The organism is Nostoc sp., from assembly GCF_036916735.1.
GTDB lineage: Bacteria > Cyanobacteriota > Cyanobacteriia > Cyanobacteriales > Nostocaceae > Nostoc.
In genome coordinates this window covers 1-57,671 of record NZ_JBALFV010000068.1, presented here as the reverse complement: position 1 = coordinate 57,671, position 57,671 = coordinate 1, and the positions used below count along the sequence as shown (strand labels likewise).

The following is a 57,671-nucleotide window of genomic DNA, read 5'->3' as shown; positions in this document are numbered from 1 at the left end:
AAATAGCTAAATTCTCTAGCAAGCTATTGAGATTAACTTTTTTGAGAGATTCAGGAGTTAATTTTCCCTGATGCCGTGCCAACAGTAATAAGTTATTGACCAAGGTACTCATCGACTTGGCGCTATCGATGAGGTTCTCCATTGAGGGATGGATTTGGGGATGGTCAGCTGCCATTAGTAACCCAACTTGAGCATTAGTCAAAATCGCAGAAAGTGGCGATCGCAACTCATGAGAAGCATCTGATGTAAAGCGTTGCAGTTGATTATAGGCTAGCTGAACAGGCTGCATGGCTATGCCACTAAGTACCCAACCTGTAAGTCCAATTAACCCCAGTGTTACAGGTACAGCAAGGGTCAATATTAACTGAAATTCTCTAAGCTCGTTTTGAGTTTCTGTTAGTGGGATGGCAACTTGCAGATAACCGATGACTGAATTTCCGCCTTGAACAGGTAGCGTGACTTGACGCAGCCAAAGCATCTTACCTGTAAACTGGTCAACAGACTTAATCGTGAGAAACTCGGATGCTATTTCTAACTTTTCTGGAGGTGGAGTACCAAAAAACCGATTGAGTTTGCCATTGGGGTCATACCAGCGAATATACACCAGTTCAATATCAGCAGGGTGAGAACCACTACCCAATAGCGGTATATTGCTCAGATCAACTTGTTTTTGTCCTTGATACAACCGATACTGCGAACTGGCTGCCATTAGCTCTGCTCTTTTATAAAGCAGTTGATCTAATGCTTTGAGCTTGTCTTTTACCTCAAGATTGTAAATGACTCCAGCAAAAAGAATAAGAATGCACCCCATTGAAAGGGTAAACCAACGAGCTAAGTTACGACGACTGCGGTTAAACACAACTCATGATAATTTGTAATATTTCGGCTGCGCCCTTCGACTACGCTCAGGACAAGCTCAATACAAGTTCGTAATTCATAATTTGTAATTACAATGCTTTTCAAGTAATTAAACTAGACTATATTTCTACTGTGCGTAGCCATTATTAAATCTCAAGATGTTTCTGGAGGGTTGAGACGATAGCCCATGCCGTAGACGGTTTCAATCCAATCGGCTGCTGCTAATGTTTGCAAACGTTGGCGAAGTTTACGAACTAGAACGGTGATTGCATTGCTTTCTGGCTCACTACCCCACTCCCATACAGCTTGCTCAATTTGGTTGCGAGTCAAGACTTGCTTGGGATGACGCATGAAATACTCTAGTAATTGAAATTCTTGGCTGGAAAGGGAGACAGTCGCTCCTTGTCGCTCCAAAATTAGTGTATCGAGATGAAGTTCGAGGTCTGCCAAGCAGAGGGTGTCTCCTTGCCACAGGGGCGATCGCCTCCTCAATGCCCGCACCCGTGCCATGAATTCCACGATATCAATCGGTTTGACGAGGTAATCATCTGCTCCGGCATCTAATCCTATGACTTTATCAGGTGTGGTATCTTTTGCCGTGATCATTAATACAGGAGCTTTTTTTCCCGCCGCCCGATACTGTTGACACAAACTTACTCCACTAATCCGAGGTAACATCCAATCCAAAATCAGCAGGTCATATTCTTTTTCAGCCAAAAGCCATTGAGCGGTTTCACCATCCTTAACACCATCAACGCTGTGTCCAGCCTGAGAGAGAACCATTTGTAATGGCATTAATTGTTTTGGATCATCCTCTACCAGTAAGATTTTCATCACCTTTATACACTTGTGCTTGTTTAGAATAATCCATTGAAGCAATCTCAACGTCTTTCATCAGTCAGATTTCAGAGGATTGTCTACCTCATTAGGATATATATGAACTTTGATCTAGCAAAATCAGAAGCAGGTGTAGTGTGTGGCGTATTAGTAAACGTTGGCTGCAAGGGCTGGGATTAGAGTTTTGGTTGCCTCTACCACTGGTAGCGGTTGTGTTTTGGCTTGGCTGTAATTTCCTAGCTGCTCAAGAGTTAAGCCGACCCTACTCCACGGAGAAAAAACTTCAGTCAGATACTCAACTTGAAGCAAGGGTATCAGTCAATGTGTTGCTCATTAACGCTGCTGTCAACCGAACTAAAAGAATTACCCAGGTAGAAGTGGAAACAGCAGACCCTATTTTGAAGCGACTGGAATTAGAACTTCCAACAATAGAATTCAGCCAAATAGAAGCGACAATTGCCCAAGAACTAGGTCTACCCCGTGAGGATGTTAGAAAGTTAGTGCGCTATGAAGTTGTTGACTAATACAGGACTTACCTAACTTAAGCAGCATTTTTGTAACCACAGTAGAAACGTAACCGTTCAGAGGGTAGAAGGAATGTCAACACGTACAGCCCAATGCTTCACCACTAATACCAATTCTGTATAAAGATGCGCTTATGGTGCAAGAAATAAAGAACGAACCGCCAAGAGCGCCAAGTACGCCAAGAAATAAGAAATTAAGAGATTTGGCGCAGCTTCACAAAGAAACGGTATAAATACAGCATTTCATTAATTTGTTACGAACTAAATTTGGCAATACCCTGCAATGCCAATGCGTCGGCTTGCATTGTTAATGCGTCGGCTTGCATTGTTAATGCATCGGCTTGCATTGTTAATGCGTCGGCTTGCATTGTTAATGTGTTCACCTGCATTAAAAACGCTAATAGTGACGTTATTGCATGAATGGAGCGTCATGGAAAGCGGAAAAGTATTATTTTTTGTTTACTGCATTAAATGCTTACCATGAAAATTTAATATGTATGTAATGCATCCATCCACTTCCTTGCGTCAAGGTGGTGAAGTTTCAGCCGGAATTGCAGGGATATTGTTTGGAGAAGAGGGATGAAGGTGCGTACTGTTTCTGTACTCTATGCGATCGCGGCTTTGTTGATTTTTCCCGCTCCTGCTCGGTCTGCGATCGAAAAGGTTGTTGGAGGTGGTAGTGTTCATCAGGGTGAAACACGCCGTATTACTGTGATCGGAGATGGGATCGATTTTGCGACTTCGGTCGCTTCCTCGGATGCACGGATTGGTGTCAGGCTTCTCAGTAAGAAAGGACTTGGACAGGGTAGAGCAAAAGGGCAAATTGTACTGGAAGTTGCTGTGCCTCTCAATGTCCCTAAAGATCAGAACTTTAACTTGACGGTTAAAATCGCCCCAAACCTTTATTACTCCAAGGGAGGTTCTGAAACGGTTCGGCTGAATGTGCAGGAATATCCTAACAGTTCATGGAGACCTTTGTTTCATTTTGCTCCTTCATGGGGGTGGATGAATGATCCCAACGGTCTTGTCTATGTAAACGGAACGTACCATCTCTACTATCAGGCAATTCCGTTCTCCCGTGATCTTAATGGCCAAATTAACTGGGGACATGCAGTTAGCACCGATCTGGTTCACTGGTCTGGGCGCAGAGACGCGATGTTCAGTCCGTCAATGGATCTTCTTCCCAGTAGCGACGATCAAAATCAAGTCTGGTCTCCTTTTTCGGGGTCTGCGGTGACTGTTAGCGGTGAGGCAGCAAAACAGTTCCCCTGCGAATGTTCAAACCTTTGTGTTGCTTCTATATTCACCAAGAACACTTCTATTATCTCACTCCAGGATCAGTGGCTTGCGGCTAGCTGCAATGGGGGCGAGTCCTTTAAAGCACCGGAGAGTGTGTTGCCTAACTTGACACCTCCTAAGCCAGATTTTCGAGATCCGAAGGTATTCTCCTATAAAGGGCGCTGGATTATGGTGTTAGCGGTTGGAGATAAAGCGGAACTTTATGAATCTGCGAATCTGAGACAATGGAACCTCCTATCCTCTATCCCGCTCTACAGCAGCCTCACCACTTTAGGCCCTTTCGTCGAAACCCCAGATTTGTTTGAGTTACCGATCAGCAATTCGGTGACAAACCAGACCAAGTGGATACTGACCTACAGCGAAGGTTTCCTTCCGCCTGTGGTATGCCAGGGTCTTCGAGACAGTACCGGAATGCCGCTCACTGACCCCAAACCCAAAAAGGACTGTGAAAAATCCCGAAAATTTACCTCACGTAGCTTCTATATCGTCGGCGAATTTGATGGGAAGCAGTTCAAGCAGGAGTCACAGCCTCGACCTATAGATTTTGGCTCAGATTTTTATGCGCCTCAAACCTGGTCTGACACTCCAGGACGACGCATCATGGCTGGCTGGCAAAATAATTGGCATTACGCCCATCAAACTCCAACAACGCCGTGGCGAGGACAATTGAGCATTCCGCAAGACTTGGGGTTGATGAGAGATTCTGGCACCTATTGGCTGACTCAAACTCCGGTTCAAGAACTAGCGCTTCTGAGAAATTCTGCGCTTGGGCGTGTGACTCGGCTGCGGGATAAACCCTTGACTAACAAAACACCAGAGGAGCTGAAGAATTTTCGTTCAACTGCATTCGACGCTGACCTAGCAATTGATGTTGCTGGTTTGCCCAAAGTGAATTCCCAAATCAAGATTCATCTGCGATCGGGTAATACAGGGGAAGGAATGGTGTTGGCATGGCGACGTACTGGTTCCAATAAGGGAGAGTTATCACTAACGCGCTCTGCTTCTGAAGCGGGTGGATCGACTTCAGAATTAAAACAACAAGAGTCTGGGTTTATCGGTAAATGGTTGTCTGTCTCTTTTCCTTTTGCAGCATCTACAATTGAGCGACTCGCATCAAACTTTAGGAATGCCCAACCCAATCAAAGTTCGCAGATCACTCAGATGCCTGTTATGACACGTGGCACTAATAATAGCCTCTTAAAACTTCGGATTCTCGTGGATCGAAGTTCGGTAGAAGTGTTTGCGGGCGATGGACGCGTAGTGTTAAGCAGTTTATTCTTTCCTAATTCAGCCAATAAAGAGTTCAAGCTGTATGCAACAGGGGGAAATGCAAAGATTGTGAGCTTGGTTATATACCCGTTCAGTGATGACTGATGATTTCAGATAACGACTGCAAACTAATCAACCATCAATGCGTAGACGCAAAGCAGTAAGCCAGCGCAGTCTTCTCCCTTGGCGCTAGCCTCTCCCTTTGGGAGAAGGGGAGACGCCAAAGGCGATAGCGCAGCGTTAGCGAGTCATCGAGCGTCTGGGGGTTTTTCCATGAGCGACTGGCGCTACCCGCAGGGCTTGTCGCCAGACATCGCCTTATTGATGTTCTAGGCGACTACACATCCCACGCCCTGCCCTGCTGTCAACTCTCAACAGGTGATGCCAGCAGTTGACTTGAAAAAGCGATTTAGCGATTTAATGAAGTACAGGACTTACGGAAAATCATGAAAAAACGAACCGCAAAGAACGCATAGACACGAAGTGGCTTCCCGCAGGGTAGGACACAAAGGAATAAGACTTTCAGAGAGTTATTGCGTAAGTCCTAAAGTAGTCGTAATTTGATTAATGCGTTCTGCCTTGGTTTTCAATGTTTGGTTCATCGCTTCAAACCCTTGGCGAACGTCGATATTTAATCGACGAGCCAGCAGAGGTACTAGTAAGCCCTGGAAAGATGCTTGCTGAATGAAGCGGACGCGTAGGCGTAGCCCGTCGTAGACATCGCTTCCTAGCGGTTCAATGATAAAGCTGTGTTCACCGTCAAATAACCCTGGGATCAAAAAGTGCCCTAACCAGCGCAATTTGCGATTAGGTTCTACCGTAATCACAGTAGGTTGAAAAATTATAATATCTGTACCCGGAGGCTGAAAGTGAACGGTTAGCTGTGCCCCTTCACTCAGCGAACCACTAATTTGACGAATAAACAAATTCCAATCTGGAAAACTGGCAAAATCTGTGAGTAAGTTCCATACTTGCTTATCGGATGCCTGAATTTCGATTTCAGTGTAGATTTTCATGGGTATGAGTTGATAGGAAAACCAGAATTAAAACGGTTATTCCTGCTAAAAATAACCCAATGTATTGTCGTTTTAGTACTCGACCAACCCAAAAATTATGGGTGAAGGCAGGCAGATAAAGCAGGGGGATTAGGGAGAGAAAAGAACTTGATTTTCCTACCATAAACCCTGCAAAGTCTCTTTGGTGGACTACAAGGAAACTAGATTGTTTCTTGTAAAGCATAATGAATATTATTCGTAGAAAACTCACGTTTGAACAGCAAAATTCTGGCGGCTGGTAGACAGTTGTGAAGGAACTACTGACCTTGAACAACCAGGACGGAACATGGAGCGTGATGAACGACGTGATTGCTCACACTTCCTGCTACAAGTTCAGCAAATCCTTTAAGTCCTCTACGACCAAGCACAATCAAATCTGCTCCCCAACTCCGGGCTAAATCACAGATGTTAGTCCCAGGATCTCCTGTTTGATAACTGGATTCTGCCATAATGCCTAGTATTTTCGCTTTCTGATAGTACAACTGGAGTAAACTTTGTGCTTGTTGTGTTTCTATTTCCAGGTCTACTAAGTTCACAGTAAGTTGACTAGAAGTTGCTAACTCAATGCTGTAACCAATCATTAACTGAGCAGCATCTCTTTGGGCTAACTCCAGCGCTTTTATAAACACTGTTGCAGTCGCAGGTGAATCATCGACTGCCACCAAAATCTTCTTAAAGCTCATATCCAGCTCCAATAATCTCTCATTTGTTGTTTTTTAGCTTGAGGGACAAATGTGATTTAAAAGTGAAATTAAGTCCCGATAAGCAATTTATTCACTTTTCGTTCACATTCATCAGCAATCCTGGAAAAGAAGCAGAGAAACGAAACTAAGCTAACTGAGGTTTAAAACGAATCTCTTACCTAATACGGTTCATGCTCACACTATAAAACTATAGTTTTTTACTATTTGGAGATTAATAAAGCTTCGTTTTAAACTTACTGATTTTGATAGGAGATGTTGTGATGAATTTCAGTCCAGTTAAAAATGCGATCGGCATCATTTCTACCCGTCAGGCTGTAACACAGGTGCTTGATGAACTCAGAGCGATTGACTTTCCCATGCAGAAAATTTCTGTGTTCACTTTAGACTCTGAAGATGAAAAGTTGCACGAGGATGCTAATGCGGGTAAACATCCCATAACTCCGATTGAAGGTGCTAAAGCAGGTGCAATTACAGGAGGAACAACCGGGGGTTTCCTGGCACTAACAGCCGGACTTGGGGTATTAATTATTCCCGGTTTTGGGCCAGTATTAGCGGTTGAATCTGTGGTGAGTACACTGCTGGCAGGTGGAGCAAGTGCGATTTTTGGCAGTGTTTATGGCGCATTTCAAGGTTGGTTTACTCCCGAAAGGCAACCTAGACTTTGTGAGCCAGCCACCTGTCAAGAAAAATTTTTGGTGAAAGTAGAAGGAACAACATATGAAATCTGGCAAGCAGAATCGATTCTCAATTATTGGGGTGTGCAGGAATGGGATATTTATGAACTTAGCAAAAGATTCTCGTAATCACACCAATTTGAAAAAAGAAAAGTACAGATTCAAACAGAGAAATCCATATAAATCTGATGAGTCTTAATTACGAATTACAAATTAGTTTTTGGAGACTGAGATGACAGCAAATACGATCGCTACAAATACTTTCGCCCAAACAACAAAAGATTTACTCAACTATGAATGGCATACTCTGGATGAACAAAAGGTTGTGCAAACGTTAGCCAGCCATTCGGAAGCAGGTTTGACTCATGAAGAAGCTAGCAAACGACACCAGCAGATGGGTGCAAATCAACTGACTGGTAAAAGTGGAAAAAGTCCTTGGCTACGATTTTTAGAGCAATTTAATCAACCACTACTATATATTTTGCTGACGGCGGGAGTAGTAACGCTGCTGCTGCGAGATTGGATAGATGCAGGAGTAATTTTTGCCGTTACCCTAATTAACGTCATCATTAGCTACATTCAAGAATCAAAAGCAGAAGGTGCGATCGCTGCTTTATCCAAAGCCGTCACTACCGAAGCAACTGTGATTCGCAATGGTCAAAAAACTCGTTTGGCTTCGACTGAACTTGTTCTGGGTGATTTGGTACTGCTGGCATCTGGGGATAAAGTACCCGCCGATCTGCGGCTATTAAGTGTGCGTCAGTTGCAAGTTGATGAGTCTGCCTTAACAGGTGAATCCGTTCCGGTGGAGAAAGTAACCCAATTGTTGGATGTTGAGACACCGTTAGCCGAACGCAGCAATAGGTGTATGCAGGAAGTTTCGTTAGTTTTGGACAGGCAGAAGGGATTGTAGTAGCGATCGCAGATGCTACTGAAACCGGTCGCATCTCACAGTTAATTGAAAGCAGCACAAATCTGAAAACACCGCTAACGCGAAATATTGACAAGTTTAGCAAAAGCTTGTTGTATGTAATTTTAGGTTTGGCTGCCCTGACATTTGCAGTCGGATTAGGACAAGGCGAATCTTGGATTGATGTTTTTAAAGCGAGTGTAGCTTTGGTAGTCAGCGCGATTCCAGAAGGATTACCTGCGATTGTTACCGTCACTTTGGCGATCGGGGTTTCCCGAATGGCACGACGTAAAGCAATTATTCGCAAGCTACCTGCTGTGGAAACCTTGGGAAGTACTACTGTTATCTGCTCTGACAAAACTGGGACGTTAACTGAGAATCAGATGACGGTTCAGGCGATTTATGCAGGTGGGCAACACTACACCGTTAGCGGTATTGGTTATGCCCCAGATGGTGAAATCCTAATGGATCAACAGCCTGTTGATTTCGATGCACATGGACATATTGCTCTTTGGGAATCCCTGGAAGCAGGATTGCTCTGCAATGATTCTCACATCGAATGGGGAGATGAACAGTGGGACTTAGTAGGAACCCCAACTGAGGGAGCATTGATTACAGCTGCCAATAAAGCGGGATTAACGCAAGCGAATCTAGAGCAAGAATTACCTAGAATAGACACCATTCCCTTTGAGTCTCAATTCCAGTACATGGCGACTTTGCATGAATTAGATGCAAAGCGATCACTCAATATCATTTATCTCAAAGGTTCTGTAGAGGCAATTCTCCAACGATGCGATCAGATGCTCGACACTCAAGGACAAGCTCCTCTCAATGCTGCCGCAGTGGAACAGGAAGTTGGCCGCATGGCAAACCAAGGGTTACGAGTGCTAGCTTTTGCCAGCAAAGAAGTTACCTCTAACAAAGGTTCTTTGAAGCGCCATGATATCGATTAAGGACTGGTGTTTTTGGGACTTCAAGGCATAATCGATCCGCCGCGTGAGGAAGCGATCGCCGCAGTCAAAGCCTGTCAATCTGCCGGGATTCAGGTGAAGATGATCACTGGGGATCATGCACTCACAGCAGCTGCGATCGGAATTGTGGCTGTGGTGATTTTACAATGTCTGTTCAGTCAGTGGAGCATGATGAATCAAGTGTTTTATACCACACCTTTGACATTTACGCAAGCTCTCATTTCTATAGGTGTAGGTTTGCCAGTGGTGTTCATAGTTCTCATCTTGTAGCGTTTCGATCCGCTCAACTAGGGATAATGCTAGAGAATCTATTTATAGCAATCCTAAATAAGATTGTAAAAATTATCGAACCGCCAAGCCGCCAAGAACGTTAAGAGAAGAAGCAAAGAAGTTTACGAATCATTTAGGACTGCTATATAACGTCGTTAGTGTAAAACTCACAAAGAACTAATGAAACTGGAAGTCCAAGAAGAACGCGATCGCTTGCAAGAAAAAGGAGTCTCACTTGAGCCTACGAATTTTGCTAGATGAGGATTTTCAAGCAAAGTATTTAATCAATCTTCTTGTCCCAGATCCAAACACGCTAGAAAATAACAATATGTGACTCTCAAATTAGAAACAGGAGATGGCAGTTTATCAAGTTCGATTCATCAATCCTACACTTGGATTGGATCGCACCATTCAAGTACCAGATGATCAGTATATTTTGGATATGGCGGAAGATGCTGGTATCCGCCTACCATCTGGGTGTAAACAAGGCGAATGTTCTGCCTGTGTCGCTAAACTCATTAGCGGTGAAGTTGATCAAAGTGAGCAAAAATTTCTGCGTCCAAGTGAAATACAAGCTGGTTATGTTGTGACTTGTGTAACTTACCCTTTGTCTCATTGCACTTTAGAAACTCATCAAGAACAAGTCTTATATAAATCAGCCCTTTATTATAAGCCTGAGTCTGGAAAATCTAAGTGATTGCAATATTAATCGGTTAAGAAGATTTGTAGGTTGGGTTGTAGCAAGATACCCATAGGGGTAGGTAGTGAAATCCGAATAAAAACATGAAAAAGTTGGCTTTAGTTCCTCAACCTAACCTGCCTTGGAGTGCTTTTTTAAGTAAAACTTACGTAGTATTGAAATCGCTATCTTTTTCTCAATGATCGGTCTAACGGTAGAAGCAAATTCTATCTTGCAAGAGAGGTTAAAACCTAGCACATAGCTGAGGATGAAATGAGAAGTTACAAAAAATCTCTAGTGATAAGGTAAGAAAAATGTTAACACCATTATTAACCGCCCTAGCTACAGCTTTGAGCCTGTTGATTGTTGATTTAGTTGTTCCAGGCGTTAATATTGCTAATTTTCCCGCAGCTATAATTGCTGCTTTAGTAATTGGTCTAATTAACGGTTCAGTTAAACCAGTTTTGTCTACTCTTTCTCTACCACTTAACTTTCTATCATTTGGAGCATTTTCGCTCGTCGTTAACGGTTTGTGTTTCTGGTTAGCAGCAGTGCTAGTTCCTGGATTCGCAGTTCGCGGACTTATTGGTTTCCTCGTTGGGCCAGTGATTCTAACTTTTGCTAACACCTTCATTAATAACTATTTTGTTGAAAGAAACCTTTTAATCGGCAGTGGTGATGTAAAAAACCAAGGTGAATTACCTTCTTCTAGATAAGTATTAAAAGGAGTAGAAAGACAAATTTTAGTACCACTTGTCTACTCCAAATAAAATATTTCAAGGTGGATTTGCTAATTTGGAATATTTTCCATAATGTAATTAAAGAAAATCACACAAAAATACAGTAAAATCATGAAATTAGTTCGTTTTCTTCTAGGTTTGTTAGTGCCTCCTTTAGGCGTTTTCCTGACAGTTGGAATTGGGCCAACTCTGTTTATTAACATCTTGCTCACAGTTCTAGGTTGGCTACCCGGTAGTATTCATGCAATTTGGGTTATTGCCAAGCATGATGAACAACTGAATAGAGAAGGAAATATTTACTAATACGCAAGATGAATTTTAGGGAATCTTAAATAGGGTGTGTTACAGCTTTAGGCGTAACACACCATTTTAGTTTCTACTAGAATTAGAAGTTATAAGACCTAACCCTCTAAACCCGTTTATGAAGCGGGAAGGGGGAAAATTCAAAAGCTCTCTCCTTTTAGTAGAGAGGTCAAAATTGTACATCACTGGGTCGATAACTGATATGACGATAGTTCTACAATTATACAATTAGATATTTTTCAACTTATTAAGCAGTGGGTTATACCAAAGGCTAATGTAGCCTAATAAAGCTAAGTCTTTAATAATTATACAAATACGTTGATAGGGACACGACATTGTCCTGTCCCTACAAAAATTCTATATGTATCAGGGTTTTTGTGAATAGTAGTCTAGTCTATTTATGAATAGTCTCCCGCTCTTTATTAGCAGGTTCCTTATCTTTGAATAAGTCAGCCGCCGTTAAAAGTAACTCTCTCAACGTTTGTTTGATTTGGCGCTCTTTTCTTGCTAAAGATGTACCAGCTTCACCCAGTTTATCTTCAAGCTGCGATCGCTTCTGTTCTACCTGCACAGCCATAGATTCTGCTTGAGGACGAGCTTTATCATACCAGTGTTTAGCCTCGTCTAGATAATCTTGAACTTCCATATTACGTCCGCCATAGCGTGCAGCTAAGTTAGCTCGGACAATTGCAAGCTGCGCTTGCAGTTGCGCGTAACGTTTCTTTAACAATCCTACTTCTTCACTATCTTTAATAGCATTGACAGCAGAATCAATGGCAGTTTTGGTACTAGCAGGTTCTTCCTTACTTGTCTCTTCAATCTCTGCCAAAATTACATCAACTTCTTGCTGTAGTTGTTCTTCTTCACCATCCAGTTGAGCCTGTAGGCGCTTTATATCTATCTGAGTTTGAGCAATACTTTCGTGTCTTTTGCTATTAATCCCTTCCAGCGCTCCTTCAATAGAAGCTGTCACTTCATCTTTGAGTTCGCTACCTTTTTCTTGGAAGTTTTCAATTACAGCAGAGACAGCATCTTTAACAATACTACGAACTTCACTTGAACCTTGTTTAAACTCAGAAGCTACTTGAGAAACTGCGGATTTCACAATTTCTCGAATCCGTTCAGTTCTTAATTGTCCAGTTTCTTTCGCTTGTTGCAGGTCTGCTTGAATTTGTTGTTTGATATTGTTAGGCATTTTCAACTCTTGAGGTTTAACTATTTTGGATAAAATTTTCTAGACATGTTCCCATAAGTATATTATGGCGTAGTCTAAAAAGGCTCGGCACTTCCTTTAGATAGAAAAGAATAACCTTGATAAGGTGATGTGTAGTATGTTGCCCATTCGTGAGATGATTAATATTTGTTGCTAGTAATTGAGATAAAAATATGTGGCAAGTAAATATTACTTGTTCAGGCGATGCCTGGAAGCTTTATGGTACTGAATTTAAAGCGATCGCAGAAAAATATCAAGGTGAATTGATTAGTTCCAAAAAAATGCCAGATGGGACGCGCATCATGTCTTACAAAATTGAAGATGTTAGCGATGCCGAAGCCTTTCAAGAAGATTGTGCAAATTTTGCTGGATTTACAACTGACTTTGAATCCTTGTAGTATTGGTTCTGATACTAATCCCTGCAACAAGTATGTCCAAATCGGGAGAAGTTAATTGAAAAAACTACTTACATTAGTATTGGTTACATTTTTGTTATTGATAAGCACTTTTACTTTACCTGCTAGTGCAGCAGATACAGTTAACGGTGAACAAATATTTAGTGTTCATTGTGCTGGTTGTCATATCAACGGCAGCAACATTATCAGGCGAGGTAAAAATCTCAAAAAGCAAGCGCTGAAAAAGTATGGCATGGATTCAATAGAGGCAGTCACATCTATAGTTACCAATGGTAAAAATAATATGTCAGCCTACAAAGAACGCCTGACTGAACAGCAAATTCAAGATGTTGCTGCTTACGTTCTCGAACAAGCTGAAAAAGACTGGCGTTAGGAGAGACGCGATTAACCCTTGTCTGTACAGGAGTTAGGAGTAGAGACAAGGGTTAATCGCGTCTGTACAGGAGTTAAGAGTTAAGATTTAAGAGTTATTGATTATCGCTGTTATAAATGGTTATTAAGAAGGTGTAAAGGCTAAGAATCTTGTAATAAGATGCTTACGAACTTACTAATTCTTCATTCTTCTCACTGCTAACTATTGTACAGACGTGATTAATCGTGTCTCTTCTCACTCCTAAACTTGAAAATGAACTTACCCACAGCTAGCCGTCTCCAATTCACTCCTGATTTGAACATTTGCCGTATATTAAATGGGATGTGGCAAGTCTCCGGCGCACACGGACGCATTAATCCCCAAGCGGCTATTGAGACGATGTTCAAATATGTAGATGCAGGCTTTACCACTTGGGATTTAGCAGACCACTATGGCCCCGCAGAAGACTTTATTGGTGAATTTCGCTGTCAACTAATTGACACTCGTGGGAAAGATGCTTTATCTCAGGTACAAGCTTTTACAAAATGGGTGCCTCGTCCTGGCAAAATGACTAAAAAACTGGTCGAAGAAAATATTGATATTTCTCTGAGAAGGATGAATGTGGAATCGTTAGATTTGATGCAATTCCACTGGTGGGAATATCAGGATAAAAATTACCTAGATGCCCTAAAATACATGGCAGAACTTCAGACTGAAGGTAAAATTAAGCATTTAGGTTTAACTAATTTTGACACGGAAAACTTAAAGCTTATTACCGAAGCAGGGATCAAAATCGTTTCTAACCAAGTGCAATTTTCACTTATTGACCGCCGCCCGGAAGTGAATATGGTGCAGTTTTGTCAACAGCATGACATAAAGCTTTTTACTTACGGTACACTGTGCGGTGGTTTGTTATCAGAAAACTATTTGGGTAAACCGGAACCACGAGGATTTGATTTATCCACTGCTAGCTTGAAAAAATATAAAAATATGATCGATGCTTGGGGTGGTTGGCGACTATTTCAAGAGTTGCTAGCTATCCTGAAGGAAATTGCTAATAAGCATGGGGTAAGCATTTCTAACGTAGCAGTGCGTTACATTTTAGATCAGCCAACTGTAGGCGGTGTGATAGTTGGTGCCAGACTTGGTGTATCTGAACATATAGAAGAGAACGCCAAAGTATTTAATTTTAGTTTAGATGCAGACGATCGCGATCGCATTGATGCGGTATCTCGCCAATCACGCGATTTATACCAGCTAATCGGCGATTGCGGCGACGAATATCGGCGATAACTTCCAAAAAAGATTGATAACACGGTGAAGGTTATTGTAGAATCTATCCCTGCAACCATGCCTCTAAACTAGAATGATGTTGGTAACCATCTCCTTACCCCTCACAATAATTATCATTATTGTGAGGGGTAAACTGTTATTTTTTTTGATTAACTTCTTCTTTAGAAATCTTTAAAGACTTACCTTTTTCTTATTAATTCAATATGTAACATTATCTTAAATTATTTTGAATATGTGCAAATTCGTAGTAGGGTACACCTGTAGGTTGATTGTTGCAAAATACTTAATAAAAGAGTTTAAATTTATGTTTTGTAAATTTCCGTTTTTAATAGCTCCTCGCATATTTGCCGGAGGGTTGCTATTAGTATTTGGGTTCAGCCAGCTTGCCACAGCACAGTTTTCACCAGAATCTGATGAAACTACTTTTGAGTTATTTCCTAACAAGCAGTTCATTAATTGTATGGCAGCCACTCCTGGAGTTACGCCTCGGGTTAAAGCCACCGTAAAGCGTGGCAATCTTAACGATCAGCTGACTTTGAGGTTGACAAATTTCAAGCCTGGTTTGAAGTTTGACCTGTTTACTGTAGAGAATAGTCCTCAGTTGGCATTTGGAACCCCAAACCCAAATTTCAAAAACTTTGGTCTGGCTTGGTATCAATCTGATGTTGAGCCTGGACTTGTAACAATTAAAACTATCCTGCTAGATCAGATTTTCGGTTTTGATCCGGAAGTGAAGTTACCACCTACAAACACTTTCCATATAGGGTTTTGGTTTAACAACCCTAAAGATGCTGCCACGTGTGGCTTTGATGTTCGCAAACCTACCCCCTTTAATGGTGAACACAAGGCTGGCCCATTAGCATTTATTAGCCGACCTGATTATCTAACCAACCTCGGACCGCTTTGCATTAAACCTAACACCTCAAAAAACCCGCCTACTTGCAACCCTTAACCTGTTGATTTTGGTTGTTCTTTTCTTAGCTTTTGCCAATTGGGTGTCTGTGTTCAATCAGACACCCCTTTTTTTTAACATCTAGTCTAACCCCAGGTAAAAGCGAATACTGCTCTTAGTGCTTTTGAGTTAAGAGTAAGATAATCTTCTAAAACTTTTTGTTCTGTCCATCCCGCAGTCAGTAAACTCAATAAGCTCGTCTGGATAAAACGGAGTTGGCAGCAGTTAAGAACTCAGAGAATTATTCACATTTTTGATTGCTTCAGTATCTAATTCTAACAAGGTTCATTCACGAAGCTCAAAGGTTCATTCACGAACCTCAAAGGTTTATCGACGAAGCTCAGAGGTTCACTCGCGAAGCTCAAAGGTTCACTCGCGAAGCTCAAAGGTTCACTCGCGAAGCTCAAAGGTTCACTCGCGAAGCTCAAAGGTTCATCGACGAAGCTCAAAGGTTCATCGACGAAGCTCAAAGGTTCATCGACGAAGCTCAAAGGTTCATCGACGAAGCTCAGAAGTTCATTCGCGAAGCTCAGAGGTTCATTCGCGTAACGCACTCTCCGAAAGTCACTTAATTGAAAGTTGACAGAGTGCTAGTCTAATTCATACATCTGCTTATGCTTGGCTAAAAGCTGTAGATATTTCTCATTTGTCTTTGCTTCTACCCACTTAGCTTTAAATATTGCTGCTGATTCCGCTTTAACTGAGTCTACTTCATAGGGAAGAATCTCTTTTTTGTCACCTGAAGTTTCCAAATTTTGTTTATATTTCCTGCCACTCTTATGATTAGCATAACGGCGAGAGCGAGTATAACCCATTTGAATAAACTTTCGTGCCATATCTGCGCCGACAAAATCATCTTTCTCTAAATAATCAAGAAAAAGCTCGTATATTTTTTCACTTGACTCTCTAGCAATCTCAGGAGTTTTAAACCGCCAGTAAGGAAGAATTTCTGATTTGTATGGTTCAACCAAAAGTACACCCTGCTCACCCTTGCCAACGCGATAAAGTTCAGGATGTTGACGAAAATCGAGATTTTTAAAGTCTAAAGAATAATCAAAAGCCATGCGAAGTGTTTATTATTCATAATAAACTTTAATAAAAAAGTCGAGCTTCTATCTCTGTAGGGAAATTTTGTTTTATTATGCTATCTAGCACCCAATCCGTGAACAGTGTCCTTGCACCCGGCAATCTGCGTAAAGTGCATCACATTGCCCTCAACGTCCAGGATATGCAAGCTTCCCGCTACTTTTATGGCACAATCCTGGGTTTGCATGAACTTACAGGCGACGAAGTACCCGCAACCTTGGTGGAACTTGTCGCATCTGGGAAAGTAGCCAACTTCATCACCCCGGATGGAACGATACTGGATTTATTCGGGGAACCCGATTTAACACCACCAAATCCAGACCCAGAAAAGACATTCACCAGAGCGTATCATCTAGCCTTTGACATCGATCCACAGTTATTTGATCGCGCGGTGACAGTGATCAGAGAAAATAAAATAGCGATCGCACACGGCCCAGTCACTCGTCCTACTGGTAGAGGAGTGTATTTTTACGATCCAGATGGCTTTATGATTGAAATTCGTTGCGATCCAGATGTCCATTAAATAATTATTTGTCAGCAAAAAACAGGAAATACTTCTATGACAGCACTGACATTAAACCTTAATTCGATTCTTAAACTAACAAGAGAGCAGTTTTATCAGTTGTGTGAAGAAAACCCTGATTTACAACTAGAACGCAATGCCCAAGGAGAATTAGTCATAATGCCACCAACCGGGGGAGAAACTAGAAGAAGTAACGTTAATTTAATTCTGCAATTGGCATCATGGAATGAACAAAAGCAGTTAAGCGAAGTTTTTAATTCTTCAACTGGATTTACTTTACCTTCAGGGGCTGACCGTTCTCCTGATGTTTCTTGGGTTGAAAAATCTCGTTGGGATAGTTTGACTAAAGAACAAAGAGAAAAAATTATTTCTTTATGTCCTGATTTTACAATTGAAATAATGTGACCATCTGACACTTTAAAAAAAGTTCAATAAAAAATGCATGAGTATATGTAAAATAGATATTGTTTGGGTTGGCTGATAAATCGAAAAAAGCAGGAGTTGAAATTTATCGTCTTGGACAAGATGTGGAAGTTTTAAATTCAATTCAAACTCTTTCTGGGGAGGATATTTTACCTTATTTTGTACTCAGTCTGAAAAAAAATTAGTAATAATAATGTTTTAAAATACTCAATTTTGTGAGAATACAATTAATAAATACTACCTGTAAAAAAAGGCAACAATTCTTTAAAGGACACTAATTAATCTACTATGAGCGCAAAACTCACGCAAATATTTAAAGTAATTGAAGACACAATCAAAAAACCGCCAATTCCACACGAACCATACAAGCAATCATTGAAAGCCTGGGCAATGTATTGTTTGCGAGACAAAGGTTTTATAGTCGTTTATGCTCAAAATGCCGACTTTGCTATTGAAAGAAAGGGCGAAGAAAAACTGTATTTTAAAGTTTCAAATAGCCCGGATGATTTAGATGATTCTCTTAGCTGGATTGTTTGGGATAGTGCAACCAAAAGTGCCAGTTTCATTCCCAAAAAAATAGACTGATGCCAAAATATTCCTCAAATTACCTGAATCTTTAACTATTCAGACGGATGTATTCTAACTATCTTCCTTGCCTAGACAACTGCTGCACAAATATTTGATGTTCTGGCGAATTTAACCCCAACTGCAACACAGCCAATACTTGCTGCATATTGCCAGCAAGTAAATCTGACATTGACAACCACAAGCCAGGAAATATTTGACTTTTGATAATTCCATCTGCATCGACTTCTAAAGAGACATATTCTCCTTGTTGCAGGCTAAACCAATCTAATTTATTTTCAAATATTTGCCAAACAATATATTCTTTTACCCCATTCCGACCATAGACTTTTTTCTTGTCATGTAAATCAATAGCAACACTGCTAGCTGCTATTTCTATTACGAGTTCTGGCGCACCTTATATGTAATCATCATCACTGAAACGAGATTGTCCTTCAGCTATTGGTGTGATTAATAGCACTCCATCTGGTTGCGGTTCATTGTCTCGATCTAAGCGGACTGTTGGCTCAATTCCCAATCTCACACCAGGGATTGATGCTTCATAAACTCCCAACCAAGTGATTGTATGGCTATGTGGTTCAGCATGACTTTCAAAGCGTAACGGGGATGCCAAGTATACAACTCCTTCAATTAATTCTGCCTTTTGATGACGGGGCATTGCTTGATAGCGGCGCTCAAATTCGTAGCGAGTCAGGCGATCGCCATTCTCTAAAGGAGGAATTCGTCGCTTGAGTGATAGGTTAATCATGATTTTCTGCTCTGGCAAGGAGTCTTACTTTATTATGGCTTAATGCATATTTTCTACAGATTTACTAAATCACTTATAGTGCTTTTAGGTTGAGTTCAATACAGACCTAATTCCCAGCCCCTTCCCTACAAGAGAAGGGGAGTAAGTATCAAAGCCTATCTGCTTTTAAAACAGAGAAATGGAAGTCAGGTCAGAGTAAACTAGGAACGCTAGAATCAGGTTTTTCAAATACCATTAAATGCTGTTGAGGTAACAAGTTTTTAGTTTCACGCCAAACCAAACCAACAGCTTGCATTTCTTTACGGACTTGCTTTTGAGTCATCTTGTGCAGACCTTTAATCATGATAAAGGGATTTTCACCCCGGTACTCAACCAGCACTACCCGACCACCTGGTTTAAGTGCTTTTACAATTCCTTGCATCACTTCTTGGGGATATTCAAGTTCATGGTAAGCATCTACCATCAACGCCAAATCGATACTTTCAGATGGTAAGTTGGGGTTACTAAGAGTTGCTAAAACAGGCTTAACATTAGTAATATTTTTATCTTTTTTGAACAACTCAATAATTTCCAACATTTCTGGCTGAACATCTACAGCTAACACCTTACCTGCTGTTAATAATGGGGCGATGCGAAAGCTTAAGTAACCAGTACCAGCACCAATATCCGCCACTACATCATTAGGTTTTAGATTGAGGAGGGTGACTACTTTACTTGGCTGTTCCTCTCCCTCTCGACTTGGACGTTCTAGCCACCCAGCGCCTGTGTATCCCATAACTTTGGCGATTTCGCGCCCCATATAATATTTGCCAATACCATCTGGACTATGGATTATGCGTTGTTCGTAAACAGTGCTGGATGAAGTCGCGGCTTGTGTTATCAGGGTTGGATTCAGCAGCAAGCAACTTAATATCCCAATAAAAGTTACTATAAAGTGGAGAAAATTTAACATTTGGTTATGACTGATCGAGATAGTTATAAGCAGCAACTAAAAGAATTTTATGGTAGTAGAACGACTTATGACCATGAGAAGGGTACTCGCCATCCTCTAGAAGCCAAGATTTTACTTGAATTTGTTCCACTACATTCGAAACAGAAAATCCTTGATGTGGCAACTGGAACAGGTTTAGTTGCGATTCCTGCATCTGAAAAAGTTGGTTCAGAAGGCTACGTGATTGGGATTGATATCACTCCTGGAATGTTACATCAAGCAAGACTTAAAATTGCAGCAGCAAAATTACAAAATATCGAGTTGATTGAGGCAGATGCAGAATATTTCAACTTTACTAATAGTAGTTTTGATGTTGTCTTTTGCTGTGAGGCCATTGTACTTTTTCCTGATATAATGGCTATTTTAAAAAAGTGGTATCACTTCTTGAAACCCGGAGGATTTGTAGCATTCACCTGTCCTCCTGAAACTGCTTATATGGCGTCTCTTCAGCAAAGGATCTGCGCTAGAGTTTTGGGCGTATCTCTACCACATATCCTTGAACCACTGGGGACTCCAGAAAAATGTGGAAGTTTGCTCAATCAGGCAGGTTTTAAAGATATTAAAATTAAGATTGAGCCATCAGGACGTTATCGCCCTCTTAGGGATAACAGATTATCTGAAACAGCAATTAAGATAAATTTTAAAGGTAATCCCCTGTTGTCAAAATTATCACAGGAACAATTAAATCAGTTGCAAGTTGAGTACAAAGCTGAAATTGAGAAACTAGCAACCGATCAAGGTATTTGGGAAGACACTACAAAGTTCTTTGTTCGCGCTCGAAAATAAGTTGATGAGCTTTGATCCTGAACTTACAGCTAAGGGCGATCGCGCATAATAATGTTACCGTTACTAATGACAGTTTAATCTCCTAGACCGATGTGGAAGTAAACATTTTTAGGATTTACTTGAAGTAGCCCCTTTAAAAATTTGTAATCCAACCTTTGGACGTTTATATGCAAAACCTGCCCCTGATGTTAGTGCCTGTACTCGCTGCACAGAAAGTAGCAGGTGACGGTTTAATTAAACCTCTTGGTCATCATGAACTGCTGTTGGTGTTAGTGCAACTGTCACTATTGCTTCTCGTAGCGCGGGGATTAGGTGAGTTGATGCGCCGGATTAACCTACCGCCTGTTGTTGGAGAATTACTGGCGGGTGTGGTGCTTGGTCCTTCTCTATTTGGTTTGCTCCTTCCAGACTTACAGGCACACATCTTTCCCAAAAGTCAAGAACAGTCTAATTTACTTTCGGTTATTTCTTGGTTAGGCGTGTTATTTTTGCTAATTGTAACTGGGTTGGAAACGGATCTCAAGCTGATTCTTCGTAAGGGTAAAACGGCTCTGCTGATTTCACTGGGCGGAATTCTTGTCCCGTTTATCACCGGATTTGGATTGGGCTGGCTATTGCCAGATAATTTTTTAGCCGATCCAGAAAAGCGACTAGTATTCAGTTTGTTCATCGCCACAGCAATGAGTATTTCGGCAGTACCAGTGATTGCTAAGGTGTTGATGGACTTAAACCTGATTCGCCGTGACATTGGTCAAGTTACATTAGCTGCTGGTATGACCGACGACACTATCGGTTGGATTTTACTTTCTGTAGTTTCAGGTTTAGCTAGTAGCGGTAAATTTGACCTGGGGACAATTTTCCATTCCGTGAGTGCGGCTATATTGTTTCTAGCGATCGCCTTTACAATTGGGCGTACCATCGTAGACCAGATTTTGCGCTGGGTTGATGACTATGTTGGTGGAATTGCCGCGAGTATTTCGGTGGTGCTAATTCTTTCGCTCTCGGCAGCAGCACTTACCCACGCATTAGGTCTAGAAGCAGCATTAGGTGCTTTCGTGCTAGGCATTCTGGCAGGGCAATCTCGCCGCTTTAGCAATGAAGCTGGACACATGCTAGAAGTATTCACAGCCAGCTTTCTAGCGCCAATTTTCTTTGCTTCAGCTGGCTTGAAAGTTAATTTACTAGCTCTGTTAGTCCCTAAAACGCTGATATTCGGCTTGATTGTTCTGGCTGTCGCCTGTGTTGGCAAATTTACAGGTGCTTACCTTGGTTCTCGCGTCGGCGGTTTGAGTCATTGGGAAGGTTTGGCGATGGGTGCTGGGATGAATGCTCGCGGGGCGATGGAAATTGTCGTTGCCACGATTGGTTTATCTTTGGGAGTGCTCAATCCCCAGATGTACTCGATTATTGTCATGGTGGCTATCGTCACTTCCCTAATGGCTCCACCCCTTCTGCGCTGGTGTTTGTCGAAGGTGGTTATGAGTGATGAAGAAGCTCGACGTTTGCAACAGGAAGAACAGGATAGCCGTAGCTTTATCAAGCAAATCCAACGTGTCTTAATACCTACTAGCGGTGGCCCCAACATCCAACTCGCGGCGCAATTAGTCGGTTACATGGCTCACCAAAACTCGATAGAAGTTACATCTTTATATGCCCTGAGTGATAAGCAGCCCCAAAAAAAAGCCCGTCGAACAGCAACCGAGGTAAAAGACACTGCCGCAGAGGTTGCTTTGGCATCTGTTGTTGAAGAAATGCAGCTACCTGCTGATACCACCCTGCAAACAAAAACCGAGTCTGGGCAAAATAAAGCGCAGGTAATTCTGAATGAAGCGAAGAAAAACTATGACTTGATTGTACTAGGAGCTTCTGAACAGATCCGCCCCCAGAAAACATTGTTCAATTTACTTGTAGATCGGGTAGTACAAGAAGCGCCTTGTGCAACGATGGTGGTGAAGTCGCACCTACCCTACGCCAAAGGTGAGATATGCAAAATCGCTCAACAAGAGCTGACAAAGATTCTGGTGCCAACAATAGGGACAGAATATAGCAAAAATGCTGTAGAAATGGCAAGTACGATCGCTGCTCAAACAGGCGCATTAGTTATGATCGTGAACGTGATTAATGTGCCACAGCTTGAATATATTCTTTACGAGCAGCGATCGCTAACTCCAGTTAAAGAAATTGCCCACGATCTGCTCGAACAACAAGCAGAAATTGGCCGCAATCTAGGTGCTAATGTCAAAACCTATATTCTTCAAGGAACTAGCCCAGAAAGGGAAATCCTCAAGTTTGCCCAAACCAACGAAGTTGACTTAATTCTTTTAGGTAGTAGTATCCGAATGGTTACGGGTCGCGTTTTCTTCGGTCACAGAGTTGATGCAATTCTAAATAGAGCACATTGCCCAGTAGGGGTAATTACTACGCCATAGGCTTCTTGGCTTAGAGGCATTTAGTTTGTTTGAACAGCAATTTTAGATTTTGGGTCGCACCTTTGGTGCGCTTCCAACGCAACTTGGATTTTGGATTAAAATAATTTTTTGGTTCATGCCCCGTTCCTTGTAAAGCAACTGCGCTATGAAGAAAGCAAATTTAAAATCCTGAAGCTAAGTCTCGTTGTGGGCAGGGTTAATCCAAAATTGCAAATCTAAAATCCAAAATACTTTGACCTTAGCGCAAACCTCTAGAAGTGACTGATCTTTGCAAATTAGCTAGAGCGCGATTGTAATCCAAAATAGCTGCGACTCGATTACCTTCTGCTCTTGTCAGGTCATTTTCAGCATCAATCACCTCTGTTTGAGTGCCTACACCAGCTTGGAACCTTAGCCTTGCTAAATTCAGAGCTTCCCTGGCTTGATTTAAAGCCACACTAGAAGTCTGGATATTATTTAAATTGGATTGCAATTGAGAATAGTACTGTTCTACATCAAAGCGAATTAGGTCACGCTGGCTATCAAATTGAGACTCTGCGATCGCAATATTAACTCTCGACTGAGCCGCCCTTGCTCTTGCAGCTCCAGCATCAAACAAAGTCAGATCTCCGTTAATTCCCAATGAATAGCCATCAGTAACGCTGACGCCATCATTATACTGATCTAACAGATTGTAATTGCCTACTAAACTAACTTGCGGCCCTAGCTGTGAAAGTGCCTGTCGTCGCTGTTGCTCAGAAATATTACGTCGTGCTAAAAACTGTTGCAATTCTGGGCGATTTTGAAACGCTTGGACAACACTTTGTTCTACCGTCTGCGGCCAAAGACCGGCTATTTGTACAGGATCTGCGGCACTAATATCAACTGACTCTGACAAACTTAACAACGTGGCAAGTTGACGACGGGCAATTTGCTGCTGCGAGATAGCATTAGTCAGTTCTTGTTGAGAGTTAGCTAAATTCACCTGAGCTTGCAACACATCAAAGCGCGTACCTACTCCAGCCTGTTCTCTAGCTAGAGTATCCCGCAAATTAGCCTGGGCATTTTCTACAGAAGCTCGATTAATTCTTACTAGTTCATCTGCTTGCTGCAAATTGTAGTATAGAGTCGTGGTATTCAAGCTAATTGTCAAAGACTGAATTTCAATATTCAATTGATCTACACGTAGTTGTTCTTTGGCAGCTTGGATAGTCGCTTCTCGATTACCAGAGGTATAAGCGTTGTAATTCAGTTGTGCTGAACCATTAAAAGAGGTGATGCCTTGAGATGAATTGTTGGTAAAACCATTACCACTATTAGTCACACTACTGTTAATTATCAGAGTAGGAAACAATGCAGCTTGAGCCTCGCGTAGTTGCGAGCGGCTGCGTTCTAGCTGTAATAGCGCTACCTGTAAATCTCGATTGTTGCGTCTTGCTAGTTCCAAAGCTTGTGCCAAACTGATTGGCACAGTTTGCCTAATCCTTACTTCCCCTGGTTTGGTAGGAAATTGGAGAGGATTGGGACTAGGGTTGAGGTAATTGGGAACCTGTACAGGGCTTGGGGTATTCTGGGGTTTTGAAGGAGTTGCTGCACTTGCTGCATTTGGAAAAAGAATAGCGATTGCTACACTAACCCAGGTAAAATGCACGAAGAATAAACTTAAATTCATAAATAGATTGTAGTTATTAATTAATTTTTGAGGATACAATCACAACTTTTCATCTTAATTGATCTACGGTAATTTTAATTTCTCCCTCAAAAAACTGATATTAACAAATTAGCCTACAATCAAGCCATCCTGAACTCGAATAATCCTTTTGGTTTGAGCAGCGATATCTGGTTCATGAGTGACAATCACAATTGTGATCCCTTGGTCATTAAGTTCAGTCAGCAAACTCATCACCTCATGAGAAGTTTCAGTATCTAAAGCTCCTGTTGGCTCATCTGCTAAAACTAATGCAGGTCGGTTGACTAAAGCACGAGCGATCGCTACCCTTTGTTGTTGTCCCCCAGATAGTTGACTTGGACGGTTAGATATGCGTCCCCCTAGTCCTACCTTTTCCAAGGCATCTAATGCCCTTTGACGGCGTTTTGGCTTAGGCAAGTTAGCGTAAACCATTGGTAACATAACATTTTCCAGCGCTGTTGCCCGTGCCAATAGGTTAAATTGTTGGAAAACAAAACCAATCCTTTGGTTACGGATATAGGCTAATTCATCATCATCAAAAGTCGTCAGGTTTCTGCCTTCAAAAATATAGTCTCCAGTTGTGGGACGATCCAGACATCCCAAAATATTCATGAGCGTCGATTTTCCCGAACCTGAAGCACCCATAATCGAGACGTATTCCCCTTCTTGAATAGAGAGTTCAATTCCCTTGAGGATTGGAACACTAACTTCTCCCAAGTGGTACGTTTTAGTAATGGATTCCATCCAAATCATTGTTGGCATAAGAATTAGGAGACGCGAATCGCGTCTGTACAAAAGTTTTGAATTAAAAATTACGAATTACGAATTATTTAGTCGCTACGTAAAGCAGTGATTGGATCTAATTTAGATGCATTTCGTGCTGGAATTACCCCAGCCACTAAGCCAACGCTCAATGAGAGTCCAAAGCCAGCAATGATTGACAATAAAGAAATTACAAAGGGAAATTTGAAAGTGTTTGCAGCCACAAAGGCTAATACAACACCAGTGACCATCCCAATACATCCGCCAACAATGGAAATCACGATCGCTTCGGCTAAAAATTGATTAAGGATTGCCGAATTGGTAGCTCCTACGGCTTTGCGAATCCCGATTTCTCGCGTCCGCTCAACCACAGAAACCAGCATAATATTGGCAATACCGATTCCACCAACCACTAATGAGATTCCAGCGATCGCTACCACCATTACTGTAAATAAACCCACAATACTAGTGAAGGTACTAACAATATCAGCTTGATTAGTCAGCCGAAAATCATCGACTTGCGGCGGATAAATATTGTGACGCAGCCGTAAAAGATTGGTGACTTGAAACTGAGCAGCTTCTAACTGTTCCTGATTAGCGCCTTTAACTAAAATTCCACTTACAGAAACGCCTACCAAGGCATTGTTCCCAACCAGTCTCTTGGACATAGTAGTAAGAGGAATAAAAACCTGGTCATCTCGATCCATCGGCCCCTGAGAACCTTTAGGTTCCATCACCCCAATTACTTCATAAGCCTCTCCTTGAATCCGAATTTTCTCGCCGATCGGATTTACACCCTGTGCAAAGAGTGTTTTTTGAACAGTAGGGCCAAGAATAGCAAGCTGTGCAGCAGTATCTAATTCTTCTTGAGTAAAATATCTCCCTTGCTGGGGATGAGTATTTCTGACTTCTGGGTAGTTCAAATCTGTGCCATAAATGGTTGTTGAGGTGTTCTGTCCTGCATATACAACTTGAGCGCTGCGTTGAAGATAAGCAGAAACCATCTGTGCTGATGGCGCTTGTGTAGCGATCGCCTTTGCATCTTCCCAAGTTAAGGTGCTGCTAGAACCTACTCCTTGACGGACATTTCCGCTTCTTGCCGCACCCGCCAAAATTTGGATGACATCTGTACCCAATGCTTGTATCTGTTGCTCAACCCCCTTTTGCACTCCCTGACCGACAGAAGTAATGGCAATGACCGAAGAAATTCCAATAATTACGCCCAACATAGTTAGACCTGTGCGTAATTTGTTACTCCACAGAGTCTCTGCCGCCATTGTCAAGATTTCCAGCAACGGCACTGTGCGAGTATTCTTAGTTTTGTAAAAGCCCTTAAATATCTTAAACATAAAGTTTTATTTAAAACTCAATACAATTCACTTAAGCATTTCTTCCTTCTCTTCCTTTGCGTCCTTCGCGTCCTTTGCGGTTCGTTAAAAAAATTGAACCTTTTTACTCGACAGTTGAACCTTTTTACTCGACAGTTGAACCTTTTTACTCGACAGTTGAACCTTTTTACTCGACAGTTGAGCCTTTTTACTCGACAGTTGAGCCTTTTTACTCGACAGTTGAGCCTTTTTACTCGACAGTTGAACCTTTTTACTCGACAGTTGAGCCTTTTTACTCGACAGTTGAACCTTTTTACTCGACAGTTGAACCTTTTTACTCGACAGTTGAGCCTTTTTACTCGGCAGTTGAGCCTTTTTACTCGGCAGTTGAGCCTTTTTACTCCCCTTTATATTCCATCCCCTTGCTCCCTTGCCTCTTTTTAACTAAACCGTATTGATTTAAAACTCACTTTAAGGAACTCCAAAAAATAAATTATCCAATTTCACGCCCATCAAAACGACTCTCTTCTCCCCTTACCCCCTGCTCCCTGCTCCCCTGCCTTCAAAACGTACCCCTTTGGGGAAGCAAGCTACGCGTAGCGTCCCGCAGGGATGGAATATTTTTTTAATTGGAAGTCCCTTAAGGGGAACCACCAGCAGAACCACCGCCTGAACGACCTCCGCCGCCACCGGCTCCTCTTCCTCCACCTCCACCACCACCTAGACCAGGGAAAACTCCTCCTCTTGGTGTTGATTGCGGACGTGATCCTGGTGGGAAACTCAGCAATACCCTTTCATCTCCTGTCAATCCAGACTTAACTTCAGTAAAGTTATTCGCGCTGACACCAGCTTCAATACGAGTAAACACAGGTCTGTTATTCTTTCCTCTCACAAACACACCTGTGGCATTTTCTTGCCGCACCACCGAGGCAGTTGGCACTACTAAAACATTTTGAACTTGACCGACTTGAAAATCTACTTCCGCATTCATCCCAGATCGCAATAGCCTTTGAGGGTCTGAAAGTGATACTCTCACTTCAAAACTGGTGACGTTTTGCTCTACTATTGCTTGAGCAGCAATTTGGCTGACTTTACCTTCAAAGGTTTTTCCTGGATAGGCATCCGCCTGAATCGAGACTTTTTGACCAAGGCTGATTTTAGAAATATTTGTTTCCGCTAAATTTGCGACAACTTCATTTGTTGAAGCGAGAGCCAAGATTGAAGAAGAAGAAGAAGAAGCGACTTCACTGCTGGCGGTTGTAGGTGTCACGAAAGCGCCGGGATCAGCATACTTCTTTGTCACCACACCATCAAAGGGTGCGCGAATAATTGTGTCATTAATTTCGGCTTGGATATTTTGCAACGAACCGCGAGCAGATGTTACCTGGGCGCGGGCTGCGTCAATATCTTCTTGGCGCGTTCCGGCTTTTAGAAGTGCCAAAGCTTGTTGTCTCTGCTTCACCACAGCTTGGGCTTGCTCAATGTCTTCTGGACGTGACCCAGCTTTTTGTAGAGCCAGTGCTTGTTGTGCTGCATTCACAGTAGCTTGGGCGCTATCGCGATCAGCACGGCTTTGGTTGAGAGTCTGAAGGGAAATACCGCCTGCACTGTAAAGTTGTTGATTGCGGACAAGATTATCTTGTGTTTTACTTAGAGCCGCTTGAGTATTTTGTAACTGTGCCTGTGCTTGGGCAATATCTTGAGAGCGATTACCTGCTTGTACCTTTTGTAGATTCGCCTCGGCTTCGTCTAATGCTCCCTGTGATTGGGCAATATCTTGAGGACGATTGCCTGCTTGTGCCTTTTGCAGATTCGCTTCGGCTTGTGCCAATTGTCCTTGAGCAGAGGTGAGTTGCCCCCGCAGGTTGGAATCATCCATGTAAGCGACAATCTGTCCTTGTTTGACGATATCCCCTTCCTTGACTAGCAGGCTTTTCAGGATACCGGAATTTTTCGGGCTGAGGTTGATTGACCGCTCAGGTTTCACCGTTCCATTGGCTGAAACTGTGATTGTTAAACTCTGCCTTTCTACAGGTCTTGTCAGCACTCTGCGTCTGGCTTCTTGACGGGGAGCAACCGTTACTTGGTAATAAACGGCATAGCCAATTCCACCCAAAAGGCAAAGAGCAATTAGCCAAGAGAGCCAATTACGTTTCCCCTTTTTTTTCTTTACCTCTGGAACCAAAACTGATGAATCTACGGTATTTGGTGTATCAAGTTTCATATAACTTCGTTTAAAAAGAACGGCTACCAAGCTAGTTATTCACGGCTAATATAGCCTGGTAGCCCTATACCAACAATGATTTTGAGTTTTTAGTGTTTTAAAGGTTTATTTGCAGTACTAATCCACTAGGAAGTCTAAAGTAATCATCATGCACTCTAACTAATCTCCCAGCAGGGACAATTTCCTGATTAGGAAGAAGAATATCCCCGTTGGGAAGTCTGAAGTAACCTTGATTACGCAGTCTAACTATGGATCTAGCAGGAATAATTTCCCCATTGGCATATCTGATATCACCATTACCAAGTCTGACTACTCTGTTATTGAATTGGTTGTCACGGTTCCAATTATCCCGATCTCTATGGTTTCTGACTTCTACAGGATAGGGTCTGCCGTCGCGGTTCCAATTACCCCTGTCTCCATTTCTGTCTTCTCTATAGTTACGCCTGCCGTCGCGATCCCAATTTTGATTGCGATCGCCAACAACGTAGACTTTCGTCTGGGCACTTGCAGGCGCAGTCAAGAGAGTGGGAACAATCATCAGGGCAGCAGCAGCTAAGACTATCGATATTCGGTTTGCTCTCAACATAGAATTGACTCCTTATTTGTATTAAAGTTAAATTTTGCTGAGGTTTGAATTTAGCAATCTTTAGACAGTTGTTTTTGTTTTGGCATGAAGGTATTTAATCTTTTCCTCTTCGTATAAATTCATACATATTAATTATTGCTTAAAACGTCCAAACCGATGTATGACCAAAGTCATTAGTAATTCCAAACTGATGTATGACCAAAGTCATAAGTTTTTTTAATGGGCATTGGGCACTTGTACTGCCCTTCTCTTCTTAGGCTGCGCCCTAAGCGTAGCTATGCCGCAGGCTTTACGACTACGCTCAGGAACCGCGACTTGTGCCGACTTGTGCCGAGCGGACTTGTACTGAGCGACTTGTGCCGAGCGTTCGCGTAGCGTCTCGTAGAGAAGCCGAGGTAAGTCGAAGTAGCCGAGGTAAGCCGTTGGCGCAGCCTAAGAAGAGAAGTATTGGGCATTGGGAAAGAGGAGGCAGTTCTTGCTGGAGGCAGAAGTTATTTAATTTTGAATTGATTTCTCCCTCCTGCCTTTGTTTGTAAAATTTTGCTACCGTCAACAGCGTAGATCGTTTAAGCTAGCTGAAAGATTCTTTGATTACTGGCTTAAAGGCGGTAGTGTGCCTAAACATGTTCGTTTGATTTCTTTTCTAATGGTCTGTAGTTTATGGAGTATGCCAAAAGCCGCTAACGCGCAGGCATTAATACCCCATACATTGCAACTAGATGGGACAAAGTTAGAGAGGCAGGGGTTGAGCTTGGCACAAGAGGCGGCTCAACTGGCTCAGTTTCAACAGGTTGATTTAGCTTTGCCACGAGCGCGGTTAGCTACTCAACTGGCTCCTAAGAATGATAAAGTTTGGTTGCTTTTAGGTGGATTGCAACTGGCAACCAAAGAGTTTGACGGGGCGATCGCTAGCCTGAAACAAGCGCAATCTATCAACCCCAAAAATGGTGATATTTTGTTTGCTTTAGGTTCAGCTAATTTTCAGCAGAAAAATTACCAAGCAGCTGTTGTCAATTACCAAGACGGTTTGAAGTTAAAACCCAACGATCCAGAGGGGTTATTTGATTTGGGTAATGCTTACTATCTACTAGGTAAATTGCCAGATGCGATCACACAGTATGATAAAGCCGTCTCCCACGATAAAAAATTCTGGCCAGCGATCAACAATATTGGCTTAATCAACTACGAACAGGGCAATAGCTCTGAAGCGATTAAGCGATGGCAATCTGCTATAACCCTTGAGAAGCAAGCCGCAGAACCTTTATTGGCCTTAGCAGTGGCACTGTATACTAAAGGCGATCACCAACAAGGATTAAGCTACGGAGAAGCGGCACTCCGCATCGATCAGCGCTATGCTAGTTTGAATTTTCTCAAAGAAAATCTCTGGGGCGATCGTCTACTGTCTGATACGAAAAAATTCCTAGAATTACCCCGTATTCAAGCAGCCCTACAGCAACGAGAAAACTCATTATCAGCCCCTGAACAACAGCCTACTCAATAGAAGTTAGGAGTTAGGAGTTAAAAGTTAGGAGTTAGGAGTTGGAAGTTAAATATTTCAACTGTTATCAGTTATCAGTTAATTTGTCCATTGGGGGTCAGAGTTCCCCACAACTAACAAATGGTGTGTTGCTGTGGGGGTGGTCACGTAGCTCTCTGTGCCAAAGTGTCAAACGGTATTTACTGTTCCCTGTTCATTGATTTAACTCCTCACTCCTCACTCATGACTCCCAACTCTCTTATCACCACTTGCCTAACAGTACCTTTTCGTAGTACATCTATACTAAACTGACTAAATACAGGAACTAGTCGCCCAAAAACCTTTGCGAGCGAGTATTCCTGAAATTAGTCGTCAATTCTCAGTGATCAGCTGTGGGTAGAAGTGCGATGATTTGGTCAACAAACTGTTGATGGTCAACAACTGGCTTAGAAATGTAGCCATCAGCACCGCTTTGCTTGAGAAAGTTTTCGCGATCGCCTTCCATAGCATGTGCAGTTACCAAAATAACTGGTAAGTTTGCTGTTTTTGGATCGGATTTTAACATTTGTGTAATTTTGATTCCATCAACAGATTTACCTTGGTAAACGCTTCTAGACAGAGAAACATCCATCAAAATTAGGTCGGCTTCTCCTGATTGGGCAATTTTTATTACTTCTTCAACATTTTCAGTGTGTTTTACACCTAAGCCGCCACGCTTGGACAAAATTTTGGAAAAAACCCGAGCATTAATTAGATCGTCTTCGACAATTAAAACAGTTTTCATGAGATTTTTAGTTATACAGGTAGAGGTAAGGCGATTAGGCAATTCCAAATTTAAAATGAGAAAATGCAGTCATGGCAAGTATCCTGGCTATGGAGTTTATACAAATTAAGTGTGCAGCATATCATTTGATTAAAGCAGTTGTCTCGTATCTGTTTCCTTTTTAATAGTCAATGTATATCCTGTCACCAAGGATGATACTACTGCTTTTTCTTCTATGACCATGCCAATTTTAGATTTTAGATTTTAGATTAAAAATTATTTCGGTTCATGCCCCGCCCGAAGGGATGCTCTGAGCTTTGCCTTTATGGTGAGCTGAACAAATCCAAAATCCAAAATCCGACGCTCTCGACGACTCGCTCTAAGCGAAGCTATGCCAAAGGCTTTACGCTGCGCTATCAAGCTTCGTACCCTTGTGGTCGGTGTCAATCCAAAATCGGCAATTTCATTATCCAAAATTGTTTGACTATCAATATTTTGTTAGGAATCCCATTTCATCCGTTATGCTGTGGTTGCTGCAATATTGAGTTCCAACGGCTTTAGTGTAGTTAAATTTCAGGGAAAAAACTCATGGCAAAACAGTTAAACCTTCTCTCAACGGGACAGGTAATTACAACAGCCCTGCATACCGAGATGCAACGGTCTTATCTAGAATATGCCATGAGCGTAATTGTCGGGCGAGCGCTACCAGACGTGCGTGATGGCTTAAAACCTGTGCATCGCCGCATTCTATATGCCATGCACGAACTCGGTTTAGTACCAGATAGACCTTATCGAAAATGTGCCCGTGTAGTGGGTGATGTGTTAGGTAAATACCATCCTCACGGCGACCAATCAGTTTACGATGCTTTAGTCAGGCTGGTACAGGATTTTTCTAGCCGCTATCCCTTGCTGGCAGGACACGGTAACTTTGGTAGTGTCGATAATGACCCGCCAGCAGCGATGCGCTACACCGAAACGCGCCTCGCACCCATCAGCCATGAGGGAATGCTGACAGAAATTGGCGAAGAAACTGTGGAATTTTTCGGGAACTTCGATAATTCACAGCAAGAACCAACGGTGTTACCTGCTCAGTTGCCGTTTCTGTTGCTCAATGGCTGTTCTGGTATTGCTGTGGGAATGGCGACTAATGTTCCACCGCACAATTTAGGGGAAGTTGTCGATGGGTTAATTGTCTTAATCGACAACCCAGATTTGCCAGATGAAAAATTATTTGAGTTAATTCCAGGGCCAGACTTTCCCACCGGTGGGGAAATAATTGGTGAGGCGGGAATTCGGGAAGCATACACCACAGGTAAAGGTGGGATTCTGCTGCGGGGAGTTGCGACTTTGGAGGAAATTCCAGCCGCGAGGGGAAGCAAGCGACGGACGGCAATTATTATTACAGAATTGCCTTATCAAGTTAATAAGGCTGCCTGGATTGAGAAGGTCGCGGACTTAGTAAATCAAGGTCGTTTGCAAGGAATTTCTGATCTTCGGGATGAGAGCGATCGCGAAGGGATGCGGGTGGTAATTGAACTCAAACGCGATAGCAATCCCCAAGAAGTTCTCCAGCATTTATATCACCAAACTGCTTTGCAAGTGACTTTTGGGGCAATTCTCCTAGCAATCGTAAATGGACAACCCCGGCAGTTAAGTTTGCGTCAACTGTTACAGGAGTTTTTGAGTTTCCGAGAACAGACGCTGAACCGTCGCTACAATTACGAGTTAGAGAAGGCCCAAAGTCGTGTGCATTTGGTGGAAGGTTTACTCAAAGCACTATCTAATTTGGATGAGGTAATTCAAATTTTGCGGCAAGCTCCCGATGGCAGTACGGCAAAAATAAACCTTTGTAGCCGACTAGATTTGAGTGAGGCACAAGGAGATGCAATTTTAGCTATGCCGTTGCGTCGCCTCACCAGTTTAGAACAGCAAAATTTGCAGCAGGAATTTGAGCAGATAAGTGAACAAATTAGATTGTTGGATCTATTACTGAGCGATCGCCGAGAATTGCTCAAGGCGCTGAAAAAAGATTTACGATCGCTCAAGCGCAAGTACAGCGATCCCCGGCGGACAAAAATTGGAGAGGAGCAAAAGTCTAGGGCAGAGGAGCAGAAGAACAGAGGATCAGAAGATGATGAAGACAATCCAAAATCCAAAATCCAAAATCCAAAATTAGAACAGCCAGCAGAGGAAGCGGTTTTAGAATTTACCCAACGAGGTTATGTGCGCCGTACCCAGCCATCTGGGAAAAAGTCAAAAGGTGAAAATGGTCTGCATGATAATGACTTCATTATCCAAACTGTGTTGACTGACACAGAGAAAGACTTGCTAATCCTAACTGGTGGCGGCAAAGTCTATCCTGTGAAGGTGGGAGAAATTCCCCCAACTACTGGCCGTTCTCCACGGGGCAAACCTTTGATCACTATGCTCAGTAATACTGCTCAAGGTGCTCAAGAAGCTGTAGTCAGTCGCTTTTTACTGCCGGAAAATTTTGAAACTAAGCAGATGATTCTCTTAACAAAACAGGGACGAATTAAGCGGCTGTCTCTGGGAGAATTTACTAACTTAACTCGGCGTGGAATCACAATTTTGAAGCTCAAAGACGATGATGAATTGTCATTTACCCAGTTCACTAAACCAGGGGATCATCTGATTTTAGCTAGTTCAGGTGGGCGACTGTTGCGCTTTGCAGTCAATGATGAACAATTACCAATCATGGGACGCGCAGCGATGGGTTTACAAGCATTTCGACTATTGAGAAATCAGGAAATGGTTGGCTGTGTCACTGTTGGTAAAGATGACCAACTGCTGCTAGTTACTCAAGAAGGATATGCCAAACGGATGGCTGCAAGTCAGTTAAGAGCGGCTAATCGCGGCGATTTAGGCACGCAAGCGCTGAAATTCGCTAGCAAAACTGACAACTTAGCTGGTATGGTTATTGCGATCGCATCTGGCGAAATAGCTTTTGTGACGAATAAGGAGCGGGTAGTGCGGATTCCTGTAGACACAGTGCCAATATTGGGTAAAGATGTCAAAGGTGAAAGCATCCTCCAACTCAACCGTGATGAAAAAATTATCACCGTCGTCGAAGTACGAACTTAATCAGGGTGATGTTCAACTTGCGACAAGCCAACTTGCAGGACTTAGAGGTGCTGATCCAACTGCGTCTCTAGTTCCTGCGTGAGGCTAGCGATATCAAAGGTGATTTTGACACTGCAAACCTAGCAGAAGTAACTCGAAAATATCTTGGCGAAAAAATGCCGTCGGGTAAGTTTTTAGCTTGGGTGGCATCGAGAGTAACTGCGAAGACAGATTGAGTAGCAAGCATTCTCCTTACCAACTCTACATCAGTGGCCAAAATTTCTAAGCAGCTTAACTCGTCTATTAGGTTCTACATACTATGTTCTGTTACACGAAAATCTTGTTCATAAACGAACTGCCGTGCTTAATCGAGTGTGCCAAAATTATTATTTACTAAAGACCTGCCTGTAAGGTTAGTACCTATTTATAATAGCTTTTCTAAACCTGAGTCATCTTGTTGCGATCGCCTACGGCAAGCGGATACGCCATCGCATTAAACTAGCTGTGTCAATGAAATTAGGAGTAATCCAAACACTACCATAAGAGCTTATTTATAAAGTAAATCTAAAGGCAAGTAGAAAGGAATTTTTGCAAGGATAAGATACCCCATATACAGTGTATTTACATAGTTGCTCATGGCACGAAAGTCTTACCCGATAGACTTAAATGATATAGAGTGAGAAATCTTGGCTCCCTTGATTCCACCAACCAAATCTGGAGGGCATCCTCTCCTAAAGGGAGACGCTTTGCGAACGCACAACTGAGATGCGAGCAGTATGCAATGCAATCTACTATCACTTGAAAACTGGATGCCAATGGAATATGCTTCCGGGAGACTTTCTACTCCTTTCAACGGTATATAGCTACTACCGCAAATGGCAGCGCAAGGGGGTTTGGGAAAAATTAAATCATATACTACGTGGCCAAGTTCGCTCAAAATTAGGTAAATCAACACAGCCAACAGCGTTAGCAAAGCTCGCCGTAGGCATCGCCGCAGACAGTCAATCGGTCAGAACAACTGAAAAAAGGGAGCCAGTGCGTTGGGCGGCTCTGCCGAATTTTTTATTTATAAACACCCTCTTAAAGAATTCAGAAATAGGGACTTCCGGCTTACTTGGTGTCTAAGTTAACCTTAAAATCAGTTTTATCTAAGATATTATTTAAATTTGAAGATTTTCATGGATAAATAAAAAAACAATTTATCTATTAATTAGCATCTATAATTTTGAAAACTACGTGTATTTTTATACCAAAAATATTGTTTACACTATTGCTCAAGTTTCAATTATGCTTTCTCAAACTCTTAGCTTTGCATTTTTAGAGTTTGATACTAAATCGTTACTTCTGTAAGTTTATTAGCCAGAAAGTGGTACATTTATATACAAATTTTTATAAATAAAGATTCTTCAAAACGAAAATGTATATTTTATAAAGTTTATGTTTAGGTATATTTTCATAAAATGAATTTTTGATGAAGTGTGGCGAGAAATTTGCAACATTGTTTTCTCATGGTATTCTAGTAAGTAATTATATGTAAAAATAAATTTTGAGATGAAACTCTAGTTAAAATTACATATAGTTAAAAACAATCAAACAACCTAGTCTTAAGATAATGTAAAAACATCATTAAATCTACTTAAATAAATATAAGTAAGCTGCGAGTTGCTCACCAAACGCTAGTTTACATTAGCCCTTAGTCTTGTCAAAAACTCCGTTTTGACATTCAAGAAAATTCACCAGAAACCTGTAAAGCACATCATTGTAGAGTTATCTATGGATAGTTTTCGCTCTCAGGCAGATTTATGTTAGCTATTGTGTTCCAATGTCCAAAAAGAGTACTTATATACACTCAATTTGAGTACAAATTTTTATAAATCGGCTTAGTTTCCAGCCAAAATTGCAGATATGTCTGTGAGCCTGGATAAATTCTATGGTATGTCAGAAAACTAATAAACACTTCCTGGATAGAATTAAGAACACTTATCAATCCAGTTTAATTTTGATGCACAAGTTAATGGTTTTTTGTCCACAAATTTGTGGCATAGGACTCAATGTTCTTATATATGCATCCACTATGACATAGATATTGCGATCGCACTAAAACTAGTCTGGAAACATAACTCGGTGATACAGAATACATCTGCAATTCACAATTGGACAAAGCCTAAATTGATTGTCCCAATTGTCAAGCAAGGAAACTGTTATGTCTCCAAGTATAACTCTGAGCAAGCAAGTTTAGCATACTCTACTCCGATAATATCGGGTCTTGCCATAATACAGCAACCGTCCGACAAGCTGCATAGTATCTAGTTGCTAACTTTTAGACATAAGCTTAGATGATCATTTTAATATCAGTCCCTTCAACATAACCTTCCTAATTTTGTTGTCTATTTACTGAAGTGGAAATTGAATTGTACAGAAGGCTTGACCAAAATCTGAAACGGTCAAAACGTTGGCCTGTTTACTGTCCGGTTCATAGCTACTATTTAGATTGAGGCAAATATACTATGAAATCTATCTCGCAAACTTCAAACATTAAAATTATTCCTTATATTATATTGTTTGTCAGTATTTTATTTAGTATTTCTGGTCAATTGCTGATGAAGTATACTATGAGTCATGCAGATGAAGGATTATTTAATTGGGTATTTATTCAAAAATTAGTATTAGCTATTAGTGTTTATTGCTTAGGAGTATTAAATTGGATATTAGCTCTGCGCTCTGTAAAATTGAGTATTGCTTATCCACTGACTAGTTTAAACTATGTCGGGATATTTTTCGGTTCGTACTATTTTTTTAATGAAGAGATTACACTAACTAGAATAGCAGGAGTAATCACTATTTTTTTGGGTGTTCTCTTAGTGGTTATTCCCCTGAAAAAATCTACATCAGGAATTTATAGTAAATCTCATCAAGAAGATTGACAAATGAACATCATTACTTGGCTAGTCTTAATGCTTGTAGTTTTATTCGGAACAACAGCGAACCTATCACTAAAGTATGGACTTCACATTTCTAGCCATACTAAGGGAGCAAGCGCATCTATCCAAAATCTGTTATTGTCTCGTTATTTTTGGATTTGGTTTATCTGCTATACATTTATGACTATATTATGGCTTTATGTATTGCGGACAATTCCTCTGAGTCAAGCATTCCCAGTTTTAGGATTAATGTATGCATTTGTACCAATTGCTTCTCACTATCTTCTAAAAGAGCAGGTTATATTTAGGCAGTGGTTAGGAATTTCCATTATTATAACTGGTGTAATTCTGGTTGTAAATTAATAGTCAAAGGGGTAGACAGCAAGGCTATTAATACTACAATTTTTTAAAGATAAATCTAAAAAGTATTTGTACAGAAATTTCAATTAAATTTATGAATATAGGCATCATTGGCGGGGGTATAACTGGGCTAGTATTAGCCCAACGTCTTTCAAACCAAGGACATAAAGTAACTGTATTTGATAGTAATAAACAGCTTGGTGGACTTACCACTTATCATGATTATGGGTTATTTACCTGGGATCGGTTTTATCACGTTATCCTTCCTTCTGATACTCATTTAATAAATTTTCTCAGAGATATTGGTCTTGGAGATAAGCTGCGTTGGCATCGAAGTTTAACAGGTTTTTATGAGAATAAAAAATTTTATTCTATCAGCAACTCTATAGAATTCTTGCGCTTTCCTTTATTTGGAATTATAAGTAAAATTAGATTAGCTTTTACTCTATTGTATGGTTCACGCCTTAATAACTGGCAGCGCTTAGAAAAAATATTAGTTAAAGATTGGCTATTGAAACTTGGTGGTAAAAACACATACGAGAAACTCTGGAAACCCTTGCTTCTATCGAAATTGGGAGATAACTATAAGCGAATATCAGCAGTTTTTATTTGGGCTTATATCAAACGGTTATTTTCAGCGCGGGATTCTTCATTAAATAAAGAACAACTTGGTTATATTTCAGGCGGTTACAAAACTGTTTTTGACCATATAGAAAAATTAATTTACGCGGCCGGGGGTGATATCCACACAGGTGTTGCGGTGGAATATATTGCACCTCATCCAGAGGGTGGAATGTGGGTAGAATATCAGGGCAAAAAGGAACATTTTGATAAAGTCATCTTTACTGGCCCAGTGAATATTTTGCAACAAGTTACTGCTAAAGAACTGGTGAAAGTTTCAGACACAGGTGAAACAGTAGAATACCTGGGTGTCATCTGCATGGTACTTATTACTCGCAAAGCTCTAATTCCTTATTACGTAGTAAATATTGCTGATAGAAATGTTCCCTTTACTGGAGTCATCGGTATGAGTAACTTAGTTTCTTTGCAAGAGACAGCAGGGTACTATATCACATTCCTACCAAAATATATCCTTTCCACTGATCCGTTGTTAAAACAGCCAGATGATGAATTGCGCCAAGTATTTTTCCAAGGTATACGTTTGATGTTTCCAGAACTCAAAGCAGATGATATTGTCGCAGCACATATTAATCGAGCTATTAAAGTACAGCCACTACAAGTTTTAAATTATTCAAACCTTGTTCCAAAAGTGAGTACTGAAAACAATGATTTTTTCGTTGTCAATACCTCACAGTTGGTTAACGATAGCGTCAACAACAACGCAGTAGTTCGACAGGTTGATGAATTTCTCAAGAAATCAACATTAGTGAATTATTGAAAATTGAGAATAATATTTTAAAAATCATACGAGGTACTTATGAGTCTTTTTGTTCTTTTACCCGCATATAATGAGCAAGAATCAATTCGCCCCTTGTTCAAAAAGTTTCAGATATTGCAGCAAATATCTAATATGGATATCCAGTTGATTCTTGTCGATGATGGTAGCAAGGATACAACTGCTCAGACTGCTTTAGATGAATGTCAATCCCAGAGGATATCACTAAGATTAGTCCAACATGCCAAAAATGCTGGTTTAGGTCAAGCAATTAAAACAGGTTTCACGACTTTCTTAGAAATTTCTAAAGAAGGCGATTTTTTAGCCGCGATGGATTGCGACAACACTCAACCACCAGAACTGTTAATCAAGATGTATGAGACGATGATAGCTGGTAGCTATGATATTGCGATCGCATCCAGATATCGAAAAGGCTCTAAAGTCATAGGCTTATCAATATTTAGAGAGATAATGAGTTATGGAGCAAGCTGGCTTTTTAGAATAGCAGCCCGTGTATCAGGTGTAAGAGATTACACTTGCGGTTACAGACTGTATAACCGTACTTTCGTCAGCAAACTAAATATGTATTATGGCGAGAATTTATTCACTGAAAGTGGATTTGCTTGCATGATAGATTTACTGCTGAAAGCCAAACCGCTAAAACCAAAAATTGTAGAAATTCCAATGGTTTTGAGATACGATCAAAAGCCGACTGCCAGCAAAATGAAAATTATTAAAACTATTACTCGAATTCTCAAGCTATTGTTTAAAAATTTAACATCAACAGCGCCAACTGTTAGTAATTTAGATCAGACTTTTAATCAGCAAGAAACAGTAAGAATTCCATTAAAAATGACAAATCGTAAATAAACCTGAGAATGAATAAGCTCTCACTAAGAATTAACTGGATAGAAAAATAGTAATTTATCAACGGCATCATTCTAAGGACGAGCAAGGCAGAAACCAAAAATAAGTTTGATAAAATTGTTGCTTCTACCAATATATGTGGATCTTTTTTTATATAGTTTAAGAAATTGGAAGACAGTCTTATACTGCCTTCCAATTATTTATGTATGAATGTTTATACTTTCTGTTTTGCTCATTCTCTGCGTATAAAACATGACACCCAGTATTGCAACTGCTTCTCTAAACATTCTTTTCACTTATTACCAGGGTGGAACTATGTCATAGATATTTTGAATATTTTGCTTCATGCCAAGGTTAGTAACAGTGACAAGATATTGTAATAACGCATCAACATCCTTAATAGCTTTAGCAGTAAGCCGAACTTTTCCAGTTGGTGTTTGTGTCCAAGAACATGCAGGGATGGGAAAGCCATGAGCAAAACTATGCCTTACTTGCAGAATATCGTTTAGCATCTGGCGAGTGGATTCATGCTTCTTTTTGACCAAACACAATCGTTGATAGGGTCATAGCCAGTATATTGAAACAAAAGTTTACACGAATTATCTGCATTTGGTGTATTAAATTGTTTAAGCGATCGCTTTTTAAAGGGCGTTAGTTGCAATATTTCACTTACGCTTAAGAGCCAAGTAAGTTTTCCAGGTGAGGAAACCCCTACTACTTAATTGCCGACTCTGACTTTCACTGATTTGTTAGACTGAACACACCAGGATTTTTCAGTCAAATCTCTGAACTACGCCAGCAGACGAGGCTACCCATGCTTACAAGTACGCTACTTCTCTCGAATCAACTTCCCACCCTGCAATATTCCTCCACACCAGAGCGTTTCGATGAAACCTGGGAAGCCCCCCTGGCTACCCTCCTGGGACTAGGACGCTCCGCAGGTGCTGACTTCATCGAATTATTTTTAGAACGTCGCAACTATATTAGTTCTCTTGCAGAAGACGACTCCATCACCAGTATTTCACCCAGTCTGTCTACAGGCGCGGGAGTCAGAGTATTTCGCGGCAAAGCTGATTGCTACGTTAGCACCAATGACCTTTCTTTTTCCGGTTTGAAAGCAGCTTTAGAAAAAGGTCTTTCTATCTTAGGATTGCAGCTACCCACTGCTAAAGCTTTCATCCCAGAAATTAATCTGGAATTACTGAGAGATTATGCTACCAAAAGAGGTAAAGATGCATGGTTACCAGCATGTAGCTCTATCCGAGAAATGGGAGAAGTCCTCCTTGATGGTACTGCTCACCTGAAGCAAAAAGCTAGCCATGTTCAATCACGCCGTGCTACCTATTTCCGGGATTGGCAAGAAGTTTTAATCGCCGCCAGTGACGGCACTTTTGCTCGTGACATTCGCCTCACTCAGTCAGTAGGATTTAACCTGTTGTGTGCTGATGGTGCTAATCGTGCTTCCATCGGTGAACGCGTTGGTAATACCAGCGATGCCAACTTCTTGAGGACTTGGGATTCTCAACAAGCTGCCGAAAAAATAGCAGAATCTGCTGGTAAAATGCTTTACGCCGATTACGTAGAATCAGGTACTTACCCGATTATTATGGCTAATCACTTTGGCGGCGTAATCTTCCACGAAGCTTGCGGACACCTGCTAGAAACTACTCAAATTGAACGTAATACCACTCCCTTTGCTGACAAAAAAGGCGAAAAAATTGCCCACGAAAGTTTAACAGCCTGGGATGAAGGGCGTTCTGAAAATGCTTTCGGGACGATTGACATGGATGACGAAGGTATGCCTGCTCAAAGAACCCTATTAATTGAAAAAGGCGTTCTCAAAAACTTCTTAGCAGATAGAACAGGTTCTGCACGCACCGGACATCCCAGAACTGGAAGTGGACGCCGCCAAAATTATACCTTTGCTGCTGCTAGCCGGATGCGTAATACTTATATTGATTCTGGCGAATATAGCATTGATGATTTATTTACCTCTGTTGATAAAGGTATTTACTGTAAAAAGATGGGTGGCGGAAGCGTCGGTGCTACAGGCCAATTTAACTTTAGTGTTGATGAAGCTTATTTGATTGAAAATGGCAAAATCACCAAACCGCTAAAGGGAGCAATTCTTATCGGTGAAGCTAAGGAAATTATGAACAAAATTTCTATGTGTTCCCAAGATTTGGAAATTGCACCTGGTTTTTGTGGTTCCGTCAGTGGCAGTATTTACACCACAGTAGGACAACCTCACATCAAGGTTGATTCTATTACCGTCGGTGGAAGATAATAATTTTGGATTTGAGATTTTGGATTTTGGATTGTGAATGCTCAGGATATTGCGTCAATAAAAAGCTACGAAGAAATATAAGTTATAAGCTAAACCACCACATATAGTTTGCATAATATTAAATAATACATTTATTGTAGGTTTGGCGTCTCGCCTCCCAATATATGCAAATTTTATGTGGAACAGCTTAACATCCAAAATCCAAAAATATAATATCCAAAATGAAATTGCTTCCAATTAAAAATCGTTCGACTGAGCGTTCGCGTAGCGTCTCGTAGAGAAGCCGAAGTCTAAAATTAAAAATCCAAAATTGACTATGCCAAATATCAATGAAATTGCAAATTCCGCCAAGGACAATGCTGATAAGCTTGGTATTAAAAAATTCGACATTTATGGCTCAACAGTAGATGATACTAGTGTACAAGTAGACCAAGGTGAGCCAAAACAAGTCAAAGCTTCAAATCGCTCTGGTGTTACTGTTCGTGTCTGGAATGAAGATAATACAATGGGTGTCACCAGCACCACAGATGTAGACACTAAAGGACTAGAATTAGCTTTGAAAACTGCCTACGAAGCCAGTTTCTTTGGTGTTAAAGAAAATGTTCCCGATTTTAGTCCAGAAGCTACTGTTCCTATTGCAAATAAACCTCAAGAGAAGACACCACAAGCACCTGTTGCTGAACTGATCGAAAAATTATTGCTAGCTGAAAAAGAATTACTAGCAGCTCATCCAGCAATTAAAGGTGTTCCTTATAATGGGTTATCGCAAAGAGATATTGACAGATTTTATCTCAATAGTGACGGTGCAGTTAGAACTGAATCTCACTCTTTAGCATCAGTTTATCTTTACAGCAAAACTGAGGAAGAAGGAAAAAAACCTCGCAGTGCAGGTGCTTTTAGAATCAACCATAGTTTAGATAATCTAGACATCAATGGTTGCATCAAAGAAACCGCAGATAAAACTGTCAGTCACTTGAATTATAAAAAAATCAAAACTGGTAAATATCGGGTTGTTTTTTCACCGGAAGCTTTCTTAAGCTTATTGGGTGGTTTTTCTAACTTATTCAACGCTCAAAGTATTTTGGATAATCAAAGCTTATCTACTGCTGATGATTTAGGTAAGCAAATTGCTTCTCCTCTGCTTTCAGTTTTTGATGATGCACTTCACCCAGCTAATGTAGGCGCAGAAAGTTTTGATGGGGAAGGAACTCCTACTCGTCAGGTTTCGCTTATTGAAAATGGCATTTTAACAAGCTTTCTCCACAGTGCAGGCACTGCAAAAAGGTTCAATACCCAGCCAACAGGTAATGCCAGTATTGGTGCAAAAGTTAGTGTTAGTCCCAATTTTTATCACGTTTTTTCAACAGCAACTCCCGAAGAAGAGTTAAGTTTAGAAACTGCTGAAAATGTGATTTTTATTGATGATTTACAAGCTCTCCATGCTGGAGTTAAAGCCTTGCAAGGTTCGTTTTCTTTGCCGTTTGATGGTTGGCTAGTAAATAAGGGTGTCAGGACGAGTATTGAATCAGCAACTGTTGCTGGCGATTTCTTGGAAGTCCTGAAGTCAATTATTTATGTAGAAAAAGAGCCAGAGTTAACGCCAGGGGGAGTTTGCCCGAAAATCTGGGTAAGTGAACTGTCGATTACTGGTGAATAAAATTTAAAAAGTAGAGAGTTAGGAGTTGAATCTAACTCTTAACTCATCACTTTGAAATCATTACTCACCATTAGTATTCACCACCAATGCTAATGGCTGTATTAAATACATCAGCACCGCTTAAATCAATATTAGCCATAACAGCGCCATCTACGTCACTATTATATAAACGCGAATTACTTAAATTAACGTTGGTAAGATTAGCATTATTTAAGATAGTATCGCTGACGAACGCTTTTGTCAGATTAGCAGACTTCAAATTTGCACCAGTTAAATCAGCACCTTCTAAGTTAGCACCTTCCAAGTTAGCCCCTTTTAAATTTGCATTTCTGAGGTCAACACCTATTAGGTGAGCGCCTTTGAGGTTGGCTCCTGTTAAATTACATCCAGAACATTCTCTAGTTTCCAGCAAGCGCCGGACAGGGGCGGAGTTTTCTGCTTTGACGGGAAGGGGAGCAGCTAGAGATAGCGTGCTGAGTAAGGCTGCTGCCGTCAAAAAAATTCGTTTCATATTTACCTCCGACACTTCTAGAAGTCATAAGAATTTTTAAACTTCTACGATACCAGTGTGCCAAGATTACAGAATTCTGTACTCATGCGATCGGAGGAATATATAATATCTATAAGATTAGGTATTCTTCTGTAAGGTAGTCCGATAGGACTAATATTATTGGACTCAACCACCTATCAAAATGATTATCATTCTTAGCAACTGTATATTTTATTTTCTGGAAGTCCCTAGCAAGATAGGCATCAACCAAATCTGCTTCAGTGATTAGATATGCGTCTATTCCGACAAAAAGAATGCTTATTTAGCCTACTGGTAATATCTTTAGTTCTATGGCTGATATTTTTAGGAAACTCCCCTTTACGAGATTGGGATGAAGGTACTGTGGCACAAATTGCTCGTGAAATTTGGCGTGCCCCACTTGGTTCAATGCATTGGCTTTACCCCACCTTGGGAGGTGAACCTTATTATAATAAGCCACCACTGATGCACTTACTAATTGCTTGGACTTACTCTATCAAAGGCGTGAATGAGTGGACAACACGTCTACCAGGTGCAGTGTTAACTGCTTTGGGAGTGCCTTTACTTTACTTAGTGGGATGTTTGCTTTTTAACGAAAGTTTACCAGCTTTGTTTGCCGCTTTAGTTTACTTAACAATGTTGCCTGTAGTGCGTCACGGAAGGCTAGCAATGCTAGATGGTACAACTATTACCTTTTTCTTGCTCTTGTTGTTTTGTTTGCTAAAAGCACGTCAGAATCCTCGGTATGCTGTAGGTGTGGGATTTTGTTTAGGGTTGATCGCTTTAACTAAAGGGATGATAGTTTTGCCGCTAGGGGTGATCGCTTGTTTATTCCTCATTGCAGATCGGCAGTTTGCTTTGTTAAAAAGCCCCTATTTATTAGTGGGAATGTTGTTAGGAATTGCACCCGCGATCGCTTGGTTTACTGCTCAATGGCAACATGCTGGCGAAAATTTCTTACAAGTTAATTTTCAAGTACAAACCTTTAATCGTCTTACACAATCTGTTGAAGGTCATAGTGGGCCTCTTTGGTACTATTTAATTGAGTTAATTAAGTATAGCTTTCCTTGGCTATTATTTTTCCCAGGAGGCTTTTATTTAGCTTGGAAAAAACGTCATACTTCCTGGGGTATCTTAATTATTATTGGTACAATTGTTTATTTAGTAAGTATATCTTTAATGAGAACTAAACTGCCGTGGTATGTTATGCCTGTATATCCATTTTTAGCTTTGGCAATTGGTGCTAAACTTAGCGAGATTTGGCAGTATGGTCATTTTAAGGTGCGAAGTTTAACAATATTTCTGGCTATTATTGCTATTGCTGGTTTAGGAGGTTGTGTTTACTTTATTATTGCCAATAAAGAGCCTGTTTTAATAGTGCTGAGTATTGTTTTGACAATAAGTATGACCATTGCAGCATGGCTAGTTAAACAGCGCGATCGCAACTTTATTCCAGTGTTATTTTCTGGGATGTACTTAGTTTTAGCAATGTTAATGAGTTCGCAATCATGGATTTGGGAATTGAATGAAGCTTTTCCTGTTAAACCAGTAGCAGAATTAATTCGGACAAATGTTTCGCCAGGAACACAAATTTATACTTCTTTTGCTTATAATCGTCCTAGTTTAGACTTTTACAGCGATTGCAAAGTAACTGCTGCAACTGTGCCAGTTTTGCAAAAAATGTTATCTAATAAATCTTATTTGCTATTAGACAATGAGGCTTTACAGCAAATCAATTTAACTAGTAGTAAAATTTTAGGAGCAGCTAACGGATTTACACTGATTATCAAAAATTAGTTATATCAAGATAGCTATTATAAGCCTGCTATAAAGCCACATTGCTATAGCAAAAAATAAGCCATTAGCCAAAAATTTTTCATTATATTCATCTTTACAGATATATTAATAAACTTTTACTAGCTGTAGCTGTAATTGCACCTTATTCAGTTCAAATGCGATCGCTTTCCCTAACGCTATAACCAAACCAATAACAAATCTGTTATCGAAGCGCCGACCGAATAAAAAATACCCAGCCAAAGCAACAAATAAGGAGCCAAAAGAAATGGCACGTACACCTAAAAATAATCAAGCGATCACTATATTTGTTTGATTGGATACATTCATTAAGAAATTTAAATATTATAGATTAAACCCTCTAACCAACCCAGCGCTCTTGGGCAAATCCTACAGCTATTTTGGCTAGTAGTGTCACAAAAGCACCCAATATTAAATATCCCTGACGTGGATGGCGAGATAGCAGCACACCAATGGCTATATTCAAGGGCACAATACCATAAGCGAGACGGCTCAAGGAGATAGTACCTCCAGAAGCTAGTAGCAAACCAACACCACAAAAACCATAAATAACTGTAACTGCGGTAAGTTGTGTGTGTAAGCGCCACAAAACATAGCCACCACCCAAGACCATGAACAAGTTGAGCAAGTTGTTGATCCACTCTTCACTTGCCAGAATCAACAAAAATAAGACTAAAGCATAAAAGCCATAAAATAATTTCACAAAATTAAAACGTTGACGGAAACGCCATAAAAGATAGCCACACGTAACAATCACGCCAAACAACAACAGATACCAGGGGTCTTCAATCCCGCCAGAGGGGTTTTGAACCCAACCATATTGCCAATTTTTTGTGCCAACTACAATTTGCATAAGCATATTTAACCAACCCTGCCAATCAAACCCCAAAGTTGGTCGCCATCCCCGTTGTGCTTCGATAAAAGCTAAAGGGTCGCCAAAATAAATCGCACAATACAAACTGAATAGAAGTATGCCAATAGCGGTAGTAAAACCAGCTATATAGGCAATGGCTGGTCGGCGTTCCTTCCACGCTGCGATCGCAAATGCTGGAATTAGTGCCATACCTGTAGGACGTGTTGCTGTCGCCATCGCGCCCCAAAGCGCAGTCCAGCAATACTGCTTTTGATCAAACGCCCGCAAAGTCGCCGTACTTAAAAATAAATACAGTCCCTCTGTGTAAATTACCCCCGTAAACATAGAAGATGGATACAAAGAAATCACAGCAGTAGTCCAGTGCGCTGCATTGATGCCATAATTTTCTTTGATCCAAAAGTACAAACAGTAAAGGGTTGCGAAAAATGCTAAGTTGTTGACTAACGTACCTGCTAATTCAAAGGGCAAGCCCAGTTTCATCAAAACCCAAATGCTTAAGGGAAAAAGAGGAAAGAAAGCCAGGTTGTGTTGCTTGCCGTCATTCACAAATTCATATCCAGAAGTAGCGATCGCTCGGTAATGTATACTATCCCACGCATCAAAAACCCCCCAGCCAAAACTGGGCAAAAATTCTTCTGCTGGTAATGGTAGTTTTGGCGCAACCAGCAACATAACAGTCCAGATGAGTATTCTGCTGGCAAGCCATATTCCTGCTGGAAACAGGAAATCATTTTTCCATAAAACTTTTTTTATAACTATCTGAACTTTAAACATAAGCTTGAGTGCTTCAACAAACTCCTTTATGCATCCTTTTACATATAGCTGCGAGACAGCAATTTATGAGTAACATTTTGCATAGTAGATTTTCCACTAACATCATTAACAAACTGGACAGATTAGCAATTAATTAAAATTATTTCTTATTTGGTTACTTTTGACAATTTTTTCAGATTTATCTTTAAAAATATACTATTTATAAATACAATTTTTGTCTATTTGTATGAAAATTGAGCAACTTTAGTACTTGATGGCTAGCAGTCTATCGAGTTGAAATTAACGGATCAGGGTTAGTGCAGTGACGAGGACACGGGTAAATTTTCCTTCTTAGCGTCTCTCCCTCTCTCCCCGTCGTCGTCAATGTATCGATTAGAGTGATTGCTGTGATTAAAGAGTCCCAAGCAATTTATAGTGAGAGTTGTCTGTAAATCCTTAAGCAATTGTGAAAGCGATTACTCTTGTTGGTTCCACTGGTTCTATTGGTACTCAGACTTTAGATATTGTCACTCAGTACCCAGATCATTTTCGGATTGTGGGATTGGCAGCTGGGAACAATGTAGAGATGTTAGCTGCTCAAATTCGGCAGTTTCGACCGAAAATAGCAGCCATTTGCTCAGAAGCTAAATTACCAGCGCTTAAAGAAGCTATCATTGACCTCGATCCCCAACCGATTCTACTGGCTGGTGAGGCCGGAGTGATAGAAGTCGCCCGCTACGGCGATGCTCAAACTGTTGTGACTGGGATCGTTGGTTGTGCAGGTTTGCTACCTACGATCGCAGCTATTGAAGCTGGTAAAGATATTGCCTTAGCGAACAAAGAAACTCTGATTGCTGGGGCCCCTGTGGTTCTTCCCCTAGTTGAAAAACACAGTGTAAAATTACTCCCGGCAGACTCCGAACATTCCGCAATCTTTCAATGCCTTCAAGGCGTGCCCAAGGGAGGCTTGCGGAAAATTTTGCTGACTGCATCGGGTGGTGCTTTCCGCGATTGGGATGTAGAAAAGTTAGCAGATGTAACCGTTGCTGATGCCTTGAAGCATCCGAATTGGTCAATGGGGCGAAAAATCACAGTAGACTCTGCTACTTTGATGAATAAAGGACTGGAAGTAATTGAGGCTCACTTTCTGTTTAGCTTGGATTATGACGATATCGAAATTGTCATTCATCCCCAGAGCATTATTCACTCGCTGATTGAACTGCAAGACACTTCAGTTTTAGCCCAACTCGGTTGGCCGGATATGCGCTTACCCTTACTGTATGCTCTATCTTGGCCTGATCGCATCTACACCAACTGGGAACGACTAGATTTAGTCAAAGCTGGAAACTTAACTTTCAGTGAACCAGATCACCAGAAGTATCCTTGTATGCAGTTGGCTTATGCTGTGGGTAAAGCTGGTGGTTCGATGCCAGCTGTGTTGAATGCGGCAAATGAGCAAGCTGTGGCTTTATTTTTAGATGAAAAAATTCGGTTTTTAGATATTCCCCGGTGTATCGAATGGGTGTGCGATCGCCATCAAAATGATAACCGTTATAATCCCTCTTTAGATGACATTTTGGCAGCAGATAAATGGGCAAGACAAGAAGTTTTAACAGCGACTGAAAACTTAGAAACTCACTCGCGGATAATTTCTTTGCGATAAAAACCTTTAATTGCAGATACCCAAAAGGCAGATTTTCTAGTTCTTAGCCAATTCCTGTTTAGCCTTCAGCCTAATGCTGAAGGCTAACGAATAAATTCATTTTTATCTATCCTCTGCCAAATTGCCAAATAAATTGCCTCTTATCTGAATCATTGTTCCATTTTCAGATAATATAGTATTAGTACAGTTAAAAAATATTAGCTTTAGTATCTATTCAAAATTAGTTTTAATAGCTTTAATAGTAGTAATTTTCACTTAAGATAAAAACTTCCCCTTTATGAAAAAACATCTTCTCAGATAAAAGCTATTCTTAAGGAATTTCTAAATTATGATTGCTACGTTGATTGTAGCTTGGATTATCTTCATAATATTGTGGAAGTTGTTGAAAGCAACTGTGAGTAGTGCATTAACTATTGCTGCAATTCTGATTTTATTAAACATTAGTTTTGGCATTACCCCACAAGATATTTGGCATTATATAATGCAATTTACGCAAACTATATCACAGTTTAAAAACGGCAGGTAAAAAATTAAAATTCACCTTGATTAACGAAGGTGAATTACAAAAAATGACCAGATAAAATTTTGAACCTTAAAGCAAATTGCCTTTATAACCTTTGTTGATCAATTTTTATTTAACACTGAAATTTTCGCCAGTGCATCCTTAACACTCGGCGGCAACTGACGCATAATTTTACCTCTTTCGCTATCTAAAGCTACTAAAGTCACCTTGGCAGTGACGTACAATTGTTGTCCATCAGTTGAGACAATGGCATAATCCCAATTGATTCGCACACCAGTCACCTCAGCCATGCGCGTTTTTACCAGCACTGTCATACCCAATTGAATTGAACGGTGATAGCGCACTGACAGTTCTACAACTGGTAAATCGCAACCTATAGCAACTAAATCAGCAAATTCAATCCCTATAGATCGCAAGCATTCAATCCGTGCTTCTTCCATCCAAGCTATATAAGAACCATGCCAGACAATACCGGCATAATCAGTATGGTGGGGTTGCACTCTGACAAGATATTCAAACCAATTCTTAAATTCAGGACTTGATAGATTGTCAAGGGCATCGGTTGGTGGTAGTTTTGCTTGGCTTGGTTTTTCTTCTGACATCTTCAAATTTCTCAGCACTTATAAATTTTATAAATTATTGAATAGCATAAAAAAGCTTTAATCTTTTCGCCGAAACCAATTCCGAGTTGAAAATCCACCAAGCCAGTAGTATAACAGTATACCTTAGTTGGTTTTGATTTTTTGTTGAAGTCCCACTAGTATCGCAGGGCAAAAGTCAAAAGTTAACACTGAACGACTTGCCTTAAGCCTGTCCTGAGCTTGTCCTGAGCTGTCCTGAGCATAGTCGAAGGGCGTAGTCGTAAAGCCTACGGCATAGCTACGCTTAGGGCGCAGCCTAAGAAGAGAAGGGCAAAGCCGTAAAGCCTGCGGCATAGCCACGCTTAGGGCGCAGCCTCTGGTAGAGTTGGGCGCAGTCGAAAGGAGTCGAAGTCTCAAAAGTATTATTGAATAGGCTTTTGAGGGATTTTAGATGGTTGCTCTATTTACACCGTGGCGTACTAGTAAGTTGTTAAGCATTTAAGCAAGCACATTGAGGCCGCAGAGGGGCAGTTCTTGCTGGGAGCAAGGGAGAGGGTTTGCAGCTTTTTTTGACAATGAAAATAGTGCAACTTGTAAGCGCGACAGCTTAGTCTGTCCCATTAATTCTGAGAGTTAATGGGACAGGGCAGGGTGCGCTTTGTTGGGGAGAAACTTTCCCCTTTTCACTCTGCTTATTGCTCCCCTACCTCTTCGGTCAGCTAGGGACTTCCAACTAAAAAAATATCCTATTGGTGTGTAGGCAGAGGGACACTTAGCTCTTAGCTGGGGGAGAAAGAAGAATATTATCTGAGTAAATTGGATAATTTCTTTTCTAGAAGTCCCTTAGAAAATTCATTAAAAATTCATAATTCATAATTGATAATTCATAATTGTGTTATATTGAGTAGATTTAGACCCAAGCAAAACAGAGTTGCTTGCTTGATGGTTGTAGGTTTTTTAACCTGCCTTTTAATTATGAATTAGTAATTACCAATTATCTTGTGTATTTTACCAACCTTCCAGCTAAAGGCTCAGAATCTAGCTGGTGAAGTTTTGGCAGATACAAAAAAGTATGCGATGGGCCAGCCACGAGCCAATCACTTATATGGTAATGGAGAACAGATAAGAGCGATCGCTAACTAAGCCACCATTACCAATTACCGATAATCAATTTCTAATTTGTGATCGACCTTTGGAACCTTAATACTTCTTGGCAAGAGCTTTAGAGCCTGTATCGGTTTGCATAGATTGCTTGACAAGATCAGCCAGTTCGTTTAATTGGCTAATTGCCTCCGCACCTTCTAGCTTCATTAATTCGCGGTCATCCCGCATTTCCGTCCAAGTAATACCGTAATCGGACACCAAAAACCGAATTAGGTGGTTATCACCCAAGCTAACCATAAACGATGCACTATTCATTTGGTCGCCACAGGTATAACAAGATGCAGGATACCCGCGCCGCTCTAATACAACCGCCAAGGCTTGCAGGTTCATTACCAAGTCTTGGACGAATTGTCGATGTTGATGTGCTAGTCTCAGAAACACTTTTGTCCTCCAGACACCACAGTAATTTGAGTTTCTTTTATATTTTCTTTAGATTTTCTCATCCACTGGTATTGTAAACTATTCAATACAATTACCAGACAAATGATATTGAGTCGTTAATTGACTACCTTGTTTAGGGTAGTGGATTAGGTTTTTGAGCGCCGTATCAAACTATTCAGTTTGCAAATTAAAAATCTCGGACAGAATTGCTAAATTTAACTATATCTTTATACACTTCTGTCAAGGTAGATTCTTACAAGAAGCGATCGCTTTAAGATTAACTTAAATCTAGCACTAGTCAACTACAGAAAAACTACATATTTCGCTTTTATTGGCTAGGTACAGCCTAAATAAGGGTTATTAGAGGTTAAAATGTAGTTTTACATCGTTATACTCTCTTTTGCTTATATGTTTGCTCTGTTCTCTTTCTAACGTAGATTTTGGTATAGACAAAGAATTAACTATACCAAATTCGCTTTTCCTGTATATATAAAGTTGAGCAGGTAACGGTGCAAATTTGCTATTCAGTACTAAAAGCAGGTTAGTTAGAGTTCTTTATACAAACTTTACGTAATTAATAGACAAGTCTGAGTAGAGAATCCACAATAGATAAACTCAGCACTGACAATACCTAAAGTCAGCAGAGCAATGTTGCCATTTAGGCAATATTTTCAGATATTTTGGGATTACTCTAAAAAAGTTGTATAAAACAAAGTATAAAAATTTGGAAAACTCCTTATCCTAGTTTGGTTTTGCCAAATTGTATGTTTACTATATAATATATTTCGATTATTTATTAAAACTGAATAATTATTTTTTATAGTCACGCCCGTTGAAAACACTTGCAAAAGAAAAATATAACCGAGCAAGCGCGATATAACTTACCAGATATCAATAAAAATGAGATTGCATTTCTTAGTATGTAAGTTTTTACTTTACTGCGCGCTCTTTATTTCAAATTAGGCATATTTAGAAGCTTTTTGTTTACGCTTTATCCATGCTCCTAAAGCACTAACCAGAGCAATACCGCTTACAGAAGTAAGTTCAGGAACAGAGGTAGGTATAAATGGTAAAGCGTCCAACTCAACCAAACGAACACCCTCGAAAGGCTGTATATCGCTTCCTTGCGTAACTTCAAGCCGCCAAAACTGTGCGGTTATGTTGCCAACAAGAGATGGGATTGTCAGATCGAGGTCTTCTGGGAGTGCTGCATTGTTACCAGTCTGTAGTGCATAATTGGGATTGATATTTCGGTTAGCGACAACAGTCTCAAAAACACTGTCAGAATTTGTATCAGCCAAGAGTGAAAAATTGCTCATTGCACGACGAAAATCGAAAAATTCGCCATCATTGTGGGCAAATAATTTTACACCACCGATTGTAACCGGGGAAGCAGTGGCAAACTCAATAAAGCTGATTGAGCCAAGACCACCATTACGCATAAGTGTATGACCGTCCTCAAATCCTCCACTTGTACGAAAAGTGTTAATAGGATCAATGATTGTGTCGTCATTCGTGATCACTGTGCCTTGTGTAAAATCGAACGCATCAGTAGAAACGGTGCCTGGGACAATATCTGCTTTTGCTACTTCTATAGTTGCAAGAGAGAGAACAACTCCAGAGATAGCAGATCCTAATTTTATTAAACTTTTCATTTTTAATTCCTTATACATAAAGCAAATAGCATCATATTTTTGATAAATAACACTATACAGCTTTCAACATCATGTTTTAATAAAGACTGAAAATTTTAAGTAAAAAACCTTGACAGGTTTACTGCCAAGGTTTTTTAAGTACTCATGTACAATTAATTTCTTATTTTGAAATACTGTATCCTTTATTGAATCAGGACTTATACCATTTCTTTGTGAGGCTGCGCCAAATTTTCTTTTTTCCTTTGTGACGGCAGTCGCTCATGGGGGAAACCCCCAAGACCGCGCTGCCTCTCCTTTGCGCCTTTGCGGTTCGTTCCTTATATAATTTGGCGCATCATTATACAGAATTGGTATTACGCAAAATATCTCTCAAACTCTTATTTCTTTGGGTTTTCTATATCTGGAGTAGTAGCCTGCGGTAAGCCGCTTCTCTACGACACGCTTTGCGAATGCGTCTACGATTTTCCGTTACCTGTGCATAAGCCCTATAGATAAGGCACAGAGCCAAATAAAATGTGTAAATAATTTTACTTTACTACTTATTAGACATCTCTAGAAATTAAATATGCATTACCTAGAACCTTTGTAGAGACGTAGCAGTGCTACGTCTCTACATTCTTTTTCACCCGATGTCTTAAACATTACTTATAGTGCTAACAAGTTTCTCCCCTTTCAACATCCGCGTCGCAGCTTCAAGTAAAGCTTCTTCGAGATAAGGCTTGGTAAAGTAGCCACTAGCACCAAGTTGAGCTGCTATTTGTCTGTGCTTGTCTGCACCGCGAGAGGTGAGCATCGCGATTGGTAAGTGGTTGAGGTTTGAGTCTTTCTGAATGCGAGAGAGTAATTCCAGACCATCGCAACGGGGCATTTCGATGTCGCAAAAGACGATATCGCAAGGCAGACCGGAGCGGAGTTTATCCCAAGCTTCCTGTCCGTCACGCGCCTGTTCTACACGATAACCTGCCTTATTAAACGTTAGGGAGAGCAACTCTCGGACTGTAATCGAGTCATCAACAATCAGCACTGTTGGGTCAATCTTCGCAGGAGAGGTGTCTACGGGAATCCCTTTCTGTTGCCAAGAATTGCCACCAATTTGCGTAGAAATCCGTCCTTGGAAGATGTCAATTATTTCTAGTACGTCAGCAATGGGCATAATCCGACCATCACCCAGGACTGTAGCACCAGCTACACCAATGGGTTTAGGTGCTGGGCCTTCAAATTGCTTAATTACAATTTCTTGTTCACTCAACACCAGGTCAATCTGTAGAGCAATTAGGGTGTTTGCTGATCGCACCACGACCACAGAAACCATATCATCATCTCTAGTGCCGCCATAGACATTACCGCGACTGATTTGGCGATTGAAGGTTAAAAGTTCCTTCAGGGGTCGGAATGGCAGCACCGTATCGCGCCAGGAAATAAATGATTCCCCATTGGCATCGTACTGAATATTTTTGACTGGTATATCCAGCGTATCTTCTACACCGTCCATTGGGAAGGCGATTCTGGCTCGATCAGAGACGCAGCAGAGAGCTTTACAAATACTCAGAGTCAGTGGCAGACGAATGGTGAAGATGGTTCCCTTACCGATCGCAGAATCGGTGTTCACTGTCCCCCGAATTTCGCTAATTTCGGAGCGTACTACGTCCATACCCACACCACGACCAGAAATTTCATCTGCTTGGTCTTTGATTGTAAAACCAGACTGGAACAGCAGATCGTAGACTTCCAGACGAGACATGGCTAATGATTGCGCTTCTGTAATCATGCCAATCTTCACCGCTTTAGCCTTAACCTTTGCTGAATCGATGCCTGCGCCATCATCGCCTACAGAAATGATCGTTTGGTTGCCTTGGTGGAAAGCACGGATAGTAATGATTCCTATGGGTAGTTTTCCAGCAGCTTGCCTTTGATCCGGTGTTTCAATACCGTGAGCGATCGCATTATTCAGCATGTGAGTTAATGGATCGGTAAGATGATCCAAAATCATCTTGTCAATTAAGGTATCGCCACCTTCGATCACCAACTCTACTTGTTTGCCACACTTAATAGCGGTGTCGCGCACACCTCGCCGCCAGCGATCAATAGTTTGGGCAAAAGGCACCATTCGCGCTCTTGTTAATCCCTCTTGTAGCTGGGTGGTTACTTGGCGGAACTGCCTTGCTACGCGCTCGGTTTCTTCGGTAACAAAATCAATGTCACTTGCCGACTCACGCACTCGCACAATGCGTTCAATCATCTGCTGGGACAGTGTATGGAAGGGAGTAAAACGATCCATTTCTAACTCGCTAAAACCCCTATCGGCATCGGAATCAGCTGCTTGTAAGCCGGAGTCTTTCTTTTTACGTCCAGCTAATAGAGAAGCTTCTAGTAGTGATCGCTCGTACAACTCCTGCATTCTTGCGCCCACATCCGAGAGTTGTTGTACCTGAATCAGCAAGTTATCTAATGACTGCCGCAGCCGTTCATGATCCTGCTCTAAGGTATTACGATTTACCACCAACTCCCCAACTAAATTACTCATATCGTCCAGTTGCTTAACTGGAACCTTCATCGTTTCTTCAAATCTCGCAGCCCGACGAGTAGAGGGACGAGCAGTTTTATTGGTGTTAGATTTTACTGATGGTGAATGGGATATTGTTTGATCCGCTTCTGCCAGCAACTTCTCCAAGTCACCAAATTCATCTATAGATGGTGATGAATTGACATTTTTTGCCAAGACTGGTTGAGTATTCAAGGGCTGGCGTTGGCGTAGCCCGTCGTAGACATCGCTGGCGTTATCTGTAGCTAGCAATTCTTCCAGGGCTGCAAAATCTACTTCTGGTATTTCCTTAGCTTTGGGGTTAAGTGCTACTTCCTCTCCTAGTAATGCTTCCAAGTCTGCAAAATCATCTTTTGGAGCAACTACTTCAACGTTTTCTGTCGTTACCAATTCTTTAATTGAGGTAACAATAGCATTTTCGCCCTCTGACACTGGTACAGGTTCAGATGTCTTTGCCAGATCCCACAAATCGGTTTCTACACGTTCCTGAATAACCGTTTGTGTGAAATCATTGACATCTTGCAAATCAATTCTTATCGCACTTTCTCTTAATTCTTCCTGCTTTTCTACTTTTGATAGAGCAGTTTCTGTAAACAATAAATCATTTGCAAAACCAAGCTTTGTACCTTCAACATCTGGGTTTTCTGGGAACTCAAAGGCAGTCTCTAAGTTATTGTTTGGCTCAGTACCTAAAATTACTGGGCTTGTCTGAGCTAAATCTAAAGTTTCCTCAAAACTGATATTTTCTATAGCCGATAGTTCATCCACAGTATTATCTGTGGTTTCCATCTGAATATAGGTGGATATAGCGACATCTTCAAACAGCATTTGTGGATTTTCATCGAAACCGAGTAAATCATCTGGTTCTGCTTGAAGTGATGCTAAATCTGAAATTTCCCCAAAACTATTATCTAGAGAAGTTT

The 57,671-nt window shown here is 40.9% G+C and carries 47 protein-coding genes and 5 pseudogenes (1 of these 52 running past the window's edge); 30 read left to right on the top strand and 22 right to left on the bottom strand.

All coding sequences use genetic code 11. The features are described from left to right. Window positions 1–859 (bottom strand): annotated as a pseudogene (locus tag V7L20_RS15940) (sensor histidine kinase); it reaches 422 nt to the left of the window's first position. A 152-nt stretch (window positions 860–1,011) separates the two neighbouring features. Beyond that, on the bottom strand, window positions 1,012–1,692 hold the full coding sequence (gene rppA / locus V7L20_RS15935) for a two-component system response regulator RppA (protein WP_334745016.1): 681 nt from the start codon (window positions 1,690–1,692) through the stop codon (window positions 1,012–1,014). A 140-nt stretch (window positions 1,693–1,832) separates the two neighbouring features. Here rppA and V7L20_RS15930 point away from each other — a divergent pair, with 140 nt between their 5' ends. Both V7L20_RS15930 and V7L20_RS15925 read left to right on the top strand, forming a co-directional pair. Beyond that, complete coding sequence (locus V7L20_RS15930; protein WP_334745015.1) at window positions 1,833–2,219, top strand: hypothetical protein; 387 nt, start codon at window positions 1,833–1,835, stop codon at window positions 2,217–2,219. A gap of 579 nt (window positions 2,220–2,798) precedes the next feature. Beyond that, on the top strand, window positions 2,799–4,892 hold the full coding sequence (locus tag V7L20_RS15925; RefSeq protein WP_334745014.1) for a glycoside hydrolase family 32 protein: 2,094 nt from the start codon (window positions 2,799–2,801) through the stop codon (window positions 4,890–4,892). 425 nt (window positions 4,893–5,317) lie between these two features. Here the strand turns inward: V7L20_RS15925 and V7L20_RS15920 are convergent, their stop codons facing one another. Together V7L20_RS15920 and V7L20_RS15915 are read right to left on the bottom strand one after the other, a co-directional pair. Beyond that, complete coding sequence (locus V7L20_RS15920; protein WP_334745013.1) at window positions 5,318–5,803, bottom strand: SRPBCC domain-containing protein; 486 nt, start codon at window positions 5,801–5,803, stop codon at window positions 5,318–5,320. A 296-nt stretch (window positions 5,804–6,099) separates the two neighbouring features. Next, window positions 6,100–6,525 carry a universal stress protein gene (locus V7L20_RS15915; protein ID WP_334745012.1) on the bottom strand — a complete coding sequence of 142 codons (426 nt, stop codon included), beginning with the start codon at window positions 6,523–6,525 and terminating at the stop codon, window positions 6,100–6,102. A 281-nt stretch (window positions 6,526–6,806) separates the two neighbouring features. On the opposite strand from V7L20_RS15915, the gene V7L20_RS15910 reads away from it, so the two are divergent. The 5 genes and pseudogenes from V7L20_RS15910 to V7L20_RS15890 all read left to right on the top strand — a co-directional run bounded on the left by V7L20_RS15910 (window position 6,807) and on the right by V7L20_RS15890 (window position 11,093). Next, window positions 6,807–7,349, top strand: a complete 543-nt coding sequence (locus V7L20_RS15910; RefSeq protein WP_334745011.1) for a hypothetical protein — start codon at window positions 6,807–6,809, stop codon at window positions 7,347–7,349. A 103-nt stretch (window positions 7,350–7,452) separates the two neighbouring features. Then, window positions 7,453–9,221: pseudogene (locus tag V7L20_RS15905) on the top strand (cation-translocating P-type ATPase); the annotation flags it as partial. A gap of 505 nt (window positions 9,222–9,726) precedes the next feature. Then, window positions 9,727–10,068 carry a 2Fe-2S iron-sulfur cluster-binding protein gene (locus V7L20_RS15900; protein WP_334745010.1) on the top strand — a complete coding sequence of 114 codons (342 nt, stop codon included), beginning with the start codon at window positions 9,727–9,729 and terminating at the stop codon, window positions 10,066–10,068. A gap of 296 nt (window positions 10,069–10,364) precedes the next feature. Then, on the top strand, window positions 10,365–10,766 hold the full coding sequence (locus V7L20_RS15895) for a phage holin family protein (RefSeq protein ID WP_334745009.1): 402 nt from the start codon (window positions 10,365–10,367) through the stop codon (window positions 10,764–10,766). Window positions 10,767–10,901: 135 nt separating this feature from the next. Further along, entirely contained in the window at window positions 10,902–11,093 is a 192-nt protein-coding gene (locus V7L20_RS15890; RefSeq protein WP_100898558.1) for a YqaE/Pmp3 family membrane protein, read from the top strand. A 394-nt stretch (window positions 11,094–11,487) separates the two neighbouring features. On the opposite strand, the gene V7L20_RS15885 is transcribed toward V7L20_RS15890, so the two are convergent. Next, window positions 11,488–12,288 carry a histidine kinase gene (locus tag V7L20_RS15885; RefSeq protein WP_334745008.1) on the bottom strand — a complete coding sequence of 267 codons (801 nt, stop codon included), beginning with the start codon at window positions 12,286–12,288 and terminating at the stop codon, window positions 11,488–11,490. A gap of 191 nt (window positions 12,289–12,479) precedes the next feature. Between V7L20_RS15885 and V7L20_RS15880 the strand changes: the two genes are divergently transcribed. From V7L20_RS15880 to V7L20_RS15860, 5 genes are all read left to right on the top strand, one after another. Next, the gene (locus V7L20_RS15880; protein WP_334745007.1) at window positions 12,480–12,704 is read left to right on the top strand and encodes a hypothetical protein; all 225 of its coding nucleotides are present in this window, start codon (window positions 12,480–12,482) and stop codon (window positions 12,702–12,704) included. A gap of 55 nt (window positions 12,705–12,759) precedes the next feature. Next, window positions 12,760–13,095: a cytochrome c6 PetJ gene (gene petJ / locus V7L20_RS15875; protein WP_289796391.1), complete on the top strand. Its 336-nt coding sequence runs from the start codon at window positions 12,760–12,762 to the stop codon at window positions 13,093–13,095. A 252-nt stretch (window positions 13,096–13,347) separates the two neighbouring features. Beyond that, on the top strand, window positions 13,348–14,367 hold the full coding sequence (locus V7L20_RS15870) for an aldo/keto reductase (RefSeq protein ID WP_334745006.1): 1,020 nt from the start codon (window positions 13,348–13,350) through the stop codon (window positions 14,365–14,367). Window positions 14,368–14,671: 304 nt separating this feature from the next. Next, window positions 14,672–15,319, top strand: coding sequence for a hypothetical protein (locus V7L20_RS15865; protein ID WP_334745005.1), 648 nt, complete (start codon window positions 14,672–14,674; stop codon window positions 15,317–15,319). A gap of 257 nt (window positions 15,320–15,576) precedes the next feature. Beyond that, window positions 15,577–15,891 carry a hypothetical protein gene (locus V7L20_RS15860; RefSeq protein ID WP_334745004.1) on the top strand — a complete coding sequence of 105 codons (315 nt, stop codon included), beginning with the start codon at window positions 15,577–15,579 and terminating at the stop codon, window positions 15,889–15,891. An 18-nt stretch (window positions 15,892–15,909) separates the two neighbouring features. On the opposite strand, the gene V7L20_RS15855 is transcribed toward V7L20_RS15860, so the two are convergent. Beyond that, window positions 15,910–16,383, bottom strand: coding sequence for a DUF4385 domain-containing protein (locus V7L20_RS15855; protein ID WP_334745003.1), 474 nt, complete (start codon window positions 16,381–16,383; stop codon window positions 15,910–15,912). 77 nt (window positions 16,384–16,460) lie between these two features. Here V7L20_RS15855 and V7L20_RS15850 point away from each other — a divergent pair, with 77 nt between their 5' ends. The 3 genes and pseudogenes from V7L20_RS15850 to V7L20_RS15840 all read left to right on the top strand — a co-directional run bounded on the left by V7L20_RS15850 (window position 16,461) and on the right by V7L20_RS15840 (window position 17,936). Next, window positions 16,461–16,928 (top strand): VOC family protein, encoded by a 468-nt coding sequence (locus V7L20_RS15850; RefSeq protein WP_334745002.1) that lies wholly within the window; start codon window positions 16,461–16,463, stop codon window positions 16,926–16,928. Window positions 16,929–16,964: 36 nt separating this feature from the next. Next, window positions 16,965–17,536: pseudogene (locus tag V7L20_RS15845) on the top strand (Uma2 family endonuclease). Window positions 17,537–17,639: 103 nt separating this feature from the next. Beyond that, a complete protein-coding gene (locus tag V7L20_RS15840) occupies window positions 17,640–17,936 on the top strand; it encodes a hypothetical protein (RefSeq protein WP_334745001.1) in 297 nt (98 codons plus the stop codon). A gap of 58 nt (window positions 17,937–17,994) precedes the next feature. Here the strand turns inward: V7L20_RS15840 and V7L20_RS15835 are convergent. Beyond that, window positions 17,995–18,684: pseudogene (locus tag V7L20_RS15835) on the bottom strand (Uma2 family endonuclease). 190 nt (window positions 18,685–18,874) lie between these two features. Continuing rightward, window positions 18,875–19,636, bottom strand: a complete 762-nt coding sequence (locus V7L20_RS15830) for a class I SAM-dependent methyltransferase (protein ID WP_334745000.1) — start codon at window positions 19,634–19,636, stop codon at window positions 18,875–18,877. 6 nt (window positions 19,637–19,642) lie between these two features. Here V7L20_RS15830 and V7L20_RS15825 point away from each other — a divergent pair, with 6 nt between their 5' ends. Beyond that, window positions 19,643–20,461, top strand: coding sequence for a class I SAM-dependent methyltransferase (locus tag V7L20_RS15825; protein WP_334744999.1), 819 nt, complete (start codon window positions 19,643–19,645; stop codon window positions 20,459–20,461). Between the two features lie 167 nt (window positions 20,462–20,628). Then, a complete protein-coding gene (locus V7L20_RS15820) occupies window positions 20,629–22,890 on the top strand; it encodes a cation:proton antiporter domain-containing protein (RefSeq protein WP_334744998.1) in 2,262 nt (753 codons plus the stop codon). A gap of 238 nt (window positions 22,891–23,128) precedes the next feature. Here V7L20_RS15820 and V7L20_RS15815 read toward each other — a convergent pair whose 3' ends face one another. The 6 genes from V7L20_RS15815 to V7L20_RS15790 all read right to left on the bottom strand — a co-directional run bounded on the left by V7L20_RS15815 (window position 23,129) and on the right by V7L20_RS15790 (window position 30,012). Further along, window positions 23,129–24,541 carry a TolC family protein gene (locus V7L20_RS15815; RefSeq protein ID WP_334744997.1) on the bottom strand — a complete coding sequence of 471 codons (1,413 nt, stop codon included), beginning with the start codon at window positions 24,539–24,541 and terminating at the stop codon, window positions 23,129–23,131. Window positions 24,542–24,649: 108 nt separating this feature from the next. After that, window positions 24,650–25,321 (bottom strand): ABC transporter ATP-binding protein, encoded by a 672-nt coding sequence (locus V7L20_RS15810; RefSeq protein WP_334744996.1) that lies wholly within the window; start codon window positions 25,319–25,321, stop codon window positions 24,650–24,652. Between the two features lie 68 nt (window positions 25,322–25,389). Then, window positions 25,390–26,670, bottom strand: coding sequence for an ABC transporter permease (locus V7L20_RS15805; RefSeq protein ID WP_442943558.1), 1,281 nt, complete (start codon window positions 26,668–26,670; stop codon window positions 25,390–25,392). Window positions 26,671–27,289: 619 nt separating this feature from the next. Then, window positions 27,290–28,873 (bottom strand): efflux RND transporter periplasmic adaptor subunit, encoded by a 1,584-nt coding sequence (locus V7L20_RS15800; RefSeq protein WP_334744995.1) that lies wholly within the window; start codon window positions 28,871–28,873, stop codon window positions 27,290–27,292. Between the two features lie 97 nt (window positions 28,874–28,970). Then, a complete protein-coding gene (locus V7L20_RS15795) occupies window positions 28,971–29,459 on the bottom strand; it encodes a hypothetical protein (RefSeq protein WP_334744994.1) in 489 nt (162 codons plus the stop codon). Window positions 29,460–29,760: 301 nt separating this feature from the next. Continuing rightward, window positions 29,761–30,012, bottom strand: coding sequence for a hypothetical protein (locus V7L20_RS15790; protein WP_334744993.1), 252 nt, complete (start codon window positions 30,010–30,012; stop codon window positions 29,761–29,763). Window positions 30,013–30,072: 60 nt separating this feature from the next. On the opposite strand from V7L20_RS15790, the gene V7L20_RS15785 reads away from it, so the two are divergent. Further along, window positions 30,073–30,960 carry a tetratricopeptide repeat protein gene (locus V7L20_RS15785; protein WP_334744992.1) on the top strand — a complete coding sequence of 296 codons (888 nt, stop codon included), beginning with the start codon at window positions 30,073–30,075 and terminating at the stop codon, window positions 30,958–30,960. Between the two features lie 355 nt (window positions 30,961–31,315). Here the strand turns inward: V7L20_RS15785 and V7L20_RS15780 are convergent, their stop codons facing one another. Beyond that, window positions 31,316–31,720: a response regulator gene (locus V7L20_RS15780; protein WP_334744991.1), complete on the bottom strand. Its 405-nt coding sequence runs from the start codon at window positions 31,718–31,720 to the stop codon at window positions 31,316–31,318. Window positions 31,721–32,287: 567 nt separating this feature from the next. Here V7L20_RS15780 and gyrA point away from each other — a divergent pair. The 6 genes and pseudogenes from gyrA to V7L20_RS15750 all read left to right on the top strand — a co-directional run bounded on the left by gyrA (window position 32,288) and on the right by V7L20_RS15750 (window position 40,327). Beyond that, the gene (gene gyrA / locus V7L20_RS15775; RefSeq protein ID WP_334744990.1) at window positions 32,288–34,801 is read left to right on the top strand and encodes a DNA gyrase subunit A; all 2,514 of its coding nucleotides are present in this window, start codon (window positions 32,288–32,290) and stop codon (window positions 34,799–34,801) included. Window positions 34,802–35,463: 662 nt separating this feature from the next. Next, a pseudogene (locus V7L20_RS15770) lies at window positions 35,464–35,818 on the top strand (transposase); the annotation flags it as partial. A gap of 1,469 nt (window positions 35,819–37,287) precedes the next feature. Next, a complete protein-coding gene (locus V7L20_RS15765) occupies window positions 37,288–37,704 on the top strand; it encodes an EamA family transporter (protein ID WP_334744989.1) in 417 nt (138 codons plus the stop codon). Window positions 37,705–37,707: 3 nt separating this feature from the next. Then, a complete protein-coding gene (locus V7L20_RS15760) occupies window positions 37,708–38,064 on the top strand; it encodes an EamA family transporter (protein ID WP_334744988.1) in 357 nt (118 codons plus the stop codon). 91 nt (window positions 38,065–38,155) lie between these two features. Continuing rightward, window positions 38,156–39,460 carry an NAD(P)/FAD-dependent oxidoreductase gene (locus V7L20_RS15755; protein WP_334744987.1) on the top strand — a complete coding sequence of 435 codons (1,305 nt, stop codon included), beginning with the start codon at window positions 38,156–38,158 and terminating at the stop codon, window positions 39,458–39,460. 39 nt (window positions 39,461–39,499) lie between these two features. Then, window positions 39,500–40,327: a glycosyltransferase gene (locus V7L20_RS15750; protein ID WP_334744986.1), complete on the top strand. Its 828-nt coding sequence runs from the start codon at window positions 39,500–39,502 to the stop codon at window positions 40,325–40,327. 296 nt (window positions 40,328–40,623) lie between these two features. Here V7L20_RS15750 and V7L20_RS15745 read toward each other — a convergent pair whose 3' ends face one another. Continuing rightward, window positions 40,624–40,836, bottom strand: a complete 213-nt coding sequence (locus V7L20_RS15745) for a hypothetical protein (RefSeq protein ID WP_334744985.1) — start codon at window positions 40,834–40,836, stop codon at window positions 40,624–40,626. Window positions 40,837–41,138: 302 nt separating this feature from the next. Between V7L20_RS15745 and V7L20_RS15740 the strand changes: the two genes are divergently transcribed. Next, entirely contained in the window at window positions 41,139–42,611 is a 1,473-nt protein-coding gene (locus V7L20_RS15740; RefSeq protein ID WP_334744984.1) for a TldD/PmbA family protein, read from the top strand. Between the two features lie 316 nt (window positions 42,612–42,927). Then, window positions 42,928–44,268 carry a TldD/PmbA family protein gene (locus tag V7L20_RS15735; protein WP_334744983.1) on the top strand — a complete coding sequence of 447 codons (1,341 nt, stop codon included), beginning with the start codon at window positions 42,928–42,930 and terminating at the stop codon, window positions 44,266–44,268. Between the two features lie 70 nt (window positions 44,269–44,338). On the opposite strand, the gene V7L20_RS15730 is transcribed toward V7L20_RS15735, so the two are convergent. Further along, on the bottom strand, window positions 44,339–44,779 hold the full coding sequence (locus V7L20_RS15730; protein WP_334744982.1) for a pentapeptide repeat-containing protein: 441 nt from the start codon (window positions 44,777–44,779) through the stop codon (window positions 44,339–44,341). A 270-nt stretch (window positions 44,780–45,049) separates the two neighbouring features. On the opposite strand from V7L20_RS15730, the gene V7L20_RS15725 reads away from it, so the two are divergent. Next, window positions 45,050–46,594, top strand: a complete 1,545-nt coding sequence (locus V7L20_RS15725; RefSeq protein WP_334744981.1) for an ArnT family glycosyltransferase — start codon at window positions 45,050–45,052, stop codon at window positions 46,592–46,594. A gap of 358 nt (window positions 46,595–46,952) precedes the next feature. Here the strand turns inward: V7L20_RS15725 and V7L20_RS15720 are convergent, their stop codons facing one another. After that, window positions 46,953–48,260, bottom strand: coding sequence for a mannosyltransferase family protein (locus V7L20_RS15720; protein WP_334744980.1), 1,308 nt, complete (start codon window positions 48,258–48,260; stop codon window positions 46,953–46,955). Window positions 48,261–48,705: 445 nt separating this feature from the next. Here V7L20_RS15720 and dxr point away from each other — a divergent pair, with 445 nt between their 5' ends. Both dxr and V7L20_RS15710 read left to right on the top strand, forming a co-directional pair. Next, the gene (dxr, locus tag V7L20_RS15715) at window positions 48,706–49,902 is read left to right on the top strand and encodes a 1-deoxy-D-xylulose-5-phosphate reductoisomerase (protein WP_334744979.1); all 1,197 of its coding nucleotides are present in this window, start codon (window positions 48,706–48,708) and stop codon (window positions 49,900–49,902) included. A 328-nt stretch (window positions 49,903–50,230) separates the two neighbouring features. Continuing rightward, a complete protein-coding gene (locus V7L20_RS15710; RefSeq protein ID WP_334744978.1) occupies window positions 50,231–50,428 on the top strand; it encodes a hypothetical protein in 198 nt (65 codons plus the stop codon). 98 nt (window positions 50,429–50,526) lie between these two features. Here the strand turns inward: V7L20_RS15710 and V7L20_RS15705 are convergent, their stop codons facing one another. Beyond that, window positions 50,527–51,027 carry an acyl-CoA thioesterase gene (locus V7L20_RS15705; protein WP_334744977.1) on the bottom strand — a complete coding sequence of 167 codons (501 nt, stop codon included), beginning with the start codon at window positions 51,025–51,027 and terminating at the stop codon, window positions 50,527–50,529. Window positions 51,028–52,005: 978 nt separating this feature from the next. On the opposite strand from V7L20_RS15705, the gene V7L20_RS15700 reads away from it, so the two are divergent. Beyond that, window positions 52,006–52,149: a hypothetical protein gene (locus tag V7L20_RS15700; RefSeq protein ID WP_334744976.1), complete on the top strand. Its 144-nt coding sequence runs from the start codon at window positions 52,006–52,008 to the stop codon at window positions 52,147–52,149. A 57-nt stretch (window positions 52,150–52,206) separates the two neighbouring features. Here the strand turns inward: V7L20_RS15700 and V7L20_RS15695 are convergent, their stop codons facing one another. The 3 genes from V7L20_RS15695 to V7L20_RS15685 all read right to left on the bottom strand — a co-directional run. Beyond that, a complete protein-coding gene (locus V7L20_RS15695; protein ID WP_334744975.1) occupies window positions 52,207–52,551 on the bottom strand; it encodes a DUF1815 family protein in 345 nt (114 codons plus the stop codon). Between the two features lie 959 nt (window positions 52,552–53,510). Next, window positions 53,511–54,206: a hypothetical protein gene (locus V7L20_RS15690; protein ID WP_334744974.1), complete on the bottom strand. Its 696-nt coding sequence runs from the start codon at window positions 54,204–54,206 to the stop codon at window positions 53,511–53,513. A 634-nt stretch (window positions 54,207–54,840) separates the two neighbouring features. Then, the coding region (locus V7L20_RS15685) for a hybrid sensor histidine kinase/response regulator (protein WP_334744973.1) at window positions 54,841–57,671 on the bottom strand (2,831 nt) is incomplete at its 5' end.

Bases quoted from the DNA above. Each gene is read 5' to 3' on its own strand.
- rppA (WP_334745016.1), bottom strand. From the start codon at position 1,692: ATGAAAATCTTACTGGTAGAGGATGATCCAAAACAATTAATGCCATTA.
- V7L20_RS15925 (WP_334745014.1), top strand. From the start codon at position 2,799: ATGAAGGTGCGTACTGTTTCTGTACTCTATGCGATCGCGGCTTTGTTG.
- V7L20_RS15920 (WP_334745013.1), bottom strand. From the start codon at position 5,803: ATGAAAATCTACACTGAAATCGAAATTCAGGCATCCGATAAGCAAGTA.
- V7L20_RS15915 (WP_334745012.1), bottom strand. From the start codon at position 6,525: ATGAGCTTTAAGAAGATTTTGGTGGCAGTCGATGATTCACCTGCGACT.
- V7L20_RS15910 (WP_334745011.1), top strand. From the start codon at position 6,807: ATGAATTTCAGTCCAGTTAAAAATGCGATCGGCATCATTTCTACCCGT.
- V7L20_RS15900 (WP_334745010.1), top strand. From the start codon at position 9,727: ATGGCAGTTTATCAAGTTCGATTCATCAATCCTACACTTGGATTGGAT.
- V7L20_RS15895 (WP_334745009.1), top strand. From the start codon at position 10,365: ATGTTAACACCATTATTAACCGCCCTAGCTACAGCTTTGAGCCTGTTG.
- V7L20_RS15890 (WP_100898558.1), top strand. From the start codon at position 10,902: ATGAAATTAGTTCGTTTTCTTCTAGGTTTGTTAGTGCCTCCTTTAGGC.
- V7L20_RS15885 (WP_334745008.1), bottom strand. From the start codon at position 12,288: ATGCCTAACAATATCAAACAACAAATTCAAGCAGACCTGCAACAAGCG.
- V7L20_RS15880 (WP_334745007.1), top strand. From the start codon at position 12,480: ATGTGGCAAGTAAATATTACTTGTTCAGGCGATGCCTGGAAGCTTTAT.
- V7L20_RS15870 (WP_334745006.1), top strand. From the start codon at position 13,348: ATGAACTTACCCACAGCTAGCCGTCTCCAATTCACTCCTGATTTGAAC.
- V7L20_RS15865 (WP_334745005.1), top strand. From the start codon at position 14,672: ATGTTTTGTAAATTTCCGTTTTTAATAGCTCCTCGCATATTTGCCGGA.
- V7L20_RS15855 (WP_334745003.1), bottom strand. From the start codon at position 16,383: ATGGCTTTTGATTATTCTTTAGACTTTAAAAATCTCGATTTTCGTCAA.
- V7L20_RS15850 (WP_334745002.1), top strand. From the start codon at position 16,461: ATGCTATCTAGCACCCAATCCGTGAACAGTGTCCTTGCACCCGGCAAT.
- V7L20_RS15840 (WP_334745001.1), top strand. From the start codon at position 17,640: ATGAGCGCAAAACTCACGCAAATATTTAAAGTAATTGAAGACACAATC.
- V7L20_RS15830 (WP_334745000.1), bottom strand. From the start codon at position 19,636: ATGTTAAATTTTCTCCACTTTATAGTAACTTTTATTGGGATATTAAGT.
- V7L20_RS15825 (WP_334744999.1), top strand. From the start codon at position 19,643: ATGACTGATCGAGATAGTTATAAGCAGCAACTAAAAGAATTTTATGGT.
- V7L20_RS15820 (WP_334744998.1), top strand. From the start codon at position 20,629: ATGCAAAACCTGCCCCTGATGTTAGTGCCTGTACTCGCTGCACAGAAA.
- V7L20_RS15815 (WP_334744997.1), bottom strand. From the start codon at position 24,541: ATGAATTTAAGTTTATTCTTCGTGCATTTTACCTGGGTTAGTGTAGCA.
- V7L20_RS15810 (WP_334744996.1), bottom strand. From the start codon at position 25,321: ATGCCAACAATGATTTGGATGGAATCCATTACTAAAACGTACCACTTG.
- V7L20_RS15805 (WP_442943558.1), bottom strand. From the start codon at position 26,670: ATGTTTAAGATATTTAAGGGCTTTTACAAAACTAAGAATACTCGCACA.
- V7L20_RS15800 (WP_334744995.1), bottom strand. From the start codon at position 28,873: ATGAAACTTGATACACCAAATACCGTAGATTCATCAGTTTTGGTTCCA.
- V7L20_RS15795 (WP_334744994.1), bottom strand. From the start codon at position 29,459: ATGTTGAGAGCAAACCGAATATCGATAGTCTTAGCTGCTGCTGCCCTG.
- V7L20_RS15780 (WP_334744991.1), bottom strand. From the start codon at position 31,720: ATGAAAACTGTTTTAATTGTCGAAGACGATCTAATTAATGCTCGGGTT.
- gyrA (WP_334744990.1), top strand. From the start codon at position 32,288: ATGGCAAAACAGTTAAACCTTCTCTCAACGGGACAGGTAATTACAACA.
- V7L20_RS15765 (WP_334744989.1), top strand. From the start codon at position 37,288: ATGAAATCTATCTCGCAAACTTCAAACATTAAAATTATTCCTTATATT.
- V7L20_RS15760 (WP_334744988.1), top strand. From the start codon at position 37,708: ATGAACATCATTACTTGGCTAGTCTTAATGCTTGTAGTTTTATTCGGA.
- V7L20_RS15755 (WP_334744987.1), top strand. From the start codon at position 38,156: ATGAATATAGGCATCATTGGCGGGGGTATAACTGGGCTAGTATTAGCC.
- V7L20_RS15750 (WP_334744986.1), top strand. From the start codon at position 39,500: ATGAGTCTTTTTGTTCTTTTACCCGCATATAATGAGCAAGAATCAATT.
- V7L20_RS15745 (WP_334744985.1), bottom strand. From the start codon at position 40,836: ATGCTAAACGATATTCTGCAAGTAAGGCATAGTTTTGCTCATGGCTTT.
- V7L20_RS15740 (WP_334744984.1), top strand. From the start codon at position 41,139: ATGCTTACAAGTACGCTACTTCTCTCGAATCAACTTCCCACCCTGCAA.
- V7L20_RS15735 (WP_334744983.1), top strand. From the start codon at position 42,928: ATGCCAAATATCAATGAAATTGCAAATTCCGCCAAGGACAATGCTGAT.
- V7L20_RS15730 (WP_334744982.1), bottom strand. From the start codon at position 44,779: ATGAAACGAATTTTTTTGACGGCAGCAGCCTTACTCAGCACGCTATCT.
- V7L20_RS15725 (WP_334744981.1), top strand. From the start codon at position 45,050: ATGCGTCTATTCCGACAAAAAGAATGCTTATTTAGCCTACTGGTAATA.
- V7L20_RS15720 (WP_334744980.1), bottom strand. From the start codon at position 48,260: ATGTTTAAAGTTCAGATAGTTATAAAAAAAGTTTTATGGAAAAATGAT.
- V7L20_RS15710 (WP_334744978.1), top strand. From the start codon at position 50,231: ATGATTGCTACGTTGATTGTAGCTTGGATTATCTTCATAATATTGTGG.
- V7L20_RS15705 (WP_334744977.1), bottom strand. From the start codon at position 51,027: ATGTCAGAAGAAAAACCAAGCCAAGCAAAACTACCACCAACCGATGCC.
- V7L20_RS15690 (WP_334744974.1), bottom strand. From the start codon at position 54,206: ATGAAAAGTTTAATAAAATTAGGATCTGCTATCTCTGGAGTTGTTCTC.